Annotated in this window: 59 protein-coding genes and 1 tRNA gene (2 of these 60 only partly in view); 45 read left to right on the plus strand and 15 right to left on the minus strand. The window is 60.4% G+C overall.

Translation table 11 applies throughout. From position 1 onward, the window contains the following. From cyoE to ACR0J2_RS11945, 10 genes are all read left to right on the plus strand, one after another. A protein-coding gene (cyoE, locus tag ACR0J2_RS11900; protein WP_170807767.1) for a heme o synthase crosses the window boundary here: on the plus strand, window positions 1-797 show its 3' portion. The gene continues 160 nt to the left of window position 1, outside the view; the window shows 797 of its 957 coding nt (coding positions 161-957); its start codon lies off the left edge, out of view; its stop codon occupies window positions 795-797. Then, window positions 794-955, plus strand: coding sequence for a hypothetical protein (locus ACR0J2_RS11905; protein ID WP_170807768.1), 162 nt, complete (start codon window positions 794-796; stop codon window positions 953-955). Before cyoE ends, ACR0J2_RS11905 begins: the two co-directional genes overlap by 4 nt. Beyond that, window positions 955-1,530 carry a cytochrome c oxidase assembly protein gene (locus tag ACR0J2_RS11910; RefSeq protein ID WP_480812673.1) on the plus strand — a complete coding sequence of 192 codons (576 nt, stop codon included), beginning with the start codon at window positions 955-957 and terminating at the stop codon, window positions 1,528-1,530. The genes ACR0J2_RS11905 and ACR0J2_RS11910 overlap by 1 nt, the downstream gene beginning before the upstream one ends. 22 nt (window positions 1,531-1,552) lie before the next feature. After that, window positions 1,553-2,368 (plus strand): cytochrome c oxidase subunit 3, encoded by an 816-nt coding sequence (locus tag ACR0J2_RS11915; protein ID WP_170613246.1) that lies wholly within the window; start codon window positions 1,553-1,555, stop codon window positions 2,366-2,368. A gap of 156 nt (window positions 2,369-2,524) precedes the next feature. Continuing rightward, window positions 2,525-3,202, plus strand: coding sequence for an SURF1 family protein (locus ACR0J2_RS11920; protein ID WP_480812674.1), 678 nt, complete (start codon window positions 2,525-2,527; stop codon window positions 3,200-3,202). Further along, complete coding sequence (gene thrC / locus ACR0J2_RS11925) at window positions 3,199-4,587, plus strand: threonine synthase (protein ID WP_480713805.1); 1,389 nt, start codon at window positions 3,199-3,201, stop codon at window positions 4,585-4,587. Before ACR0J2_RS11920 ends, thrC begins: the two co-directional genes overlap by 4 nt. Beyond that, complete coding sequence (locus ACR0J2_RS11930; protein ID WP_480812675.1) at window positions 4,584-5,846, plus strand: M16 family metallopeptidase; 1,263 nt, start codon at window positions 4,584-4,586, stop codon at window positions 5,844-5,846. Before thrC ends, ACR0J2_RS11930 begins: the two co-directional genes overlap by 4 nt. Next, window positions 5,846-6,430 carry a GNAT family N-acetyltransferase gene (locus ACR0J2_RS11935; protein ID WP_170613774.1) on the plus strand — a complete coding sequence of 195 codons (585 nt, stop codon included), beginning with the start codon at window positions 5,846-5,848 and terminating at the stop codon, window positions 6,428-6,430. The genes ACR0J2_RS11930 and ACR0J2_RS11935 overlap by 1 nt, the downstream gene beginning before the upstream one ends. Before the next feature lie 124 nt (window positions 6,431-6,554). Beyond that, window positions 6,555-7,373: an MBL fold metallo-hydrolase gene (locus ACR0J2_RS11940; RefSeq protein ID WP_480812676.1), complete on the plus strand. Its 819-nt coding sequence runs from the start codon at window positions 6,555-6,557 to the stop codon at window positions 7,371-7,373. Between the two features lie 38 nt (window positions 7,374-7,411). Then, window positions 7,412-8,827: an FAD-binding oxidoreductase gene (locus tag ACR0J2_RS11945; protein ID WP_480812677.1), complete on the plus strand. Its 1,416-nt coding sequence runs from the start codon at window positions 7,412-7,414 to the stop codon at window positions 8,825-8,827. A 34-nt stretch (window positions 8,828-8,861) separates the two neighbouring features. On the opposite strand, the gene ACR0J2_RS11950 is transcribed toward ACR0J2_RS11945, so the two are convergent. Further along, a complete protein-coding gene (locus tag ACR0J2_RS11950) occupies window positions 8,862-9,302 on the minus strand; it encodes a fasciclin domain-containing protein (protein WP_480812728.1) in 441 nt (146 codons plus the stop codon). Here ACR0J2_RS11950 and ACR0J2_RS11955 point away from each other — a divergent pair. Continuing rightward, window positions 9,251-9,361, plus strand: coding sequence for a hypothetical protein (locus tag ACR0J2_RS11955; protein WP_480812729.1), 111 nt, complete (start codon window positions 9,251-9,253; stop codon window positions 9,359-9,361). The genes ACR0J2_RS11950 and ACR0J2_RS11955 overlap by 52 nt on opposite strands. Window positions 9,362-9,514: 153 nt before the next feature. On the opposite strand, the gene ACR0J2_RS11960 is transcribed toward ACR0J2_RS11955, so the two are convergent. Together ACR0J2_RS11960 and ACR0J2_RS11965 are read right to left on the minus strand one after the other, a co-directional pair. Next, window positions 9,515-10,054 (minus strand): adenine phosphoribosyltransferase, encoded by a 540-nt coding sequence (locus ACR0J2_RS11960; protein WP_170619414.1) that lies wholly within the window; start codon window positions 10,052-10,054, stop codon window positions 9,515-9,517. A gap of 80 nt (window positions 10,055-10,134) precedes the next feature. Continuing rightward, window positions 10,135-10,269, minus strand: a complete 135-nt coding sequence (locus ACR0J2_RS11965; RefSeq protein ID WP_480812678.1) for a hypothetical protein — start codon at window positions 10,267-10,269, stop codon at window positions 10,135-10,137. Between the two features lie 107 nt (window positions 10,270-10,376). On the opposite strand from ACR0J2_RS11965, the gene ACR0J2_RS11970 reads away from it, so the two are divergent. Further along, the gene (locus ACR0J2_RS11970) at window positions 10,377-10,550 is read left to right on the plus strand and encodes a hypothetical protein (protein ID WP_480812679.1); all 174 of its coding nucleotides are present in this window, start codon (window positions 10,377-10,379) and stop codon (window positions 10,548-10,550) included. 2 nt (window positions 10,551-10,552) lie between these two features. Here the strand turns inward: ACR0J2_RS11970 and ACR0J2_RS11975 are convergent, their stop codons facing one another. Beyond that, complete coding sequence (locus tag ACR0J2_RS11975; protein WP_170613228.1) at window positions 10,553-11,182, minus strand: LysE family translocator; 630 nt, start codon at window positions 11,180-11,182, stop codon at window positions 10,553-10,555. Window positions 11,183-11,232: 50 nt separating this feature from the next. Continuing rightward, window positions 11,233-12,249, minus strand: coding sequence for a DUF418 domain-containing protein (locus ACR0J2_RS11980; protein ID WP_480812680.1), 1,017 nt, complete (start codon window positions 12,247-12,249; stop codon window positions 11,233-11,235). Window positions 12,250-12,471: 222 nt separating this feature from the next. Here ACR0J2_RS11980 and ACR0J2_RS11985 point away from each other — a divergent pair, with 222 nt between their 5' ends. Then, window positions 12,472-13,332 (plus strand): alpha/beta hydrolase, encoded by an 861-nt coding sequence (locus ACR0J2_RS11985; RefSeq protein ID WP_480812681.1) that lies wholly within the window; start codon window positions 12,472-12,474, stop codon window positions 13,330-13,332. 2 nt (window positions 13,333-13,334) lie between these two features. On the opposite strand, the gene ACR0J2_RS11990 is transcribed toward ACR0J2_RS11985, so the two are convergent. Next, window positions 13,335-14,207: an S-methyl-5'-thioadenosine phosphorylase gene (locus ACR0J2_RS11990; protein WP_480812682.1), complete on the minus strand. Its 873-nt coding sequence runs from the start codon at window positions 14,205-14,207 to the stop codon at window positions 13,335-13,337. Window positions 14,208-14,426: 219 nt separating this feature from the next. On the opposite strand from ACR0J2_RS11990, the gene ACR0J2_RS11995 reads away from it, so the two are divergent. Further along, on the plus strand, window positions 14,427-16,061 hold the full coding sequence (locus ACR0J2_RS11995; protein ID WP_170816795.1) for a SulP family inorganic anion transporter: 1,635 nt from the start codon (window positions 14,427-14,429) through the stop codon (window positions 16,059-16,061). Between the two features lie 140 nt (window positions 16,062-16,201). Here the strand turns inward: ACR0J2_RS11995 and ACR0J2_RS12000 are convergent, their stop codons facing one another. Continuing rightward, complete coding sequence (locus ACR0J2_RS12000) at window positions 16,202-16,807, minus strand: flavin reductase family protein (RefSeq protein WP_480812683.1); 606 nt, start codon at window positions 16,805-16,807, stop codon at window positions 16,202-16,204. Window positions 16,808-16,880: 73 nt separating this feature from the next. Between ACR0J2_RS12000 and ACR0J2_RS12005 the strand changes: the two genes are divergently transcribed. The 5 genes from ACR0J2_RS12005 (at window position 16,881) to ACR0J2_RS12025 (ending at window position 19,938) form a co-directional block, all read left to right on the plus strand. After that, on the plus strand, window positions 16,881-17,375 hold the full coding sequence (locus tag ACR0J2_RS12005) for a GNAT family N-acetyltransferase (protein WP_170816797.1): 495 nt from the start codon (window positions 16,881-16,883) through the stop codon (window positions 17,373-17,375). Between the two features lie 53 nt (window positions 17,376-17,428). Next, window positions 17,429-18,175, plus strand: a complete 747-nt coding sequence (locus ACR0J2_RS12010) for an EcsC family protein (RefSeq protein ID WP_170613214.1) — start codon at window positions 17,429-17,431, stop codon at window positions 18,173-18,175. Between the two features lie 128 nt (window positions 18,176-18,303). Beyond that, complete coding sequence (locus ACR0J2_RS12015; protein WP_170807784.1) at window positions 18,304-18,789, plus strand: NUDIX hydrolase; 486 nt, start codon at window positions 18,304-18,306, stop codon at window positions 18,787-18,789. 51 nt (window positions 18,790-18,840) lie between these two features. Continuing rightward, on the plus strand, window positions 18,841-19,296 hold the full coding sequence (locus tag ACR0J2_RS12020; RefSeq protein ID WP_170807785.1) for a DUF1178 family protein: 456 nt from the start codon (window positions 18,841-18,843) through the stop codon (window positions 19,294-19,296). Window positions 19,297-19,299: 3 nt separating this feature from the next. Further along, on the plus strand, window positions 19,300-19,938 hold the full coding sequence (locus tag ACR0J2_RS12025; RefSeq protein ID WP_480812684.1) for an SDR family oxidoreductase: 639 nt from the start codon (window positions 19,300-19,302) through the stop codon (window positions 19,936-19,938). On the opposite strand, the gene ACR0J2_RS12030 is transcribed toward ACR0J2_RS12025, so the two are convergent. After that, entirely contained in the window at window positions 19,932-20,288 is a 357-nt protein-coding gene (locus ACR0J2_RS12030; protein WP_480812685.1) for a hypothetical protein, read from the minus strand. The two genes, ACR0J2_RS12025 and ACR0J2_RS12030, sit on opposite strands and share 7 nt — an antisense overlap. A gap of 166 nt (window positions 20,289-20,454) precedes the next feature. On the opposite strand from ACR0J2_RS12030, the gene ACR0J2_RS12035 reads away from it, so the two are divergent. From ACR0J2_RS12035 to ACR0J2_RS12060, 6 genes are all read left to right on the plus strand, one after another. After that, a complete protein-coding gene (locus tag ACR0J2_RS12035; protein WP_170613204.1) occupies window positions 20,455-21,693 on the plus strand; it encodes an aspartate kinase in 1,239 nt (412 codons plus the stop codon). A 46-nt stretch (window positions 21,694-21,739) separates the two neighbouring features. Continuing rightward, complete coding sequence (gene ptsP / locus ACR0J2_RS12040) at window positions 21,740-23,983, plus strand: phosphoenolpyruvate--protein phosphotransferase (protein ID WP_170613202.1); 2,244 nt, start codon at window positions 21,740-21,742, stop codon at window positions 23,981-23,983. 119 nt (window positions 23,984-24,102) lie between these two features. Next, window positions 24,103-25,548: a glucose-6-phosphate dehydrogenase gene (gene zwf, locus ACR0J2_RS12045; protein ID WP_170613200.1), complete on the plus strand. Its 1,446-nt coding sequence runs from the start codon at window positions 24,103-24,105 to the stop codon at window positions 25,546-25,548. A 2-nt stretch (window positions 25,549-25,550) separates the two neighbouring features. Continuing rightward, window positions 25,551-27,356, plus strand: coding sequence for a phosphogluconate dehydratase (gene edd / locus ACR0J2_RS12050; protein WP_480812686.1), 1,806 nt, complete (start codon window positions 25,551-25,553; stop codon window positions 27,354-27,356). Between the two features lie 3 nt (window positions 27,357-27,359). Further along, window positions 27,360-27,995, plus strand: coding sequence for a bifunctional 4-hydroxy-2-oxoglutarate aldolase/2-dehydro-3-deoxy-phosphogluconate aldolase (locus ACR0J2_RS12055; RefSeq protein ID WP_480490454.1), 636 nt, complete (start codon window positions 27,360-27,362; stop codon window positions 27,993-27,995). 50 nt (window positions 27,996-28,045) lie between these two features. After that, a complete protein-coding gene (locus tag ACR0J2_RS12060; RefSeq protein ID WP_480812687.1) occupies window positions 28,046-29,236 on the plus strand; it encodes a pyridoxal-phosphate-dependent aminotransferase family protein in 1,191 nt (396 codons plus the stop codon). A gap of 98 nt (window positions 29,237-29,334) precedes the next feature. On the opposite strand, the gene ACR0J2_RS12065 is transcribed toward ACR0J2_RS12060, so the two are convergent. Beyond that, window positions 29,335-30,450 carry a pyridoxal phosphate-dependent aminotransferase gene (locus tag ACR0J2_RS12065; protein WP_480812688.1) on the minus strand — a complete coding sequence of 372 codons (1,116 nt, stop codon included), beginning with the start codon at window positions 30,448-30,450 and terminating at the stop codon, window positions 29,335-29,337. Between the two features lie 127 nt (window positions 30,451-30,577). Here ACR0J2_RS12065 and ACR0J2_RS12070 point away from each other — a divergent pair, with 127 nt between their 5' ends. Further along, entirely contained in the window at window positions 30,578-31,360 is a 783-nt protein-coding gene (locus ACR0J2_RS12070; protein WP_480812689.1) for a crotonase/enoyl-CoA hydratase family protein, read from the plus strand. On the opposite strand, the gene ACR0J2_RS12075 is transcribed toward ACR0J2_RS12070, so the two are convergent. From ACR0J2_RS12075 to ACR0J2_RS12090, 4 genes are all read right to left on the minus strand, one after another. Further along, window positions 31,361-31,693 carry a DnaJ family domain-containing protein gene (locus tag ACR0J2_RS12075; RefSeq protein ID WP_480812690.1) on the minus strand — a complete coding sequence of 111 codons (333 nt, stop codon included), beginning with the start codon at window positions 31,691-31,693 and terminating at the stop codon, window positions 31,361-31,363. It abuts the gene before it with no gap. 39 nt (window positions 31,694-31,732) lie between these two features. After that, window positions 31,733-32,896 carry a benzoate/H(+) symporter BenE family transporter gene (locus tag ACR0J2_RS12080; RefSeq protein ID WP_480812691.1) on the minus strand — a complete coding sequence of 388 codons (1,164 nt, stop codon included), beginning with the start codon at window positions 32,894-32,896 and terminating at the stop codon, window positions 31,733-31,735. A 137-nt stretch (window positions 32,897-33,033) separates the two neighbouring features. Further along, window positions 33,034-36,195, minus strand: coding sequence for a valine--tRNA ligase (locus tag ACR0J2_RS12085; RefSeq protein WP_480812692.1), 3,162 nt, complete (start codon window positions 36,193-36,195; stop codon window positions 33,034-33,036). Window positions 36,196-36,273: 78 nt separating this feature from the next. Further along, window positions 36,274-37,005: a dienelactone hydrolase family protein gene (locus ACR0J2_RS12090; RefSeq protein ID WP_480812693.1), complete on the minus strand. Its 732-nt coding sequence runs from the start codon at window positions 37,003-37,005 to the stop codon at window positions 36,274-36,276. A gap of 115 nt (window positions 37,006-37,120) precedes the next feature. Here ACR0J2_RS12090 and ACR0J2_RS12095 point away from each other — a divergent pair, with 115 nt between their 5' ends. Together ACR0J2_RS12095 and ACR0J2_RS12100 are read left to right on the plus strand one after the other, a co-directional pair. Continuing rightward, window positions 37,121-39,412: a xanthine dehydrogenase family protein molybdopterin-binding subunit gene (locus ACR0J2_RS12095; protein WP_480812694.1), complete on the plus strand. Its 2,292-nt coding sequence runs from the start codon at window positions 37,121-37,123 to the stop codon at window positions 39,410-39,412. Then, a complete protein-coding gene (locus ACR0J2_RS12100; RefSeq protein ID WP_480812695.1) occupies window positions 39,390-40,466 on the plus strand; it encodes a DUF2235 domain-containing protein in 1,077 nt (358 codons plus the stop codon). Before ACR0J2_RS12095 ends, ACR0J2_RS12100 begins: the two co-directional genes overlap by 23 nt. A gap of 53 nt (window positions 40,467-40,519) precedes the next feature. Here ACR0J2_RS12100 and ACR0J2_RS12105 read toward each other — a convergent pair whose 3' ends face one another. Then, entirely contained in the window at window positions 40,520-41,200 is a 681-nt protein-coding gene (locus tag ACR0J2_RS12105) for a hypothetical protein (protein WP_480812696.1), read from the minus strand. Between the two features lie 787 nt (window positions 41,201-41,987). Here ACR0J2_RS12105 and ACR0J2_RS12110 point away from each other — a divergent pair. The 4 genes from ACR0J2_RS12110 to ACR0J2_RS12125 all read left to right on the plus strand — a co-directional run bounded on the left by ACR0J2_RS12110 (window position 41,988) and on the right by ACR0J2_RS12125 (window position 45,855). Then, window positions 41,988-42,734, plus strand: a complete 747-nt coding sequence (locus ACR0J2_RS12110; protein ID WP_480812697.1) for a porin family protein — start codon at window positions 41,988-41,990, stop codon at window positions 42,732-42,734. A 208-nt stretch (window positions 42,735-42,942) separates the two neighbouring features. Then, a complete protein-coding gene (locus ACR0J2_RS12115; protein ID WP_480812698.1) occupies window positions 42,943-43,521 on the plus strand; it encodes a hypothetical protein in 579 nt (192 codons plus the stop codon). A 155-nt stretch (window positions 43,522-43,676) separates the two neighbouring features. Continuing rightward, entirely contained in the window at window positions 43,677-45,023 is a 1,347-nt protein-coding gene (locus ACR0J2_RS12120; protein ID WP_480812699.1) for a metal-dependent hydrolase family protein, read from the plus strand. A gap of 367 nt (window positions 45,024-45,390) precedes the next feature. Beyond that, the gene (locus ACR0J2_RS12125) at window positions 45,391-45,855 is read left to right on the plus strand and encodes a phosphate-starvation-inducible PsiE family protein (RefSeq protein ID WP_321251590.1); all 465 of its coding nucleotides are present in this window, start codon (window positions 45,391-45,393) and stop codon (window positions 45,853-45,855) included. A 479-nt stretch (window positions 45,856-46,334) separates the two neighbouring features. Here the strand turns inward: ACR0J2_RS12125 and ACR0J2_RS12130 are convergent. After that, window positions 46,335-46,409 (minus strand) — tRNA-Thr (locus tag ACR0J2_RS12130). 83 nt (window positions 46,410-46,492) lie between these two features. Here ACR0J2_RS12130 and ACR0J2_RS12135 point away from each other — a divergent pair. The 13 genes from ACR0J2_RS12135 to ACR0J2_RS12195 all read left to right on the plus strand — a co-directional run. Further along, on the plus strand, window positions 46,493-46,648 hold the full coding sequence (locus tag ACR0J2_RS12135; RefSeq protein WP_170612387.1) for a hypothetical protein: 156 nt from the start codon (window positions 46,493-46,495) through the stop codon (window positions 46,646-46,648). Window positions 46,649-46,654: 6 nt separating this feature from the next. Continuing rightward, window positions 46,655-47,923 (plus strand): UDP-N-acetylglucosamine 1-carboxyvinyltransferase, encoded by a 1,269-nt coding sequence (gene murA / locus ACR0J2_RS12140; RefSeq protein WP_480527474.1) that lies wholly within the window; start codon window positions 46,655-46,657, stop codon window positions 47,921-47,923. After that, complete coding sequence (locus ACR0J2_RS12145; protein ID WP_480812700.1) at window positions 47,920-48,396, plus strand: DUF2948 family protein; 477 nt, start codon at window positions 47,920-47,922, stop codon at window positions 48,394-48,396. The genes murA and ACR0J2_RS12145 overlap by 4 nt, the downstream gene beginning before the upstream one ends. Beyond that, window positions 48,397-48,918, plus strand: coding sequence for a GNAT family N-acetyltransferase (locus tag ACR0J2_RS12150; protein WP_480812701.1), 522 nt, complete (start codon window positions 48,397-48,399; stop codon window positions 48,916-48,918). A gap of 60 nt (window positions 48,919-48,978) precedes the next feature. Further along, a complete protein-coding gene (gene hisD / locus ACR0J2_RS12155; RefSeq protein ID WP_480812702.1) occupies window positions 48,979-50,280 on the plus strand; it encodes a histidinol dehydrogenase in 1,302 nt (433 codons plus the stop codon). A gap of 113 nt (window positions 50,281-50,393) precedes the next feature. After that, window positions 50,394-51,182: a hypothetical protein gene (locus ACR0J2_RS12160; protein ID WP_480812703.1), complete on the plus strand. Its 789-nt coding sequence runs from the start codon at window positions 50,394-50,396 to the stop codon at window positions 51,180-51,182. An 86-nt stretch (window positions 51,183-51,268) separates the two neighbouring features. Next, window positions 51,269-51,748, plus strand: a complete 480-nt coding sequence (locus ACR0J2_RS12165) for a UPF0262 family protein (RefSeq protein WP_170807803.1) — start codon at window positions 51,269-51,271, stop codon at window positions 51,746-51,748. A gap of 3 nt (window positions 51,749-51,751) precedes the next feature. Then, on the plus strand, window positions 51,752-52,210 hold the full coding sequence (locus tag ACR0J2_RS12170; protein ID WP_170619887.1) for an arsenate-mycothiol transferase ArsC: 459 nt from the start codon (window positions 51,752-51,754) through the stop codon (window positions 52,208-52,210). Continuing rightward, on the plus strand, window positions 52,207-52,605 hold the full coding sequence (locus ACR0J2_RS12175) for a ketosteroid isomerase-related protein (RefSeq protein ID WP_480812704.1): 399 nt from the start codon (window positions 52,207-52,209) through the stop codon (window positions 52,603-52,605). The genes ACR0J2_RS12170 and ACR0J2_RS12175 overlap by 4 nt, the downstream gene beginning before the upstream one ends. After that, on the plus strand, window positions 52,598-53,191 hold the full coding sequence (locus tag ACR0J2_RS12180) for a GNAT family N-acetyltransferase (protein WP_480812705.1): 594 nt from the start codon (window positions 52,598-52,600) through the stop codon (window positions 53,189-53,191). Before ACR0J2_RS12175 ends, ACR0J2_RS12180 begins: the two co-directional genes overlap by 8 nt. A gap of 363 nt (window positions 53,192-53,554) precedes the next feature. Then, window positions 53,555-54,430: a carbon-nitrogen hydrolase family protein gene (locus ACR0J2_RS12185; protein WP_480812706.1), complete on the plus strand. Its 876-nt coding sequence runs from the start codon at window positions 53,555-53,557 to the stop codon at window positions 54,428-54,430. 91 nt (window positions 54,431-54,521) lie between these two features. Continuing rightward, window positions 54,522-54,740 carry a translation initiation factor IF-1 gene (gene infA / locus ACR0J2_RS12190; RefSeq protein WP_005978431.1) on the plus strand — a complete coding sequence of 73 codons (219 nt, stop codon included), beginning with the start codon at window positions 54,522-54,524 and terminating at the stop codon, window positions 54,738-54,740. A gap of 11 nt (window positions 54,741-54,751) precedes the next feature. Then, window positions 54,752-55,272, plus strand: partial view of a Maf family protein gene (locus tag ACR0J2_RS12195; RefSeq protein ID WP_480812707.1) — the 5' portion only. The gene runs 58 nt beyond the window's last position; 521 of the gene's 579 nt are visible here — the first part of the coding sequence; it begins with the start codon at window positions 54,752-54,754; the stop codon falls past the right edge of the window.

A 55,272-nucleotide genomic window follows, 5' to 3' on the forward strand; every position in this document is an offset into this window, starting at 1 on the left:
CCGTGGTCGGTTTTTGCGCCATTCTGTTCATTGCCATCGGTGGCGGTGCGTCCGGCGCGCTGAACATGTGGTGGGATGCGGACATCGACAAGGTGATGAAACGCACCAAGGGTCGTCCCATCCCGTCCGGCAAGGTTGAACCGGGCGAGGCGATGGCGCTAGGCCTTGCGTTGTCGGGCATGTCGGTCATCATGCTGGCGCTGGCTACGAACATCTTTGCCGGTGCGTTTCTGGCCTTTACCATCTTTTTCTATGTCGTGATCTACACGATGTGGCTGAAGCGCCTGACGCCGCAGAACATCGTGATCGGCGGCGCGGCCGGAGCGTTCCCGCCGGTGATCGGCTGGGTTGCCGCCACAGGCTCCATGACGCTTGAGCCGTGGCTGATGTTCGCTCTGACCTTCATGTGGACGCCGCCGCATTTCTGGGCGCTGGCCTTGTTCATGCGCACGGATTACGACGATGCCGGTGTTCCGATGCTGACGGTCACTCATGGGCGACGCGCGACCCGTGTGCATATCCTGATCTATACTGCGCTGCTGGCCATTCTAGCGGTTGGCACGGCCTTCTCGGGCATTGGCGGCCCGGTCTATCTGACCGTCGCCCTTGTTCTGAATGCGCTGTTCCTGCGCGGCGCATGGCGGATTTCCCGCCGCAGCGAAGACGATGCCGAGGCGGACAATTTCAAGGTCGAGCGTGGCTTCTTCAAACTGTCACTGCTGTATCTGTTCCTGCATTTCGGCGCCATTCTCGTGGAAGCGCTGCTGAAGCCCTATGGGCTGGGAGGCTGGTCATGAGCCTGCGCAAAAGCCACGAGCTGCATCAGCGCCGTTTCAGCCGTAATCTTGGCGTGGGGCTGACCCTGGCTGCTTTCATCGTGATCATCTTCGGCCTGACCATCGCCAAGGTTTCCAGCAGTTCCTTCACGGGTCCCGCTGTCGAGGTGCAGAACTGATGGCGATGTCGGGTCCTCAAAAAACGGTTGTGCAACTGGTCGGTGTGGTCGTCCTGATGGGCGGTCTGGCCTGGGCTGCGGTGCCGTTTTACAACTGGTTCTGCAGGGTTACAGGATTTGGTGGCACCACCGGCGTCGCTCAGCAAGCCCCTGATAACATTCTCGACCGCATGGTCACGATCCGTTTCGACGGCTCCAAGGCCAAGGGCATGCCGTGGGAGTTCAAGCCCGTCGAACGCGAGATGAAGGTCCGCATCGGGGAAACCGGGCTGGCCTTTTACGAGGCCTACAATCCGACCGACAAACCCATTGCCGGGCAGGCGTCCTATAACGTGACGCCGTATTCGGCAGGCGGGTATTTCCAGAAGATCGCCTGCTTCTGCTTTGACGAGCAGGTATTGCAGCCGGGTGAGCGGGTCGAGATGCCCGTAACCTTCTTTGTCGACCCCGAAATCGTCGAAGACCCCGAAGCACAGTATGTTCATACGATCACTCTGTCGTATACATTCTACGAAATCGACCTGCCCGAGGGCTATGCTGCCCTTGACGTGCAGGCAGACACAAATACGAACTAACGCCTTAAGGTGAGGGACACTGATGGCACACGCTAAAGACCATGACTACCACATTCTGAACCCCTCGATCTGGCCGCTTGTTGGCGCCGTCGGTGGTTTTGTGATGCTGTTCGGAGCCGTTTTGTGGATGCACGGAATCACTCCGTGGATATTCTGGGCCGGTCTGGTGGCCGTTCTCTACACCATGTTCGCCTGGTGGTCCGAAGTGGTGGTCGAAAGCCGTCAGGGCGACCACACGCCGGTTGTCCGTATCGGCCTGCGCTACGGCTTCATCCTGTTCGTGATGTCCGAGGTGATGTTCTTCTTTGCCTGGTTCTGGTCGTTCTTCAAACATCGGATGTACCCGATGTACGACTATGCCGGCACCGAATACATCCAGCCGGACATCCACGCGGTTGACCCGTTCCACCTGCCGCTGATCAACACGCTGGTTCTGCTGTTGTCGGGCTGCGCGATCACCTGGGCGCACCACGCGCTTGTGCACGGCAATGACCGAAAGGCACTGGTGCAGGGTCTGGCAATCGGTATCGCGCTGGGTATTGCGTTTACCTTCCTGCAGGGTTTCGAATATTACGAACTGCTGGCCCACGGTGGTTGGGAATTCGGCGGCGATCAGTTCTATTCGAACTTCTTCATGGCAACCGGGTTCCATGGCGCACACGTGATCATCGGCACCATCTTCCTGACGGTCTGTCTGATCCGCGCACTGAAAGGCGATTTCACGCCCGAGAAACACGTCGGTTTCGAAGCGGCCGCCTGGTATTGGCACTTCGTGGACGTTGTCTGGCTGTTCCTGTTCTTTGCCGTCTACATCTGGGGTCAGGCCCCGCTGATGTAACTCCGCTTTGGTGATCCAATTGCAAAAGCCGCCCTTTGGGGCGGCTTTTTCTCTATCCGGGGCGCAAGATTGCGCCCCATACAATTGCGTGGTTGCAATTCGGGTCGCACGGCCCTTAACAAGACGCCGGTTCCTGCAATGAGGTTTGCCCAAGCCATGCGCCGCTTTCTGTTTCTGCTGATCTTCGGCGTTGCCGGTCTGGGCGTGCTGGTGTCGCTGGGCGTCTGGCAGGTGCAGAGACTTGCGTGGAAACAGGGGATCCTGGCCGAGATCGAAAGCCGGATCTCAGCCGAGCCCGTTGCTTTGCCTCCGCAGGTTTCGGAGGATGCCGACAAGTACCTGCCGGTCACTGTCTCTGGCGAAATGGAACCGGGCGAAATCCATGTTCTGGTTTCGGTCAAGCAGGTTGGGGCCGGGTATCGCATCATCCAGTCCTTCAGTACCGCGGATCGGACAATTCTGGTGGACCGGGGTTTCGTCCGGACCACTGCCAAGCAGGCGGAGCGTTCGACCGGGCCTATGGAGATCACCGGCAATCTGCACTGGCCCGATGAGATCGACAGCTATACGCCCGATCCGGACATCGATGACAACATCTGGTTTGCCCGGGATGTGCCAAATCTGGCCGCAGCGCTGGGAGCGGAGCCGGTGCTGTTGATTGCCCGCACGAAAACCGACCCGAATGTAACGCCTTTGCCAGTGGATGCGGCGGGTATCCCGAACGATCATTTGCAATATGCAATCACCTGGTTTGGTCTGGCTCTGGTCTGGGCCGCGATGACCGGGTACTTCCTGTGGCGCAGCCGTGCCAATACTGAGAGTGACGCGACATGAAATACATCTCGACCCGTGGGCAGGCGCCCGAACTGACCTTTGAAGAGGCGATGCTGACCGGACTGGCCCGCGATGGCGGCCTGTACCTGCCTGCCGAAATTCCGGTAATGTCACAGGACGAGATCGCCGCTCTGGCCGGTCTGTCCTATGAAGAAATCGCGTTCCGCGTGATGTGGCCCTATGTCAGCGGCTCGTTTGCCGAAGATGAGTTCAAGGAAATCATCGCCCGTGCTTACGAAGGTTTCGGCCATGATGCCCGGGCACCATTGAAGCAGCTAAACGAAAACCATTTCCTGCTGGAATTGTTCCACGGCCCGACGCTGGCATTCAAGGATTTCGCGATGCAGTTGATCGGTCAGCTGTTCCAGGTCGCTCTGAAACGGCGGGGCGATCGGGTGACCATCGTCGGCGCGACCAGCGGCGACACCGGATCGGCGGCCATCGAGGCGTTCCGGGGTCTGGATGCCGTGGACGTATTCATCTTGTATCCGCATGGCCGCGTGTCCGAGGTGCAGCGCCGTCAGATGACCACACCCGCCGATGGCAACGTGCATGCGCTTGCCGTGGATGGGGATTTCGACGATTGCCAGGCCGCGCTGAAGGATATGTTCAACGATTTCGACTTCCGCGATGGTGTGAAACTGGCGGGCGTGAACTCGATCAACTTTGCCCGTGTTCTGGCGCAGATCGTCTATTACTTTTCGGCGGCTGTCAGCCTCGGAGCCCCGCACCGCAAGGTCAGCTTTACCGTCCCCACCGGCAATTTCGGTGACATCTTCGCGGGCTATCTGGCCAAACGCATGGGGCTTCCAATCGACCGTCTGGTCGTGGCCACGAACCAGAACGACATTCTGCACCGCTGTCTGTCGGGTGAGGGATACTTCAAAGGCGACACGATCCCCTCGATCAGCCCGTCGATGGATATTCAGGTCAGCTCGAACTTCGAACGCGCGCTGTATTATGCCTATGGCGAAGACGGCGCCGCAGTGGCCCAATTGATGGACGAACTAAAGACGGGCGGCTTCAACGTCAGCCAGGGCGCGATGGAGGCCTTGCGTGAAAGCTTCGACTCCGGTCGCGTGTCCGAAGACGAAACGCTTGCGACGATCAAGAACACGCTCGCCCACAGCGCCGAGCTGGTTTGCCCGCATACAGCCGTCGGCGTCAGGGTCGCCGAAGCGCACCGCACGGCGGACGTGCCGATGATCACACTGGCCACCGCGCACCCGGCGAAATTCCCGGCTGCGGTCGAGAAGGCGAGCGGCGTGCATCCGCCTCTTCCATCCCGCATGTCTGATCTGTATGAACGTCCGGAACGGGTGACCCGCATTGCCAACGATCTGGGTGCCCTCGAGGATCATATCAGAAGGCATATTGCTGAGTGACTGTCAGACAGGACCAACTGAAGAACGGGTTTCGTATCGTCAGTGAACATATGCCGGGGCTGCAATCGGCGGCCATCGGTATCTGGGTAACCGCCGGCGGGCGGCACGAGCGGATCGAGCAGAACGGCATCGCCCATTTCCTTGAACACATGGCGTTCAAGGGAACCAAGCGGCGTTCCGCACTGCAGATCGCCGAGGCGATCGAAGATGTGGGCGGCTATATCAATGCCTACACCTCGCGCGAAGTAACGGCCTATTACGCACGTGTCCTGAAAGACGACGTGGCGCTGGCCATGGATGTCATCGGCGACATTGTCCTGAATCCGGTTTTCGACCCGCGCGAGATCGAAGTCGAGCGCGGCGTCATCCTGCAGGAGATCGGTCAGGCCTATGACACGCCCGACGACGTGATCTTTGACTGGTTGCAGGAGCAGAGCTATCACGATCAGCCTCTGGGCCGGACCATCCTTGGGCCCACCGAGAGGGTCAGTGCCTTCTCGCGCGAGGATCTGTCGGGTTTCGTGGCAGAGCATTACGGCCCGGATCAGATGATCCTGTCCGCCGCCGGCGCTGTGGATCACGATGCGCTGATGAAACTGGCCGAGGAGATGTTTGGCCATCTGACACCCAGAACCGGTCTGATCGCCGAGCCTGCGCGGTTCACCGGCGGTGAGGCGCGGCAGGAAAAAGCGCTGGAACAGGCCCATTTCGCACTGGCGCTGGAAAGCCCAGGCTATCGTGACGATGCGATCTATACCGCACAGATCTACTCGACCGCACTGGGTGGCGGCATGTCCTCGCGTCTGTTTCAGGAAGTGCGCGAGACGCGCGGGCTTTGCTACACGATTTTCGCGCAGACAGGTGCCTATGCCGATACCGGGACAACCACGATCTATGCCGGAACATCGGCCGATCAGGTTGGCGAACTGGCAACGATCACCATCGACGAGATGAAGCGCGCCGCCGAAGACATGAGCGAGGAAGAGGTCGCCCGTGCCCGTGCACAGATGAAGGCGGGCATGCTGATGGGGCTGGAAAGCCCCTCGAACCGGGCCGAACGCTTGGCGCGGCTGGTGCAGATCTGGGGCAGGGTGCCCTCGCTCGAGGATACCGTCGCCAAAATCGACGCCGTCAGCACCGAGGACGTCCGCGTCTTTGCCGAACAGATGGCCGTACAGGCCCCGGCAGCGCTGGCGCTCTATGGCCCTGTCTCGGGCGCGCCCACGCTGGCGCAATTGCAGGAGAGGCGTGCGGCGTGATGCTGTTGGGCAGACGCAAGCTGAAACTCGAAACCGAGCGGCTGAGCCTGCGTCCGCCTGTGCATTCCGATTTCAATGACTGGGCCGCGTTGCGGCGGGCGTCGCGCGACTACCTGACCCCGTGGGAGCCGATCTGGGCCCAGGATCACCTGAGCCGCAAATCCTTCACCAACCGGGTCTACTGGGCGCAGCGCTCGGTCGGCAGCAGTACGGCGATCCCGTTGTTCCTGTTTCGCCGCAGCGACAACGTGCTGCTGGGGGCGATCACGCTGGACAACATCCGGCGTGGCCCGGCGCAGGCCGGAACGCTTGGCTATTGGACGGGTCAGGCGTTTGCCCGGCAGGGGTATATGCGCGAGGCCATCGGCGCGGTTGTGCACCACGCCTTTACCCGCCTTGACCTGAGCCGGATCGAGGCTGCCTGTCTGCCGGAAAACAATGCCTCGCGCGGGTTGCTGGAAAGCTCGGGGTTCAAATACGAAGGCGTGGCGCAGTCGTATCTACAGATCAACGGGCGCTGGCGGACGCATGTTCTTTATGCCAGCCTGCGTTCGGACCGGCGCGGCAAGACCGACGCCGGGTAGGTGGCCCCAAAGGGGCCATCGGGGGCTCTGCCCCCGGCCGCGTCAAGCCGCGTCTCCCCCGGGATATTTTCGGCCAGATGAACAAGGGGCATGACTTGGTGGCGTTCTGCGCTACACTCTCATCATGCGCTGGGTGGTTCTGGCATTGATGGTAATCTCGGGAGCGGTGTCGGCGCAGGAGCGGCGGCCGAGCCATTGTATTGCTATTGCAGACGCGGCACCGGGCATTGAGTATCTGCACAAGGCGGCGTGGACCGACCCGGTGCCCGAGTTTTCGGTGCGCATCAGTTACATTGCCCACGCATCCTTTCTGATCCAGACGCAGGGCGGCTTGAATTCGGTCACCGATTTCACCGGTTTCATCGGCAGCGCCGATCTGATTCCCGACGTGGTGACGATGAACCACGCCCACAATACGCACTGGACGGCGCATCCGGATCCTGCCATCCCCCATGTCCTGCCGGGTTGGGGCGAATTCGGGCAGGGGATCGAACACTATCTTGATCTTGGTGAATTGGTGGTGCGCAACGTGTCGACCGATATCCGATCGACCCTGGGTGGGGTCGAGACCAAGGGCAATTCTATTTTCGTATTCGAGGTCGAAGGCCTGTGCATCGGCCATCTGGGGCATCTGCACCATGTCCCTTCGGACGAGCAGTTTGCCGCGTTGGGACGTTTGGATGTGGTGATGGCGGCCGTGGATGGAGGCACGACCATGCCCCTGCCCGAGATGATCACTGTCCTCAAGCGCCTCAAAAGCTCGGTTATCATACCGATGCACTGGTTCTCGGGGTTTTCGCTGGATCGGTTCCTGGTCGACATCCGGGATACATTCCCGGTGGAGCGTGACGGGGTTTCCGAGATCACGGTGTCGCTCAAAACGCTGCCCGACCGGCCAACCGTCGTGGTGCTGGAGCCGCAATACCTGATTGATCTGGAATAAGACTTGTTGCAGCCGCGTGAGTTGGGCAAGGAAGGGGCATGACACTTTATCCCGCCGATGAAACCCTTGCCCGAAGGATCGAGGCTGAACTGGGTGACGCGATCCTGCGCCCTGTGGCTGCGCGGTATCTGGAAGAACCGCGCCGCCGGTTTGCCGGGCATGTCGGCCTGCTGGCCGCGCCGCGCACGGTTCACGAGGTGGCGGGCCTGATCCGCATCGCATCCGACGCACGGGTGTCGGTTGTTCCTTATGGCGGCGGAACGGGACTGGTCGGTGGGCAAGTGATGCCGGACGGACCGCCGCCGCTGCTAATATCGCTTGAGCGGATGACGGCCATCCGGGCGGTCTATCCGTCCGAGAACGTGCTGGTGGCCGAGGCTGGGGCGATTCTTGCCGATGTCCAGGCAGTTGCCGAAAGCGCCGACCGCCTGTTCCCTTTGTCCCTTGCCGCGCAGGGGTCTTGTCGCATCGGCGGGAATCTCGCGACCAATGCAGGCGGGGTGAACGTACTGCGTTACGGCAATGCGCGTGATCTGTGCCTGGGCCTTGAGGCGGTGCTGCCGAATGGCGACATCTGGAACGGGCTGAGCCGGTTGCGCAAGGACAACACCGGCTATGATCTGCGGAACCTGTTGATCGGGTCGGAAGGGACACTGGGGATCATCACTGCGGCCGCACTGAAGCTGTTTCCGCGCCCGGCCGGTATCGGAACCGCGATGTTTCAGGTGACGTCTGCGCAGGCCGCCATTGATCTTCTGGCGCTTGCGCGGGACCAGGTCGGCGAAGCGGTATCGACGTTCGAACTGATCCACCGGCAGGGGCTGGAGTTTCTATCCGAAGTTCTGCCCGCCATCCGGCAACCCTTTGCGGTGCCGCCGGAATGGTGTGTGCTGATCGAACTGGGCTTGTCGCGCGGGCTTTCTCCGACAGACACGCTTGCGGACCTTTTTGAACAGGCAAGTCAGCGCGGCTTGGTCAGCGATGGTGTGATTGCCCAGAACGAAACACAGCGTCACGAGTTGTGGTCAGTGCGCGAAGACATCCCCGAGACGAACCGGATGATCGGCTCGGTCTCAAGCCACGATATCTCGATCCCGATTTCGCGTGTCCCCGAGTTCATTCGGCGCGGCGCGGAGCTTGTGGCCGGGCTTGGGCCGTACCGGATCAATTGTTTTGGACATCTCGGGGACGGGAATCTGCACTATAACGTGTTCCCGCCAAAGGGCCGAGACAGGTCCGACTTCGACGCGCAACGGGCCGAGGTCAAGCATGCGGTGCATGAGCTTGTGCACGAATTCGAAGGATCGGTCAGCGCTGAACACGGGGTGGGGCGGCTGAAAACAGATGATCTTGAGCGCTATGGAGATCCCGCCAAGCTGACAGCAATGCGTGCTATCAAGGCGGCGCTTGACCCTAAGGGGATAATGAACCCGGGCGCTGTCCTGAAGGCATAGCTGCGGCCCGTGTGATACGGGCCGCGCACTGCACTTACGAGCCAGGCAGGATCACCTTGTCGATAACGTGGATGACGCCATTGGACGTCTCTATATCGGCCTGAACAACATTCGCATCGTTGATCATAACGCCATTGTCCAGATCGATCGTGACCTCGCCACCCTGAACGGTTGCGGCTTTCATGTCGTCGGACAGGTCACCGGACATCACTTTGCCGGGCACCACGTGGTAGGTCAGAACGGCGACAAGCTGGTCCTTGTTCTCGGGCTTTAGCAGGGTCTCAACCGTGCCTTCGGGCAGGGCGGCAAACGCCTCGTCTGTGGGGGCGAATACGGTGAACGGCCCTTCACCTTTCAACGTGTCGACCAGTTCGGCGGCCTGAACGGCTGCGACGAGGGTTTCAAAGCTTCCGGCGCCGACCGCTGTGTCAACGATGTCCTTGGAATGACCGTCAGCGTAAGCAGCTGTTCCCACGAAAAGGCTTGCTGCGCCGGCGATTGCGAGTTTGCGAAACATGGTCTGTAATCCCTTGATGGAATGCCGTTATTGGCATCTACCGGGCTACGCGCCGCTCTCAAGAAGAGATCACTGAATATGTCGATAAGTTTGGGTTGAACACAACGTGAACCGCGCTAAGCCGGCGCGGTCGCATATTTCCATTCACGGTTTTGTGATTGAATCGAGGCTCACAGCCCCTCGAATTCACACAGGACGTGGACATCCATGCCCATGCCTTCCAGCACCTTGCGGCCGCCCAGATCGGGCAGGTCGATGATGAATGAGCATGACACGATCTCGCCGCCCAGCCGTTCGATCAGCTTGATGCCGGCAGCGGCGGTGCCGCCGGTGGCCAGCAGGTCATCGACGACAAGGATCTTTTCACCGGGCTGAATGGCGTCGTCATGGATTTCGACGATCGCCTCGCCGTATTCCAGTTTGTAGTCCTGGCTGATCGTGGTACCGGGCAGCTTGCCTTTCTTGCGGATCGGGACAAATCCGACGCTCAGCTGATGCGCTATCGCTCCGCCCAGGATGAATCCGCGCGCCTCAAGTCCCACGACCTTGTCGATCTGCTCGCCCGCATAAGGGTGCAGCATCTGGTCGATGGCCATGCGAAACCCACGCGGATCTGCAAACAGGGTGGTGACGTCCCGGAACATGATCCCTTCATGGGGGAAATCAACGATGGTGCGGATATAATCCTTGACCGTAGTGTGTTTGGGCATGCGCGACCCCTTGCCTCGTGCTACGCGGGGTGTTTGGCCTATCCGTGCCTTTCACGCAAGCAAAGTTTGGCTTTTCGGGCTCACCTGCGGCGCTTTGGCAGCGCCATGGGAAGGCCGTAGTAGCAGTAACGTCCCACAGGCAGCCACGACAGATGCGGCTTGCGCCAGTTGCGCTGATCTTTCAGAAGGAAGGCCTGAGCGACGCTAAGGTTCATTGCTACACGCCCTGTTTTACTGCTGTGCATGTGATATCTACATTTTCTATGCAATGTATATACAATGCACAGCTAAAGGAATCGAGAATTTGACGGGGTCCAGAGGCGTGACACAGAAAATCGGTAAAGGTTCTACCAGGAAAAACAGTCAGTTGGTCCTGCGGCTGGACAGAGATGAGCGTGACGCTTTTGTCGAGTTATGCAAAGAGCTGGACACCTCGGCCGCGCGCGAAATCCGACGCTTCATTCGTGGGTTCATGAAGGAACACGCCGAGGAGTAGCGTCAGGCAGGGCGGCGCAGAATGGCGGTTGCAAATCCCATTCCGATCAACGCCAATCCGCCGAACCGGGTCATTGCGGTGATGACATTGGCACGTCCGATCATCAGGCGCAGTCGGTCGGCCAGCAGCGCATAGGCCAGCGCGTTCAGCCAGGCCAGCCCGACAAATGTAGCTATCAGGATCGTGAACTGCGGGCCCAGCGGGTCATCCGGGCGCAGGAACTGCGGCACAAAAGCGATGAAAAAGGCGATGGACTTGGGGTTCAGCGCCGTCACGGCCGCCGCATGGCCAAAAACGCCGCGCGCCGTCACCTCGCGCTCGGTGCGGACGGTGCTCAGCCCGCCTGACGGAGCGCTGCGCAGCAGTTTGATACCCAGCCAGACCAGATAGGCCGCCCCGACCCATTTCAGAACGGAAAACAAGGTGGCCGAGGCAAGAACCAGCGCCCCAAGTCCCAGCAGGGATGCCGTCATCGCCAGCAGATCGCCAAGCGCCACGCCGGTGGCCGAGGCGACGGCGACACTGCGCCCTTTCGACAAGGCGTAGCTGAGTATCAGCAAAACTGTCGGCCCGGGGATCAGCAGCAGGGCGGTGGAAGCGGCGACAAAGGCCAGCCATAGATCTGTCGACATGAGGCATCCTGTAATTTCGTCTCACAGAAAGACTTGCCGCGCGGTTGCCGTCAAGCCTTTCGTGGTTCGGTTGCCCATCGCATAAGCGCCTCAAGCGGGCCCCGCTTGAAGCGGCGGAACCACATCAGGGAAAAAAGCGACGATGCGGCGCAGAACAGCAGTGCGTACCCCACGATCTGCGGCGCGGTCAGGGAACCGTCCAGCAATCCGGTCTCATCAAGAATGCCCATCCCGACCAGGATATGTGCCATGTACAGGGTCAGGCTCTGCCTGCCCGGCGCCACCAGGGAAGGGGCCAGTTTTGCCCACTCGATCACGGGCCATTGTTTGAGTGACAGTCCGATTATCAGACATGCCGTCCCCGTGCCCGCCATTATATAGAACGGACCGGGCGGGATGGATTCGGTGCCCAGCCAGGCCTTCAGTTCGGGGTCGTGGATCAGCATTTGCGGAAACAGCGCCAGAACGGCGGCGGCGAAACCCCAGATGATCAGGCGGTGTTGAATGCACAGGGTTTGCAATTGTGTCCTCCCGATCGCCATCCCGATCAGCAAGAACGCGGCCCAGGGCAGGACCGGATGCCAGCCGTTAAACAGCGCGTTGCGCAGGAACCCGGGCAAGGTCCACAGGTCGGTGTAGGTCAGGGTGGCCCAGTCCCAGCTCCGGTCATAGTCGAAACTGAGCATCGCAAGCACCGACAGTGCGACAATCCCCAACGCGCCAAGCCACAAGCCGCGCGTCGTGGCGGTCAGGAACGCCGCGCCGACAACAAAGTACAGCGCGTAGAAATGCAGGATATCCGCGTCGAACACGGTGATGTTGATCAGGCCCAGCCCGAATAGAAATGCGGCGCGGCGCAACAGCAGGCTGGCAGAAATTTGCGACAATCCGATGCCGACCCCGGCCAGCACCACAAAAAGCGCAGCCGCGCGCCCCTCAAGCGCGTCGACCAGGGCCGAGGCCCAGTCGCTGCTTGGCTCCACGCCGGCTGCAATGCGGAAATTGACCAGCACCATCCCGCAATAGGCCAAGTAGCGGGCGGCATCCAGCGCCTTGAGACGTGTCATCGGTCCTCACATTTGGCGGTGGCCGGCTAAATATTTGCCGCCACACGATAATCTTCGTCAACATGGAGAGGTCGCCGCGCGTTTCAACCATGTAAAGTGCGAAACCTGCGCTGGCTGGCTTCGTGGCAACAGATTAAGATTCAATAAAGCACTGTACCCGAGCCTTGAAATACGGCTCAAAGCGTCAGACCTGTAATGCAAGCCTGAGTGTCGGAGGGGCCAATGGTACAGACGCAACACGCAAAACCGGATGCAAAAGCTGCTGTACCGGGTATCACCCGGATCCGGCGCGCGTTGACCGGGCTCGTTCTGGCCGGGGCCGTTTTGTATGTCGGCGCGGTCAGCTACATGTACCTCAACCAGAAGTCACTGCTGTTCAAGCCCGAGGGCGAACTGCCCGAACCTGCTGCGATCGGGCTGGCGGATGTCGACGTGATCTCGCTGCCGATGTCCGACGGCACGGTATTGACGGCCTGGTCCGCGCCTCCGGCCATCGACGGCGCGCCGACCGTTCTGTTCTTTCACGGCCAGTCCGGGAACCTTGGTGACCGGTCCGAACGGTTTCGCGAAATCCTGAACAGCGGATACGGGCTGCTGGCGCCCAGCTATCGCGGGTTTCCCGGAAGCGGGGGCGAGCCATCCGAACAGGCGCTGATTTCCGACGGGGTGCACCTGTTCGACAGGCTGAGCAGTGCTGGCGAGACCGTTGTCCTGCACGGCCAAAGCCTTGGAACCGGGGTCGCGGCCGCGGTGGCCGAACAACGCCCGGATGCCAGACTGCTCGTGCTTGAGGCGCCGTTTACTGCAACGGTCGACGTCGCGGCCGAGCGGTATCCCTGGCTGCCGGTCTCAACCCTGATGAAAGATCAGTTCGCGACGCGGGACATCATCGACGATGTTACTGTGCCGACCCTGATCTTCCACGGCACGATGGACGAAACCATCCCGTTGAATCACGCCGAGGCATTGGCGGCTCTGGCCGGGGATACGGCGCAGCTTCATGTGATCCCCGACGGTACGCATAACGATCTCTGGTCGCGCGGCCTTTGGGACGTGGTCGAACAGAGCCTGACAAAAAACTGACGTCAGAGGATCCGCCCGGCGACCGCATCCAGTTTGGCCAGCAAGGCCGGGTCGCGCTTTTCCGGTGCGGTCAGAATCGCAAACTCCAACGCCCGGTCACAGCCATGCGGGCAGGGCGCACGCTCGGCCCCTAGCAAGGGAGGCAACCCCTTGACCAGCGCGCGGCCCTTTTCCGCATTGCCGGTCAGGGTGGCGATAATCGTGGTCACGTCCACCTCGCCGTGATCGGGATGCCAGCTGTCGTAGTCCGTGACCATGGCAACGGATGCGTAACAAAGCTCGGCCTCGCGGGCCAGTTTGGCCTCGGGCATGTTGGTCATGCCGATGACATCACAGCCCCAATGTTCGCGATACATCTTCGATTCCGCCAGCGAGGAGAACTGCGGCCCCTCCATCGCCAGATAGGTGCCGCCGCGATGCACGGTGATGCCTGCCGCCTTGCCCGCGGTCTCGCACGCATCGCCCAGACGCGGGCAGGTGGGGTACGCAACGCTGACATGGGCTACACAGCCGGTTCCGAAAAAGCTCTTCTCGCGCGCAAAAGTTCGATCAATGAACTGATCCACAATAACAAAATCGCCGGGTGCCATGTGTTCGCGAAACGAACCGCAGGCCGAAATCGAGATCACATCCGTCACGCCCAGCCGCTTGAGCGCGTCGATATTTGCGCGATATGGCACCTCGGTCGGCGAATGCACATGCCCCCGTCCGTGCCGGGGCAGGAACGCCATCTCGATCCCCTCAAGTGATCCGGTCAGAATCTGGTCCGACGGTGCCCCCCATGGCGTTTCGACACTGACCCATTGTGCATTTTCCAGCCCGTCAATGTCATAAATGCCCGATCCGCCAATGACGGCAATCTTTGTCTGGGTCACGTCGTTTCTCCGATCCAAAATTTCTTTCCTGAAATTTCTGAGCCGCCAGCGGCCATTTGACAAGTGGTTTCAACCGATTGTGCGCCTGACCCTGTGGACTGTGATCTCGCTATGTGCTCAGCGCATGGCAGGTTCCCGCCAGATGCTGTACCTCGCGGGGGAAATGGCGGGTACAAGGCGCGCTTCGCGCGAACCAATCAAAACCGACAGGACCGTCCAATGCCCCGAGCCTTGCTGGCAAGTTTTGCCAATCGCCTTGCCATACCCGATCTGCGCTGGATGCCGGACGAAGGCTTCACCCTGCCGCGTATCCGGATCGAGCTGCTTTCGGGGCTGACCGTCGCCCTGGCACTGGTGCCCGAGGCCGTGGCTTTTGCCTTCGTTGCTGGCGTACACCCCCTGGTCGGATTGTACGCCGCGTTCCTTGTCGGTCTGATCACCGCTCTGATCGGCGGCCGCCCCGGCATGATCTCGGGTGCAACCGGCGCTCTGGCCGTGGTCATGGTCGCGCTGGTGGCGGAGCACGGGGTCGAGTACCTGTTCGCCACGGTTGTTCTGATGGGTATCCTGCAAGTCATTGCGGGGGCGATGCATTGGGGGCGGTTTATCCGGCTGGTGCCGCATCCGGTGATGCTGGGCTTCGTGAACGGACTGGCAATTGTGATTTTTCTGGCCCAGATGGGGCAGTTCAAGGTGCCGGGAACCATGGAAAACACCGGCCATGGCATGGGCGGCGGTGAATGGCTGTCGGGCATGCAACTTTATACCATGCTGGGCCTTGTTGCTCTGACCATGGCGGTCATCTGGGTGATGCCACGTATCACGCGTATTGTGCCGGCCCCGCTGGCTGGAATCGTGGTTGTCGCCGCACTGGTGATCGGCTTTGGGCTGGACGTGCCGCGCGTCGGCGATCTGGCCTCGATCGAAGGCGGCTTGCCCGCCTTCCACATCCCGATGGTGCCGTTGAACTGGGAAACCTTCGAGATCATTCTGCCTTATGCAGTCATTCTGGCCGCAATCGGATTGATCGAATCCCTTCTGACCCTGAACCTCGTGGGCGAGATAACAGGCAAACGCGGTGGCGCATCGCAGGAATGTATCGCGCAGGGCGCAGCCAACGTCGTGACCGGTTTCTTCGGCGGCATGGGCGGCTGTGCAATGATCGGCCAGTCGATGATCAACGTGAAATCCGGAGGGCGCACACGTGTCGCGGGGATCGCTGCCGCCCTGTTCCTGCTGGTGTTCATCCTGTTTGCCGCCCCCCTGATCGAACAGATCCCGCTGGCGGCACTGGTGGGTGTGATGTTCATGGTCGTGATCGGCACCTTTGCGTGGAACTCGTTCAACATCATGCGCAAAGTGCCTCTGACAGACGCGTTTGTGATCGTACTGGTCACCGTCGTGACAGTGATGGAGGACCTTGCGGTCGCCGTTGTCGTCGGCGTGATTGTCTCGGCGCTGGCCTATGCCTGGAACAACGCCAAACGCATCCATGCGGTCACCCGCGATTCCGAGACTGAAAAAGGCGCCAAGGTCTATGAAATTCAGGGGCCGCTTTTCTTTGGGTCGTCGGAAGGCTTCCTTGAAATCTTCGACGTGCAGAACGACCCCGAAACCGTGATTATCGATTTCGCCGCCAGCCGGGTTGTGGATCAGTCCGCCTTGCAGGCCATCGAGAATATCGCGGCCAAATACGAGGCGGCAGACAAGCGGGTCATGCTGCGCCACCTGAGCCGGGATTGCCACAAATTGCTCAACAAAGCCGGACATCTGATGGTCGATAGCGACGACGACCCGGATTACGAACTGGCGGTGGACTATTCGGTCCGTACCGGCATATTGGGCGGCCACTGATTTTTTGCGAGGCTCTGCCTCGCGCTCCGGGATATTTGGGGCCAGATGAATGAAGGATCCGTTTCTTCACCTGGCCGAAAATATCCCGGGGGAGTCGCGGCTTGCCGCGGCGGGGGCAGCGCCCCCCTTGTTCTGCGCCCTCAATCGTCCGGGCGTTCGAGCGCGAACAGCTCAGTAACAACCGAGTAGTCCCGATAACCAAGACGGGCCAGCGGTTTGAACGAGGTGACGTCAAATCGCCCGTCGCGGATATGCGCGTCATTGAGATGAACACCGATGACTTCTCCGAACACCACCCGGTTGGCTTCTCCGGGCAGGGTCACGATCTTTGTCAATCGGCATTCCAGAGCCGCAGGCGCGCCCTTGATCCGGGCGCAGGGGATGGTTTCACACTCGATCGGTGTCAGCCCGGCATGGGCGAATTCGTCAATTTCCTTCGGCAGACCTGCCGAACTGGCATTCATGGCATCCTGATGGGCATGCGCCACGACGTTCACGCAGAAAACGCCGGTGGCCTCGATATTGGCAATACTGTCCTTGCCACCGTCCTGATCGTGCTTGGTGCCGGTTGTGGCAAACATTACCTGAGGCGGCGTATAGGCGACCCCGTTGAAGAAAGAATAAGGCGCCAGGTTGTTGACCCCTTCCGCATCGCGCGTCGAAATCCAGCCGATCGGGCGGGGGGTGATGATGGCGTTGAAGGGGTTGTGCGGCAGGCCGTGGCCGTCTTCGGGGCGATAGAACATCAAGGTCTCCAAGCGTTTGCCCAAGGCGTATCGAAGTGCTAGGGCGAATTCCAGCAAGGAAAAGAGGGCGCGCGTGCAGCAATTCAAGATCAGGCCGGAACAGCCGGATGACTGGTGGGAGGTCGAGGCGCTTTATGACCTGTGCTTTGCCCCCGGTCGCGAGGCTCTGTCTTCCTATCGTCTGCGCGATGATGTGCCACCGGTGGCGGGCCTGTCGCTTGTTGCCCGCGACGGGCAGGGTATTCTGGCCGGTGCGATCCGGTTCTGGCCGGTCCATGTCGGCGATCATGATGCATTGTTGCTGGGTCCGGTGGCGGTTCACCCGACCCATCAGGGCGAGGGTCTTGGCGGTTTCCTGATCCACGAGGGGTTGCTGGCCGGGCGCGAGAAAGGCTGGGCGCGGGTCATGCTGGTGGGGGACGCGCCCTATTACTCGCGGTTTGGTTTTTCGCTGCTGAAGCATGTGGAAATGCCGCCGCCAACCAATCCTGACCGTGTTTTGGGGCTGGAACTTGTGCCCGGCAAATGGGGCGGGGTGCAGGGCCTCGTATCACGCTGGACCCGCTGAACTATTGAAACTGCCCTGCTGAGTGCCGATCTTTCTGACTGAGGAGGAGGCAGATGCAGAACGTGGTTCTTGTTGAAGAACTGGATGCCGACGCTGAACTGGATCGGCTTGCAGGGCATTACCGGTCCGCCGGTGGCGCGGGGGTGAAACTGCTTAATGCGCTTGGCGGATCAGCAGAATCTCTGCTGGATCAGTTGCCTGAGCCCGTGCGTCTGGGTCTGACCGGCGCGACGGAGCAGGCGCTTTGGATTGCCATGCATGCCGCAGAAGGATCGCGCCGGGCGATACCCGACCAGCAACCTTGGGTGAATACCGTCGTCAGCACGGCCATGGGAGCGGCAGGTGGTATGGGCGGTCTGTCGACGGCCCTGATGGAGCTGCCCGCGACAACGGCCATGCTGCTGCGTGCCATTCAGGGGGCCGCTGCCCGAGAAGGATTTGACCCGTCCGAAGAAGGTGTGAAATTCGATTGCGTCCGGGTCCTGTCTGCCGCAGGGCCCCTGTCAGATGATGACGGGGCTGATCTGGGGTTCTATTCCGTGCGCCTGACGTTGACCGGACCGGCCATGCAGCGCCTGATCGCGGCGGTTGCACCGCGCCTGTCGGTGGTTCTGGGCCAGAAACTGGCGGCCCAGTCCATTCCGGTTCTGGGTGCTTTGGCCGGAGGCAGCACGAACTATGTCTATTCCCGTTACTATCAACAGATTGCCCGTGTCCATTTCGGATTGCGCCGACTGGCGGTGGATGCTGACATCCCGCATGACGAACTTGTGCGCCGCTTGGCTTCGCGAATGAAATAACGCCCGACTTTTGCAGTCCCGCTTGGTAAGTACCGCATCATGTGGTATGTTTACCCTCAGCAGACCCAAAATAAGAGCAGAAATTCGGTCTGAAAAACAGGCGTTAATACCATTTGAAAGGCGGTAGCGTGAACAACGCGAAGCATTCGCCAACTTCTCGGCGCAAGGCCGGGGCTTGTCCTGTGCATTCACAGGCGGCAGCGCTGTGCTACCGGATTCATCAAAACCGGCCCGAGATCCTTTTGATTACCACCCGCCGTTCCGGGCGCTGGATCATACCCAAAGGCTGGCCTATCCTGGGGCTCAGCCCGTCAGAAACCGCCGAGCGGGAGGCGTGGGAAGAAGCGGGCGCCGTCGGTCGGTGCGACAAAAAGGCGATGGGGCGGTATACTTACATCAAGCACCGTTCCAAGAAACGGACACTTCTGTGCGAAGTTGATGTGTTCGCGATGCTGGTAAGCTCACTGGCTTCGGATTTCCCGGAAAGCGACGAGCGCAAGCGGGAATGGTGCGTTCCGGAAAAGGCTGCTTTAAGGGTCAATTCGCCGGAACTTTCCGTATTGTTGCGGGATTTTGGGCAATATCCCTGCCAACTTCTGGCCGGAAGGGCTTGATATTACGGTATTGGTCGGTATCTATTTTGTAACACGTATTTTGGGCGAAACATGATTCAGTACGCATTGAAATGCAGCAACGGCCATACATTTGAAAGTTGGTTTCAATCGGCCGCCGCCTACGACAAACTTGCAGCTGCGGGCATGGTGACATGCGCGGTTTGCGGCTGTGTGCAGGTGGAAAAGGCGATCATGACCCCCCGTGTCCGGCCCGCCCGCAATGCCGTGGCGCGCCCGGAACCCGCGCCGGCCGAGCCCGCGCCGATCAATGTTGCAAAACCATCGCTTGAGATCGAAAAGATCCTGACGCAACTGCGCCGCCAGGTAGAAGAGAATTCGGATTACGTCGGTAAGGACTTCGCATCCGAGGCCCGCAAGATCCACCTCGGCGAAGCGCCCGACCGTGCCATCTATGGCGAGGCCAAGGCGGAAGAGGCCAAGGCCCTGATCGAGGACGGTGTTCCGGTCGCCCCGCTGCCATTCGTTCCCAGCCGAAAGACGAACTGACCGGTGCGCGTTGTGATCACCGGGGCCAATCGCGGTATTGGAAAGGCGCTGGCCGAAAGGTACCGGAACAGGGGTGATGACGTCATCGGAACCGCGCGCGATGACATTGCGCAGATTAAGCTGGACGTCGCAGAACCCGCTCATCACGCTGCCATGGCTGAACGGCTGATTGGTCAACCTGTTGATCTGCTGATCTGCAATGCAGGCGTCTATCTCGACAAAGGACATGGCATCGAAAAATATCCGGCAGACATGTGGGCGCAGACATTCGCGACCAATGTCACCGGCGTCTTTCTGACGGTCCAGTCCCTGTTGCCGAACCTGCGTGCGGCCAGAGGCAGGATCGCAATTCTGTCCTCGCAAATGGCTTCGCACACGCGCGCGCCCGGTGGCAGCTACATCTACCGTGCATCCAAGGCCGCCGCGCTGAATCTGGGGCGGAATCTGGCGGCAGATCTGCAGGGTGAGGGCATTGCCGTCGGCATCTATCACCCCGGCTGGGTGCAGACCGATATGGGTGGCTCGGCGGCCGCCATCACCGTGGATCAGGCCGTTGAAGGCCTGATCGAACGTTTCGACACGCTGAATCTGGACAGTTCAGGGTGTTTTGAAACCTATGACGGTCAGGCGCACCCTTACTGAATGGCCAGCGCCGCCTTGGGAATCTCGTAAACCTCGCCGGGATCGATGAAGATCACCATCATGTCGCCACGCGTTTCGGAGGTTATTTTCGATGTCGAGCTGCTGGATTCCGGTTCGCCATTGGTGAAATAGATCTGCCGCACTTCGCCGGTGCTCAGTTGAACGGCCAGTGTCGCGGTTCCATCGTCGCGGCGACGCAGCTCGGCGTTGCACGAGCGCAGAGGTTCACCGGCAATGGCGGCGCAGGGAACGGTACCCAGTGCGTTCTTGCCATCGGTTCCGGCCAGTGTCGCGGATTGAGCAAGAGCGGACGAGGACAAAAGGGCAAAGGCAGCAGCAAGACGGTACATGAAAAAACCTCGTGAAGGATGTGTCAGACGCAGGCTGGCACCGCAGGAACCCATTGTAAAGTCGGCCTGCGCGCCAATCAGGACATCTTTGCGCCCTTGCCCTTGCGCCCCCCCTCGCTTATGAGGCTCGGGACCAGAAATAATAGGCGCGGAGACACCTGCCCCCATGCCCGTACTCGTGATGAAATTCGGTGGCACTTCGGTTGCCAATCTCGACCGCATCCGCCGCGCGGCCAAGCGCGTGGGCGTTGAAGTGGCAAAGGGCTATGACGTGATCGTCATTGTCTCGGCCATGTCGGGCAAGACCAACGAACTGGTGGGTTGGGTCGACGAAACATCGCCGTTGTACGACGCGCGCGAATATGATGCGGTCGTATCTTCAGGGGAAAACGTTACTGCTGGCCTGATGGCGCTGACACTGCAGGAAATGGACGTGCCCGCGCGCAGCTGGCAAGGCTGGCAGGTTCCGCTGCTGACCACAAGCGCACACAGTCAGGCCCGGATCGAAGACATTCCGACCGGCAACATCAACCAGAAATTCGCCGAAGGCATGAAGGTTGCCGTGGTTGCAGGCTTTCAGGGCATCAGCCCCGAAGGTCGGATCACCACGCTGGGCCGGGGTGGTTCGGACACCACGGCAGTGGCCTTTGCCGCAGCCTTCGATGCCGAACGCTGCGACATTTATACGGACGTGGACGGGGTTTACACCACGGATCCGCGCATCTGTGAAAAAGCGCGCAAGCTGGACCGGATCGCGTTCGAAGAGATGCTGGAACTGGCCTCGCTGGGGGCGAAGGTCTTGCAGACCCGTTCGGTCGAACTGGCCATGCGTTACAAGGTGAAACTGCGCGTTCTTTCAAGTTTCGAAGAACAATCCGACGAGGCCGGCACTCTGGTCTGCGACGAGGAGGATATCATGGAATCCAATGTTGTGGCCGGTGTGGCCTATTCCCGCGACGAAGCCAAAATGACCGTGGTGTCCGTGGCCGACCGCCCCGGCATCGCCACGACCATCTTCACCGCGCTCAGCGACGAAGGCGTGAATGTCGACATGATCGTTCAGAACATTTCGGACGAAGGCCGGACCGACATGACGTTCTCTTGCCCGACCGACCAGGTTGCCCGCGCCGAAAAGGCGTTGCATGCCATCAAGGAAAAGGGCGAGCTGAACTACGCCGAGCTGGTCACCGACAATGACGTCTGCAAGGTATCGGTTGTCGGTATCGGTATGCGTTCGCAATCGGGTGTGGCTGCGAAAATGTTCAAGGTACTCTCGGATGAGGGGATCAACATCAAGGTCATTACAACCTCTGAGATCAAGATTTCTGTTCTGGTCGACCGGAAATACATGGAACTTGCTGTTCAGGCACTGCATGATGCCTTTGAACTGGACAAGGCGGCCTGAGCATTTCAGCCAAAGGTTTTGCCTGACACCGTAAATTGGTTTGGCCATGGCGGACGGCACCGAAACTGAATCCCGCAAGCTGCTGGGGCGGCTGCGCGAAGAAATGGCGAGCGAGGCCGCCGGTCAGGAACGACTTGACCGGATCACGCATCTGATCGCCGACAGTATCCGGGCCGAGGTCTGCTCGATCTACCTGTTCCGCGATCAGGAAACGCTGGAGCTGTGCGCAACCGAAGGATTGTCGCCCGAGGCGGTACACAAGACCCGCATGCGCATGGGCGAAGGTCTGGTGGGCCGGGTGGCGAAGTCGGGCAAGGTGGTCAACACAGCAAATGCTCCTTCGGCCAAAGGCTTCCGTTACATGCCGGAAACGGGTGAGGAGCGGTTTTCGTCCTTCCTGGGCGTTCCGGTGCAAAGGCTTGGCGAAAAACTGGGTGTGCTGGTCGTGCAATCACGTGAGGCGCGCGAGTTTTCCGCCGACGAGATTTATGCGCTGGAAGTGGTCGCGATGGTTCTGGCCGAAATGGCCGAGCTTGGCGCCTTTGTCGGCGAGGGCGCGGCCCTGTCGCCGCTGCATCAGCAATCGGTCCAGCTGACCGGTGGTCCGGCGCAGGAAGGATCTGCCGAAGGCCATGTCTGGCTGCATGAACCGCGCGTTGTCGTGACAAACCCGATCGCAGACGATCCCCACCGCGAACGCGAGCGCCTGACCGAAGCGGTCGATGAATTGCGCGTGGGCGTCGACAAGATGCTCGAAATCTCGCAGGGCGGCGACAAGGAACAGCTGCAGGTTCTGGAAGCCTATCGCATGTTTGCCAACTCGAAGGGCTGGATGCGCCGGATGGAGGAAGACATCGCCCGCGGTCTCAGCGCCGAAGCTGCGGTAGAAAAGGAACAGTCTCAGGCCCGCGCGCGGATGGAGCAGGTGACAGACCCGTACCTGCGCGAACGGCTGGCGGACCTTGACGATCTCAGCAATCGGCTGCTGCGCATTCTGACCGGGCAGGGCAACACCAACGGGGCGGACCTGCCGCCCGATCCGATCCTGATTGCCCGCAATATCGGTCCAGGCGATCTTCTGGAATACGGGCGGTCGCTGAAAGGCATCGTTCTCGAGGAAGGCTCCGTCGGCAGTCACGCCACCATCGTCGCCCGGGCACTGGCGATTCCGCTTGTGGTGCATGTCGGTCGCATCACGACCGAGGCCCTGAACGGAGACCACATTCTGGTCGACGGCGACAACGGCGTCGTGCATCTGCGCCCCGAAGACACAGTAGTCAGCGCCTTCCGCGACAAGATCGCCATGCAGGCCAAGGCGCAGGAACGCTATGCCTCGATTCGCGATACCCCGACCGTTACCCGCGATGGAGAGCGGATCCATCTGGTGATGAACGCGGGCCTGATGGCCGACCTGCCGTCGCTGGGTAATTCCGGGGCCGAAGGCGTGGGCCTGTTCCGGACCGAGCTGCAATTCCTGATCCGCAACCAGATGCCCAAACGATCGGAGCTGGTGACGCAATATCAGCGTGTGCTGGATGCGGCGGGGGAAAAGCGCGTTGTGTTCCGCACGCTGGATATCGGGTCCGACAAGGTTCTGCCTTACATGAAGCACGTGGCCGAACCGAACCCGGCTTTGGGTTGGCGCGCGATTCGCGTGGGTCTGGACAAGCGCGGCGTGATGCGCATGCAGCTGCAGGCGCTGCTGCGCGCCGCCAACGGCCGCCCGCTGACCATCATGTTCCCGTTCGTGGCGCAGGCCGACGAATTCCGCGAGGCCCGCTGGGAGGTCAACAAGACCATCGAGCGGGAAAAACGTCTGGGCCATGTCCTGCCTGAGACGCTTGAAGTGGGCGCGATGCTTGAAACGCCGTCGCTGGCCTTCGCCCCGCAAAAATTCTTTGACGAGGTCGATTTCATTTCGATTGGCGGAAACGACCTGAAACAGTTCTTCTTTGCGGCCGACCGCGAAAACGAACTGGTGCGCCGCCGTTATGACACGCTGAACGTCAGCTTCCTCAGCTTCATCGAACGTATTGTCGAGCGTTGCAACATCTCGAACACACCGCTCAGTTTCTGCGGTGAGGACGCCGGACGCCCGGTTGAGGCGCTGTGCCTTGCGGCCATGGGCATCCGGTCGCTGTCGATGCGTCCGGCCTCGATCGGCCCGGTCAAAAGCGTTCTGCTGCGGGCAAACCTGCAGGAAGTGCGCAAAATCATCGCCGATGCCCGGCATCGCGGCGAACAGTCGGTGCGGCCCTCGGTTATGGAATGGTTGCGAAATCAGGGTTGATCTTTGCGCCTGCTTTGCCTATTCACCTCACGAGTGTTAGCGATAACATAACCTACGATACCGGTATTGCAGCGATCTGGTGCTAAGGTGATCCGAATGTGTTCTGAAGGAGCCCGGTCATGGTTTCACGCGTAATTCCCGTCAACCCGTTCGACCTTGTGCTGTTTGGTGCATCAGGCGATCTGGCGCAGCGCAAGATCCTTCCGGGCCTGTATCACCGTTTCGAAGTCGGGCAGATGCCGGACGAGGCGCGGATCATCGGCACCGCCCGCACGGAAATGGACAGCGACGGTTTCCGCGATCAGGTGCGCGCATCGATGCAGGAATTCGCGCCGGAGTTCAAAGCAGAAACGCTGGATCGTTTTCTCGAGCGGGTGGAATACGTGCCAGTCGACGCGCTGGGCGAAAAGGGCTGGGACAAGCTGGGCAAGGTCCTGCGCGACGATGTTGTCCGGGCGTTCTATCTGTCGGTGGGCCCCAGCCTGTTTGCCGGGATTGCGCAGCGGCTGCAGGATAACGGCCTGGCCACACCGGACAGCCGTATCGTGGTGGAAAAACCCTTTGGCCACGATCTGGCCTCGGCCCGCGCCCTGAATGAGGGGCTGCGCGCCTGTTTCGAGGAACATCAGATCTATCGGATCGACCATTATCTGGGCAAGGAAACCGTGCAGAACCTGATGGCTCTGCGCTTTGCCAATTCCCTGTTCGAGCCGCTTTGGAACTCTACCCATATAGATCACGTTCAGATCACCGTGGCCGAAACGGTAGGGGTCGAGGGGCGCGGTGCGTACTACGATCAGTCCGGCGCCATGCGTGACATGATCCAGAACCACCTGGTCCAGCTTCTGTGCCTGACGGCGATGGAGCCGCCTTCGAAATTCTCACCCAATTCGGTACGTGACGAAAAGGTCAAGGTGATCGAGGCGCTGGAACCCGTCGCACCGGCCGACATTGCCCGCGGTCAATACCGGGCGGTTCATGGCAAAGGCGGCTATGTCGATCATGTCGGCAACCCCGCCAGCCGCACCGAAAGCTTCATCGCGCTGAAGGTCCATCTGGGCAACTGGCGCTGGGCGGGCGTGCCGTTCTATCTGCGCACCGGGAAACGCCTGCGCGCCCGTGAATCCGAGATCGCGGTATTTTTCCGTGACCCGCCACACACGATTTTCCCCAATGTCGGTCACTTGCGCGGCAACGTATTGGTGATCCGCCTGCAACCGGACGAAGGTATCACCCTGCGTACCACCATCAAGGATCCCGGTCCGGGCGGTTTCCGCCTGTCGGATGTGGCGCTGGACATGAGCTTTGCTGACGCCCTGGGCGCCGAAGCACAAGCGCCGGACGCGTACGAGCGTCTGGTGATGGACGTCATCCGAGGCGACCAGACCCTGTTCATGCGCGGGGACGAAGCCGAGGCCGCCTGGGCCTGGGTCGACCCGATCATTCAGGGCTGGGAAAACCGCGGTGACCGCCCGGCGCGTTACGATCAGGGCAGCTCTGGCCCCGAGGAAGCATTGATGCTGATGCATCGCGATGGCCGCCGCTGGCGTCAGATCGGAGGTTAAACATGGTTCACTCTGTCATCACCGATGTCACCCAACGGATCATTGACCGCAGCGCCCCCTTGCGCGGCCCGCATCTGGATCGGATGGAGCAGGCAAGATCAAAGGGCCCGGCCCGCGCACATCTGTCCTGCAGCGGTCAGGCCCACGCCTATGCGGGCGCGGGACCGGATCAACAGGCCATGGTCACCGGAACCGCTGGAAATTTGGGGATCGTTACCGCCTATAACGACATGCTTTCCGCCCATCAGCCGTTCGAACGCTACCCGGCCCTGATCCGCGACGCGATCCGCGCAGCGGGTGGCACGGCGCAGGTCGCGGGCGGTGTACCGGCCATGTGCGACGGCGTCACGCAGGGCGAGGCCGGAATGGAGCTGTCGCTATTTTCCCGCGATGTCATCGCGCTGGCCACAGGTGTGGCCCTCAGCCACAACACGTTTGACGCAGCCGTCTTTCTGGGTGTTTGTGACAAGATCGTCCCCGGTCTGGTGATCGGTGCGCAGTCATTCGGCCACCTGCCGGCGGTCTTCCTGCCAGCCGGTCCCATGACCAGCGGGTTGCCCAACGACGAAAAAGCCAAGGTCCGCCAACAATTCGCCGCCGGCGAGGTCGGGCGCGATGCGCTCATGGCCGCTGAGATCGCCGCTTATCACGGCCCCGGCACCTGCACCTTCTATGGCACCGCCAACACCAACCAGATGCTGATGGAGTTCATGGGCCTGCATCTGCCGGGCTCCAGCTTCGTCAATCCCAACACACCCTTGCGCGACGCCCTGACCGAAGAAGGCGCCCGTCGCGCCCTGTCGCTGAGTGCGTTGGGCAACAACTACACGCCGGTCTATCAGATCCTGGACGAGCGCGCCTTTGTGAACGGCATCGTCGGGTTGATGGCCACCGGCGGCTCGACCAACCTGCTGATCCATCTGATCGCGATGGCGCGGGCAGGCGGTATCGTTTTGGATTGGCAGGATTTTTCCGACATTTCCGCCGTCGTTCCTCTGGTTGCGCGGGTCTATCCAAACGGTCTGGCCGACGTGAACCATTTCCACGCCGCAGGCGGTCTGGGCTATTGCATCGGAACCCTGTTGGAAGACGGCCTGCTGCATCCCGATACGCTGACCGTTGCGGGGCAGGGGCTGCACAACTACACCAAAGAACCCAAGCTGGTCGGTGGCGAACTGATCTGGGAAGACGGCGCGGGCCACAGCCTGAACGAAAAGATCGTGCGCCCGGCCAAAGACCCGTTCCAGCCCACTGGCGGCCTGTCCCGCCTGACCGGCAATCTGGGTACTGCCGTCATGAAGGTCTCCGCCGTCGCCCCCGAACATCAGGTGGTCGAGGCTCCGGTCCGCGTGTTCCACGATCAGGACGAGGTCAAAGCCGCCTTCAAGGCCGGAGAATTCACCGGTGACGTCATTGTCGTCGTCCGCTTTCAGGGTCCAAAGGCCAACGGCATGCCCGAACTGCACTCGCTGACGCCGATCCTGTCGATCCTGCAGGGCAGGGGACAAAAGGTGGCGCTGGTCACCGATGGCCGCATGTCCGGTGCGTCCGGCAAAGTCCCCGCTGCGATCCATGTCTGCCCCGAGGCGCTGGATGGCGGTGCCATCGCGTATCTGCAGGACGGCGACCTGCTGCGCGTCGACGCAGTGAAGGGGGAGTTGGAGATTCTGACGCCCGGCGTTCTGGACCGCACACCAGTCACCGCCGACCTTTCGGCCAACCAACACGGCACCGGGCGGGACCTGTTTACGGCGTTCCGCGGCAACGTCGGCTCAGCCGATGCTGGCGCCAGTATTTTCGGAGCCTGAGCCATGACATCCAAAACCCAACGTACCCGCGAAATCTGCGCCCTGGCACCCATTATCCCGGTACTTGTGATCGACGATGCGGCACAGGCCCGCCCGCTGGCCGAAGCGCTCGTGGCCGGTGGTCTGCCTGCGCTCGAGGTTACCTTGCGTACGCCTGCCGCGTTGGACGCCATCCGCGCCATGGCGCAGGTGCCCGGCGGTGTTGTTGGCGCGGGTACGCTGGTCACACCCGATGACGTTCGTGCGGCGAAAGAAGCGGGCGCGCAGTTCGGCGTCTCGCCCGGTGCAACCGACGCCCTGATTGCCGCCTGCGAGGCCGAAGGCCTGCCCCTGCTGCCCGGCGCGGCCACTGCCAGCGAAGCGATGCGCCTGCTGGAACAGGGCTATGACATGCTGAAATTCTTCCCGGCCGAGGCCTCGGGCGGCGCGCCTGCGCTGAAGGCCATCGGTGCGCCCCTGCCGCAGATCAGCTTCTGCCCGACCGGTGGCGTCTCGCCCGCGAATGCGCGCGATTACCTGTCGCTGTCCAACGTTGTCTGCGCTGGCGGCAGTTGGGTTGCGCCAAAGCAAATGGTGCTGAATGGCGACTGGCCCGGCATCGAGTCACTTGCGCGCGAGGCCTCGCAACTGGTGGATTGACGCGGCCGCAACCTGCGTTAGGTTAGGCGCCAATTCAGGCAAGGCGACCCATGACACAGCAAGTTTCCCTCGCGCGGGGGCGCGAATATCTGGCCATCCCCGGCCCGTCGGTCATGCCCGATGCGGTGCTGCAGGCAATGCATCGCCCATCGCCCAATATCTACGACGGCGAGCTGATCGACATGATGCCGGCGCTGACCGCCGACCTGCGCCGCGTCGCGCGCACGCAGCATGACGTGGCCATCTATATCGCCAACGGCCACGGCACGTGGGAGGCCGCACTGTCCAATGTGATCGCACCGGGAGAAACCGTTCTGGCCCCTGCGTCGGGCCGGTTTACCCATGGCTGGGCCGAAATGGCCGAGGGCATCGGAGCGCAGGTCGACCTGATCGATTTCGGAACCGCCTCGCCGTGGGATTTTGACCGCATCGCCGAGGCCCTGCGCGCCGATACCGAACACCGCTACAAGGCGGTGCTGGCGGTTCATGTCGATACCTCCAGTTCGGTGCGCAACGACATCCCGGCCCTGCGCGCACTGCTGGACGAACTGGACCACCCCGCGCTGCTGATGGCCGATTGCATTGCCTCGCTGGGCTGCGAACGGTTCGAGATGGATCTCTGGGGTGTCGACGTTATGGTCACGGCCTGCCAAAAGGGCCTGATGACCCCTGCCGGTACGGGCTTTGTTTTCTTCAATGACAAAGCACAAGCCAAACGCGCAGCCGTGCCGCGCGTGTCGCAATACTGGGACTGGCAGCCGCGGGCCAATCCCGACCTGTTCTACCAGTATTTCAACGGCACTGCGCCGACGCATCACCTTTACGGTCTGCGCGCCGCGCTGGACCTGATCCACGCAGAAGGTATCGAGCAGGTGTGGGCCCGCCACGAACGCCTCGCACACGCGATCTGGAGCGCTTGTGAAATCTGGGCGCAGGGCGGTGCGCTGCAGCTCAATGTCGCCGACCGCGCCTTTCGCAGCCACGCCGTCACGGCCCTGCGCCTGACCGACGGTCAGGGCACGCCGCTGCGCAGCTTTACCGAGCGAGAGCTGGGTTTGACCTTGGGAATCGGTCTGGGGATGGAGGACTGGGACGGCTGTTTCCGGCTTGGCCACATGGGCCATGTGAACGCTCAGATGGTTATGGCGATGCTGGGCGGAATGGAAACCGCCATGGCCGCCCTGAATATCCCGCGCGGCAAAGGGGCGCTCGAAGCTGCGGCAGCAACGCTGGCGGGCTAGTCCGAAAAGATCCGCTCCTTCATCTGGCCAAAAATATCCTCGGGGGGGATCGCGCCTAGGGCGCGATTGGGGGGCAGACAGCCCCCTGGCACAGCGCTTCAGGCCGGTTCCGCCCTAGCCGCTGCAAGCGCCCCGGGCAGCGCGGCCGCAAAGGCATCCAGATCGGCCGCCGCGCCGCAACTAACCCGAATGCAACGGTTCTGGGGTGCGGCAAAGGGCATCCGCACAAAGATACCCTGCGCCACCAGCGCATCCAGAATCGCTTTGGCAAAAACCCCATCCCGCCCGCAATCGATGGCAACAAAATTGGTGGCTGAGGGCAGCGGGTCTAACCCGTTCTCCCGCGCGATCGCGCCAATCCTGTCGCGCGCCTCGGCAATCTGCCCCTGAACGTTGGACAGCCATGCGCCGTCCCGCAACGCCGCCAACGCCCCGGCCTGCGCCGCCCGGTTCATTCCGAAATGATTGCGCACCTTGTTGAAGGCTGCAATCAGCCCCGGTGCTGCAATGGCGTACCCGACCCGTGCCCCGGCCATTCCATACCCCTTGGAAAAAGTCCGCATCCGGATCACGCGCGGATCATCCGCAGCGACCGGCGCTGCCGTTCCTTCCGGCGCACATTCGACATAGGCCTCGTCCAGCACCAGCAGGCAGCCATCGGGCAATCCGTCCAGCGCGGTCACGATATCGGCACCCGCATGCCAGCTTCCCATCGGATTGTCGGGATTGGCCAGGTAGACCAGCTTGGCATCCACTTCTGCCGCCTTGGCAAACAGCGCCACCGGATCTTCTTGATCCTTTGCATAAGGCACCTTGTGAAGCACGCCGCCAAAGCCTGCGACATGGTAATTGAAGGTCGGATAGGCCCCGTCCGAAGTCACAACCGCATCCCCCGGCTCGACAAGCAGCCGAACCAGATAGCCCAATAACCCGTCGATCCCTTCACCCACCACGATATTCTTCACGGACACGGCGTGGTGATCGGCCAGGGCGTGGCGCAGCTCGTGGTTTTCGGGATCGCCATACATCCAGATCTCGCTCGCGGCCCGTTGCATCGCCTCAATGGCGCGGGGCGAGGGACCAAACACGCTCTCATTCGCGCCCAGTCGGGCCACGAACGGCGCACCGCGGTCACGCTCCTGCGTTTCGGGCCCCACAAACGGGACGGTGGCGGGCAGGGATCGGGCAAGCGGGGTGTAGCGCGGATCAGTCATATGCGCAGATAAGCGCAGGGCGGCCGGTTGGGCAAGCATCAGGTCAGATGATCTGCCCTCACGTCGTGGTGGAACTGGCCATGCCTTTCGGGGCATGATCGGCGAAACAGGATCTGGGAGGCCCCGCATGGCGCGCGTATCCGTCGAATACAAAGACCACATTGCCCACGTCACGCTGACCCGGGGCGACAAGATGAACGCGCTGGATGATGCGATGATCAAGGCGATCCTGGCCGCCGGTCAGGAAGTCGCGGCCTCGGAGGCAAGGGCCGTTGTTCTGTCGGGCGAAGGCAAAAGCTTCTGTGCGGGTCTCGACATGGCAAGCTTTGCCAACATGGCCCATATGAACCCGACCGAATGGCTGATGACGCGCAGCCACCACGACGCCAACGAGATGCAGGAGCTTGCGCTAATCTGGCGGCGGGTGCCGGTGCCGGTGATCTGCGCCATTCAGGGCGTGGCCTATGGCGGCGGTCTGCAAATCGCTCTGGGCGCGGATATCCGTATCGCCCATCCGGAAAGCAAGCTGGCCGTGATGGAGATGAAATGGGGCATTATCCCCGACATGGGCGGGATGGTCCTGTTGCCGCAACTTGTCCGCTCGGATGTGTTGCGCCTGCTGACCTATACAGCCCGCCCTATCGGCGCCCAGCAAGCCGCCGATTGGGGGCTTGTTACCAGACTGTCGGATGATCCAATGACCGAAGCGCTGACTCTGGCCGAAAATATCGCGGGCAAAAGCCCCTCGGCCATCCGTGCCGCCAAGCGACTGATCGAAGTTGCCGAATGCAAGGCCCGCGCCGAGGTGCTGCTGGAGGAATCGGCGGAACAGGTGGAACTGATCGGCAAACCGGATCAGATCGAGGTCATCTCGGCCCAGATGCAGGGCCGCAAGCCCGAGTTCAAGTGATCACCGCATGAACGCCCGGCGCGCATCGCGGGCCATGTTGTAGCGCATCTCAAGATCGGCGATGCGCGCCATGGCCGCTTTTCGGTCTGCGGCATCGGTCAGACCGGCATAGGCCTGTCGGGCCGCGTCCAGTTCTTTCCTGAGACTGAATTCTTCGGGCAGCACACCGGCCTGCGCCATGATCCGGTGCCCGGCCGCAATGGCCGGATCGGTCTGGGCCTCGGTCGAACGATCGGGCAAGGGCTGACCTTCGCCGTCCAGCCCCTCTAACTGACCTTCCGCCTGCGCCTTTTTGATCTGGCGTTCCACCAGTTTTCCAAGTGATCCAAGCATGGCAGGATTATACGCGACCATTGATGCAGACGAAAGCGTTCACCGGGTCCGTTTCGTAACCAGATAAGCAATGCCGCCTGCCGCCAGACCCCAGACCGCCGCGCCCAAGCCGAACACGGTGATACCGGAAGCAGTGATCGCAAATGTCAGGATCGCCGCTTCCCGTTCGGCAGGAACTTCCAGCGCCGCAAACGTCGCGTTTGCCATGACACCGATCAACGCAACCCCGGTCAGCGTTCCCATCAGCAGCGGGTCGGCATGGGCGGCAAACCCGGTGATCGCCACGGCAAAAACGCCAAGCAGACAGTAGAATAAGCCTGCCATGACCGCAGACCAGTAGCGCAGGTCCCGGTCCGGATGGCTGTCCTCGTTCGAACACATGGCCGCGGTGATGGCGGCCAGACAGGTGGCAGGGGCTCCGAATGGCGCGGACAGAATGCTGGCCCCGCCGACGGCCGAGAACAGCCTGCCAGCTTCGGGTGCATAACCAAAACTGCGCATCACCGCGATGCCGGGGATATTCTGCGTGGCCATGGTCACGATGAACAGCGGAAGGCCTATGCCTATGGCCGAGGCCACTGAGAACGTCGGCATTGTCCAAACAGGGGCAGCCACCAGATGCTCGGGCCGGACCGAGCTGTCGCCCGCGTTCAGAAAAACGACAATCGCCGCCGCAGTAACCGCAGCAGGAACTGCGATCAACCGATTGATCCGGCCGGCGACAAACCACGTTACGATGACCGGCAATGCCTGCCAGGGCAGCTCAACCGCCGCCTTGAATGGCACAATACACAGCGGCAGCAGAACCCCACCCAGCATGGCTTGGGCCAGCGTTGTCGGGATTGCAGCCGCCAACCGCCCCAAAGGACGCCACAGGCCTGCCAGAACGGTCAGCGCTCCGGCGCACAGAAACGCGCCGACGGCCCCCGAAAAACCGGCGGCAGGGGTGGCAGAAACCGCCAGCAACGCAGCGCCGGGCGTTGACCAGGCTACGCTGATCGGCTGCCGATACCAGAGGCTGAGGACTATGGCAGCCAGCCCCATCGCAACCGCAGCCATCATCAGGCCGGACGCAGCCTCAGTTGCCGAGGCACCCATAGCGGCAAGGCCTTGTAACACAATCGGGAACGAGCTGAAAAACCCGACCACCGCCACCACCAGGCCGGTCGAAATCGTCTGCACGGGGGGATGGGAATGCGCCATTTCTGCCTCGGGGTTGTTTGGGCAACTTGCTAACAATCGCAAGGGGTCGGGAACAAGGGGAAAGCCGTGTGACCAAAAGAAAACCCCGCCGACAAGTGGCGGGGTTCGGGATTAGAGTATTTGTGAAAAGATGAAGATCAGGCGATTTCTGCCAGACGGGCAAGGGCCTCGTTCAGCTTTGCTTCTTCTTCTTCGCGGGCCGCGAGGTTGGCTTTGGCTTCCTCAACCACTTCTTCCGGGGCCGAAGCCACGAATTTGGGGTTGTTAAGGCGCCCACGCAGGCCGCCCAGTTCCTTGGCCAGCTTGCCCTTGGCTTTCTCAAGCCGTTCCTTTTCCGCGCCGATATCGATGATATCCGCCAATGGAAGACCGAAAGACGCGCCGGGGGCGGCGATTGAGATGGTGCCTTTGGGCAGTTCATTCGCCTTGGTCAGGCTGTCAATGCGGGCCAGACGCTTGATCAGCGCCTCATTTCGATCCCAAGCGGCTTGGCCGTTGGCGTCGATCTCGGTCACCAGCATCGGCACATAGAGGCCCGCCGGAACGCGCATCTGCGCGCGGGCCGAGCGGGTGTTTTCGATCACCGAGATCACCCAGTTCATCTCACGATCCGCATCCGCGTCGATCAGGTCGGCCGCGGCATAGGTCGGCCAGTCGGCGTGGACCACCATCTTGGCGCGGTTGCCTGTCAGGCCCCAGAGTTCCTCGGTGATGAAGGGCATGATCGGGTGCAGAAGGACCATGCACTGATCCAGAACCCAGCGCATGGTGGTGCGGGTTTCAGCCTGAGCCGCAGCATCATCACCCTGCAGCAACGGTTTGGATAGTTCCACATACCAGTCGCAGACCTTGCCCCAGACAAAGGCATAAAGCCCGTTGGCCGCGTCGTTGAAGCGGTAGCTTTCCAGCGCCGCGTCAACCTCTTCGCGCACGCGGGCGGTTTCGCCGATGATCCAGCGGTTTACGGCGGCCTTGGGTTTCAGGTCTGCCACGTCCAGTTGCGGCACGGCGTCGGTGAAAACCTCGTTCATCTCGGCAAAGCGGACGGCGTTCCACAGTTTGGTGCCGAAGTTGCGATAGCCGGTGATGCGCTCGCGAGACAGTTTCAGCACGCCGCCAATCGCCGCCATCGAGGCGTTGGTAAAGCGCAGCGCGTCGGCGCCGAATTCGTCCACGATTTCCAGCGGGTCAATGACGTTGCCGGTGGTCTTGGACATCTTCTTGCCCTTCTCGTCGCGGACGAGCTGGTGCAGATAGACGGTGTGGAACGGGATTTCGTTCACCACGGCCAGTTGCATCATCATCATCCGGGCGACCCAGAAGAACAGGATGTCGAAGCCGGTGATCAGAACGTCCGTGGGGAAGTAGCGTTCCAGTTCCTCGGTCTGCTCGGGCCAGCCCAGAGTGCCGATGGGCCAGAGGCCGGAGGAGAACCAGGTGTCCAGGACGTCAGGGTCGCGCCAGACCGGGTAAACCAGCTTGGTCGGGTCCTGTTCGATTGCATATTGTGCAAGGCTTTCGGCGAATTGATGAATCGCCTCCTGTTTGTCGGCGACTTCGATAACTGTCGCGTGGCTTAGCGGGCTGGGGATGTTGGCATTGTCATCCAGGAATTTCTCGGTAACCGCTTCAAGGCTGGACGCACATTCCATGACGTTGCCACGGTGCAGCATGCCGCCCTCGTTCAGCAAACGGCCCATCTCGACCAGATCAAGGTTGCCGTCGTTTTCGTCGTCAAAGAAGTCTTCGGCGGACAGATCGAGACCATACCAAACCGGAATCTGATGCCCCCACCACAGCTGGCGCGAGATGCACCAGGGCTCGATGTTTTCCAGCCAGTGGTAATAGGTCTTCTCGCCCGACTCGGGGATGATCTTGACCGTGCCGTCCTTGACCGCATCCAGCGCGGGGCCAACGACCTTGGCGGCGTCGACGAACCACTGGTCGGTGAACATCGGCTCGATGACCACTTTCGAGCGATCGCCGAAGGGCTGCATGATCGGTTTGCTCTCGACCAGCGGCACCAGCTTGTCCGCGCCTTCGTGCTCGGGCTTCAGCGCCGTCGAGCCCAGACGCGGATCATCCGCGCGGCACATGACGGCCAGACCGTCGTTGGTGATCTCTTCCACCACTTTCGCGCGCGCCTCGAACCGGTCGAGCCCGCGCAGGTGATCGGGGATCAGGTTGATCGCGTCGATCTCGTTCTCGGTAAACGCACGCCCGCGCGCATATTCCTGCGCCTTGTCGGCCTCTTCGGCGTAAGGAGCCCCATCGGCCCGCATCGCGCCTTTGGTATCCATCAGGCGGTACATCGGAATCCCGCCGCGCTTGGCGACCATGTTGTCGTTGAAGTCATGCGCACCGGTGATCTTGACCGCGCCCGAGCCGAAATCGGGGTCGGGGTAATCGTCGGTGATGATCGGGATCTGGCGGCGGTGCTCTTTCGGGCCGACCGGGATTTCGCAGAGCTTGCCGACGATGGGTGCATACCGCTCGTCCGAGGGGTGAACCGCAACCGCGCCGTCGCCCAACATGGTCTCGGGCCGGGTTGTCGCGATTGAAATGTAATCCCGCTCCTCCCGGAGGATCACATTCCCATCTTCATCTTTTTCCAAATACTCATATGTCTCGCCACCGGCGAGCGGGTATTTGAAGTGCCACATATGACCCGCGACCTCGATGTTCTCGACCTCAAGGTCCGAGATCGCGGTCTCGAAATGCGGGTCCCAGTTGACCAACCGCTTGCCGCGATAGATCAGGCCCTTTTCGTACATGTCGACAAAGACTTTGATCACCGCGTCGTGAAAATTCGCAGAGTTTTCGTGCCCCGTGCGCGGGTCGCGTGGCGCGCCTGCCATGGTGAAGGCATTGCGCGACCAGTCGCAGGATGATCCCAGGCGCTTTAGCTGCTCGATGATCGTGCCCCCATATTCGCCCTTCCATTCCCAGACCTTGTCCAGAAATGCTTCACGCCCCAGCTCGCGGCGACCCGGCTGCTGGGTGGCGGCCAGCATCTTTTCAACCTGCATCTGCGTGGCGATGCCGGCGTGGTCCTGACCGGGCTGCCAAAGCGTGTCGAACCCGCGCATCCGGTGCCAGCGGGTCAGAATATCTTGAAGGGTGTTGTTGAACGCATGACCCACATGCAGCGCGCCCGTGACATTGGGCGGCGGGATCATGATGGTAAAGCTTTCGTCGCGCGAGCGGTTCGCGCCTGCCTTGAAGGCTCCGGCCTGTTCCCAGGCCTTGTAGATGCGGGCCTCGGCTTCGGCCGCGTTGAATGTCTTTTCCATCGCCATGGGATGCGTCCTGCGTCAACAAAATCGGGTCAGCGCTTGCAATAGCGAATGCACGCAGGAAGGGGAAGGGCGTCTGTGCTAACCGGCCATCCCAAATCGGTCTTTGAAATAGGTATCAACGCGCTGATAGGCTGGATCGTGAAAATCCAGCGTCAGCAGCGAATGGGCCTTGCCCGGATACTCAACCGTTTCGAGGTTCTCGCCAAAGGCGTTTTTCAGCGACCGCATTAGTTTTTGGGGCGACAGGTTGTCTTTGGCGTACCGCATGGCCAGACCGGGGCCTTTTTGCGCCATGCCCAAACGTGCATCCGAAATGTCCTGCGCGCTCATATGCAGCTTGTCGCCGCCAAAGATCGGCAATGCGGGCTGGCTGGCCACGCCGCCAAGAACCGCATCGTCGGCCATCAGGGTCAGTGCAAAGCTGCCGGTCAGGCACATGCCGATGACACCAACGCCCGCGCTGCCTTCCTGATCCCGGATATGACCCGCCAGCGCCCGCATCCAGCCCGCAACCGGGCTTTGACGCCCTTTCATGAACATGTTGATCTCGCGCCGGACGCAGAACAGCCGGGCAAAGTTCCTGCCCGTCTGAGTTTTGCCGAACGTACCGAACAGGTGCGGCAGATACACCCGGAACCCCGAGTCGTTCAGCCGCTGCGCCAGTTCCAGCGTTTCCGGCCCGATCCCCGGCAGTTCCTGCAGGATCATGATCGGTGGACCTTCGCCCCCGACATAAACGTCATGCGTGGTTTCTGTGCCGGTGCTGAGCGGGGCGGTGAACGGGAATACGGCGTCATGTGTCCAGGTCATGGCGCCGACGCTATACCATTGGGATGCCGCTGGAAATCGAATTTCTTCGCGATCGACTGGACATCGCATATGCGGGGGCTAACCTCGCAGCCACAGCAGCCTGAAAGGGACAGCAATGGAAAAGTTCGGCAAAAGCCAGCCGGTCAAACGGACCGAAGATCACCGCTTTCTGACCGGGCAGGGGCGCTACATGGACGATGGCGTGCCGGACAATGCCATGTATGCGGCCTTCTTCCGCAGCCCGGTTGCGCATGCGCGGATCATAGCGCTGGATCTGGATGCTGCGCGGCAGGCGGATGGGGTCCGCCTGGTCATGACGCTGGACGATCTGGCCGCGACCGGGATCGACACTGTAATGAACGCGGCGATCATGCCCAACCGGGATGGATCGCAAGGCGCGGCGCCACAGCGGCACATGCTTGCCAAAGACCGTGTGCGCTTTGTGGGTGAGCCCGTTGTTGCAGTGATTGCCGAGACGCAGCTTCAGGCGCAGGACGCGGTTGAGCTGATCTGGATGGAGACCGATGACCTGCCCGCCAAGCTGGATGTGGATGCGGGCGGAGAGCCGCTGCACCCCGAAGCCCCGGACAACCGCGCCTTTGACTGGGGGCTGGGCGATGAAGCCGCGACCGAAGCCGCCTTTCAGTCCGCCGCCCATACCGTGGCGCTGAATGTGGCGGACAACCGGGTCATCATCAACTCGATCGAGCCGCGCGGCTGTCAGGCCAGCTGGTCGGACGGCCGGCTGCACTTCGCCTATGGCGGTCAGGGTGTCTGGGCGATGCGGGCGCAGTTGGCGCAGAAACTGAAGCTTGAAACCGAGGCGATCCGTGTCACCACGCCGGATGTGGGTGGCGGGTTTGGCATGAAGGTGATGCCCTATCCCGAATATTTCTGTGTCTGCGTTGGCGCCATGAAACTGGGGCAACCCGTGCATTGGATGTCCGACCGATCCGAAGCGATGCTGTCCGATCATCATGGCCGCGATCTGACTTCTTTGGCCGAACTGGCTTTCGACGACAATCTCAGGATCACGGCTTACCGGGTCCACAGCAAGGTCAACCTTGGCGCCCATAACAGTCATTTCGGGCAGGCCATCCAGACCAGCCTGTTCAGCAAGGTGCTGATGGGTGTCTATGATGTTCAGACCACATATCTGCGGGTCGAAGGGTTCTACACCAACACCACGCAGGTCGACGCCTATCGCGGCGCGGGCCGGCCCGAGGCGATCTATGTCCTCGAACGGGTCATGGACCGCGCCGCGCGCGAACTGGGTGTCGATCCGTGGGAACTGCGGCGCAGGAACTTCATCAAACCTGCGGACTTCCCCTACAAAACCGCAACAGGGGAAACCTATGACGTCGGCGATTTCGACATGGTTCTCAGCCGCGCTGGCGAGCAGACCCGAGGCTTTGCCGCCCGAAAGGCCGCCGATGCTGAACGCGGCCTGATCCGGGGGCAGGGGCTTTGTTACTATATCGAAAGCATTCTGGGCGACCCTTCCGAAAACGCGAAGATCGAGTTCCGCGAGGATGGAATGGTGAACATGTGCGTTGGCACTCAATCGAATGGGCAGGGACACGAGACGGCCTACACTCACTTCCTGTCGGATCAGGCCGGGATACCAATGGACCGCATCGTGGTGGTCCAGGGCGATACCGACCGTCTGGCGCATGGCGGCGGGACGGGCGGATCCCGCTCGGTGACGGTGCAAAACACGGCAACGCTGGCCACAATCGACGTCATGATCGCCGCATTCACGCCTTATCTGGCCGGTAAGCTGGGGGTCGAGGAAACCCAAGTGATTTTTGACCACGAAACCTTTCGGGCGCCGGGGTCCAACCTGACACCCACCCTGATCGAGGCCGCCGAGATGGCCCGCGCCGATGGCCGTACCGACCTGTTGCAACACACGGCACGCGCCGATCTGGAAGCGCGCAGCTATCCCAACGGCGCACATGTTGCCGAAGTCGTGATCGATTCTTTCACCGGGGAAACCTGGGTCGACCGCTATACGGTGGTTGATGATTTCGGCAACCTTATCAATCCGATGCTGGCCGAGGGGCAGGTGCATGGCGGGGTGGTGCAGGGCATTGGCCAGGCACTGAACGAACGTGTGGTGCATGATGCGCAGGGGCAACTGCTCACGGCTTCGTTGATGGATTACGCCTTGCCCCGTGCCGCCGGGATACCCATGATTAAGTTTACCTCGGCGCCGGTTCCGTCAACTTCCAACCCGATGGGGATGAAAGGATGCGGTGAGGCCGGGACCGTGGGCGCGCTGGCCGCTGTTGCAAACGCGGTTCAGGATGCGCTCTGGGATCATGGGGTACGGCAGGCGGACATGCCTTTCACACCTCACAGAGTATGGGAGATGCTGACACATGGTTCTGTCGCGGCTGAGTAGAAAGGTTCTGGGATGGCTCGGACGGCCGCTTCGCTCCGAGCACTCGGCCGAGGCGCTGCATCGCGAGCCAATCAGCCATGTCATCATTCTGGACGGCACCATGTCCACGCTGGAGCCGGGCCTTGAGACACATGCCGGTCAGACCTACCGCCTGTGCCGGGAAATGGGCAGCCAAGTCTCGGTCTTTTACGAATCCGGTGTGCAATGGGAAAGCTGGAAGTCCTCGCTGGATGTGATGATGGGGCGCGGCATCAATCGCCAGATCAGGCGTGCCTACGGCTATCTTGCCTCGCGGTACAAGCCCGGCGACCGGATCTACTTCATCGGATATTCCCGTGGCGCGTACGGTGTGCGTAGTCTTGCCGGTGTCATCGACATGATTGGCCTACTAAAGGCCGAGCATGCCACCGAACGCAACATCAAACAGGCTTATCGCCATTATGAATGCAATCCAGGCGGAGCAGCGGCAGGTGATTTCCGGCGCAAGTTCTGCCATGACGCAATTGCGATAGAAATGGTTGGCGTCTGGGATACGGTCAAGGCGCTGGGCCTGCGCCTGCCCATGCTGTGGCGTTGGGCCGAGGATCGGCATGCCTTTCACCACCACAAGCTTGGTCCCTCGACCCGCCACGGCTATCACGCCCTGGCGCTGGATGAGACGCGCGAAGTGTTCGAACCGGTCCTGTGGAAATGTACGCCCGAGTTCCGCGGCCATGTCGAACAGGTCTGGTTCCGCGGCACCCATGGCGATGTCGGCGGGCAACTGAACGGCTTTGAAGATGCGCGCCCACTCAGCAACATCTCCCTGATCTGGATGCTGGACAAGGCAGAACTGCATGGTCTGCCCTTGCCGGGCGGTTGGCGCGAGCGTTTCCCGGTCGATGCGTCCGCCAGATCAGTCGGGACATGGAGGGGCTGGGGCAAGATCTTCCTTCTGCGCAAGCATCGCAAAGTCGGTCGGGACCGCTCGGAACATCTGCACGTGTCGGTTTCACCGGATGATCTGCCGGGCTGGGTGCCCATGCCCAACTTGCCTTCTCATCCGGCGCAATAACCGCGACCGGCCATCCACCGCCGCCGGCGCTGCAAAATGTTGAATGCCCCTAATCAATCGCCTGGATCACGCAGCGACACTGTCACGTCATCCATGACATAGAACCTGTTCTGATCTGCCGAGGCGCTGACGGAAACATCGACGAACCCTTCGTTGTCAGGGGTGCCGTCAAGGTCGCGCAGGTTCGCCTCGGCAAATGGCGCCTCCAATGAAGCGTCACCAAAGACTGTGAGGCGATAAACCATGTGGTCCGGAAACATCGAGATCAGAACCGTGTGCCTGTCGCCGATGCTGTAGCTGCCCACCGGTGTATCAAACATGGAAATCTGGCCATTGTTGAAAACGACCCGGCCGACATACCGCCCCACGACACCGCTATCTACGATCATTCCGCCATCATCCAGAATCTGCCCCTGCCACGTGATGTAGATCGGCGCGGTTTCGTCGCTGATCGGTGACGTCCGGAAAATGATATGGTCGCCGGACGTCTCTGTTGCAGGTGTCCGCTCTCGGATGCTCAGGGAAAGATCGCCGGCAATGGCGTCTTCGGCGGATACGAAGAAGAACTCTTCTGATCCGACACTGATACTGTCGCCGGCGGGTGGCCCTGGCGGGTTGGACAGTGGCGACTGTCCGGGCGTCCCGCTCTCGAAATCCGTGTGAAAAATGGTGCTGCAAGATGTCGGCAGAAGGGCGGCGCAAAGGATGAGTGTGGAAGAATTGATAAATTTCATAGGACACTCCGAAACAAGAACGGATCCCAAGCGGACTCAATACAATGCCGCCGGTGGATGCCTTCAGAATACCACAATCTGCATCGACCCGCCCAACGCCCAAGGGGTGACCTATTCCGGCTTCCGCGCGAATTTGTCACGCGGTGTCATGTCGCCCTGGGTGCTGTGGTGTGACGCGCCAAACTCGTACCCACCAGCAATCGCAGAACACACCAGGACGCGCCACATCTGCCGATTAGCCGCGCGCTCTGTCTGAATTATGTCGGAAGGATTAAATTGCCCAACTACGGGGAACCCCCAATACCGCAGCCCCGCTCGATTTGTTAGTTTTCAGACAACGGAGCAACCACACACACACCTCCGTCCAACACTACACGGGGGGCTGGCCGAATAGACCCCCTCACTCATGCCAGCCCCTCAACCCTTTCCCAAAGCCAAAGTGTATATGCCAGGCATCGGACGTCCGGTTGCAGCTTGCGCCCGATCGAAACATCCCGCTTTCGAAGCTTCAACCTCAGCGCTCAGAGAGAATCTTTCCGGGCACTAGACGTCCCTCTTGGTTCTCCGTTTCTTCAGCACAACCGTGGGTCCGCTCAGATAGGCAGGTTAAAGAGTAGCCCGCCAGATAAGCCATTGGTTGAAATGCTGATTGAACGAAGCACGATCAGATAATCCTTTTGACTCGGATCACCGCCATCGCCATCATTCACATAAGAATACCAGAATGCGATTTTGGCCCCTCCCTGCTGTGAAAGTTCATGCAGTCGGCATGTGATAGGAGGAATTTATGAACAGATTACCCACATGGACAGCCGCGATCCTCAGTCTGGCAGTCTCCGCGCTTCCCGTCGCGGCACAGTCGAGCGACTGGAACTACGAAGCTACGATTTATCTGTTCATGCCAGAGACCAAAACGTCACTGGATTCCCCGAACGGCAACATCGACGCAACGCTCAGTTTTTCGGACGCGCTCAGCAAGCTGGACCTCGCCTTCATGGGTGCCTTCGCGGCCAGTAACGGCCGGTGGAGCCTGTTGACTGATTACAACTACACCAAGCTTTCCATTGACAACGACCTGTCAGGGCCTGCGTTCTCCGGCGTGGAAACGTCCCTCAAGACGCAGTTCCTGAGCGGCTACGTTGGTTACCGCGTCTACGAAGACCCAACTTTGAAACTGGATCTGGCAGGAGGGTTCAGGTGGTTCAACACGGAAACCGAATTCACGCTGTCCCCGGGGGCATTGCCTGGGACGACCAGTACCGTAGACGCCAGTTGGACAGACCCCGTCATAGGCCTCCGCGCCCGCTACGCGATTTCTGATCGCTGGTCCGGTACGGCCTTTCTGGACTACGGAGGGTTCCGAAGTGGCAGCGAGACCTGGCAGATTTTGTTGACGGCGGATTATGCCATAAACGACCGATGGATGATCAGAGGCGGATACCGCCATATTGCATTTGATCACAAAGTGAATGGTAACGACTTTGACTTCAGCCAGTCCGGCCTGCTGATCGGCGCGACATACGCTTTCAATTAGGTGTTCCTGTGTGGGGCGGATAGATTTCGCTTTTGATTTCAGCAGGTCGCTTCAATTGTTTCGCTGTGGCCATCTCCCGAAACGAAGCGCAGCTCTTTTGTGGTGCAAGTGCGTGAAGTCGTGGCACTGAGGTGCCCGACCATTGGTTAGCGATCAGGTTATCAAGGCGACCGGGTCGAGCGCGCGAAGGCCGAAGTAGGTATTAATCATGAGTGGAATTGGTAGGCGTTTGAAAAGAGCAGTAAGGGACATCGCCGACGGCGATTATGAGAACGCGGCGACAGCAATCTTCCAGGCGTTGGATGCGACGGCGAGAAAACGATACCCGTCAAAAGGCCCCGGTGCGAGGTTCAAGAAGCTGCTCGTTGATCAAGAGGAGATTGTTTGGGAGTTTGCCTTCCGCGTTAGAGTAATTGGCACAAAATTTGAAGGCCTTACGATGCCGGAAGCGGTGTGGAAATTGGCTAGCAACCCCATCGTGCACGAAGGTGAGTTCAGTAAGCGCATTAGTTTTGAGGGTGGTTATGAGCGGCTCTCAGTGGGAGAGAATTGGAACCTGCCACCAAGCTTTCTGACAGGCCTGGCAACTGCTGCTATATCGGCTAAGGAAAATTCGGACGAGCAAGAAGATTTGGCCTGTAAGTTCAATTTCTTTTGCCGGGATATTCCTGCCCAGAGTTTGTGGGGCGCCGTAGAATGGATCAGGGCCGAGTTAGAGAATATTCACCGCCGCAAAGCAGAAAAAGTTGCACTGCGCCGAGCTGATGAACAATCCCACAAACGCTGACCAACAATAAGGAGGATCAGGTCTGAAACTCTGACGGATCTGGAGCAGCATGTCAGGTGCACTCCAGGCCAGTTTTGAATGCTCATCGAAAAACTGTGTATCATGGTGTGCGAACGGGGACACTCGCGCTCTGTGAACTGGAAAATAGGGAAATAATGCTGATTAAGCTTGCACATGTATTGAGCCTACTTACCGCGGTGACCGCTTTTTCGCCTGCGATCGGGCAAACCCCTCAGTCTTCGACTCTTTTTTTAAACGTCGATGTTTTTGACAGTCGAAATGCAACTGTGATCGAAAATGCTAACGTCCGGGTCACGGGCAACCTTATCGCCGAGGTTTCGACCACTGAGTTGCCACCCGAAGGCGCAACTGTAATTGACGGCGGCGGGCGCATGCTCGTTCCCGGTCTGATCGATGGGCACAATCACATCATGCTGGGTGCCAGTCCCATTGCACTCGCCTACAATCTGCATTGGACCTATGTCGGCGCGTTGGCGACGCGGGAGGCTGAGGCCATGCTGATGCGCGGCTTCACGACCCTGCGGGACGCCGGAGGGCCTTGCTACGGTATTGCTCAGGCCATTGATGAAGGCATCATACCTGGGCCGCGCATATTTTGTTCCGGGCATTTCATAGGGCAGACGTCCGGGCATTTTGACTTTCGTTTGTACAACGAAACCCACCCGAGGCAGCGTGGCGAGCGTAGTTTTTTCGAGACGCAGTGGTCATTCATCGCAGACGGTGTGCCGGAAGTTCGTGCCATGACCCGCGAGGCGTTGCGGCTAGGGGCGACCCAAATCAAGCTAAGCCTGGGAGGTGGCAACTCCAGCCCCTATGACCCACTGGATACCACGCATTACTCAGTCGAGGAGATCCGTGCTGCGGTGGATGCGGCCGAGGATTGGAATACCTATGTTCTGGTGCACGCATATTCAGACGAGTCGGTTATGCGAGCGCTGGCCGGCGGTGTAAAAAGCATTGATCATGGCAATTTGATCAAGGAAGAAGCGACCATCGCGGCAATTCGAGATGCGGGTGCCATCCTCAATCCACAGTTCCTGATCTTCACACCAGACGATGAGATGCTTGCAGGAGGAGACCCGGACACCATCGCCAAGGGCGCACCAGTCCGAGACAATGTGGAGACCTTCGTCTCGCTCATCCAGAAGTACGACCTGCCGATTGCCTTTGGGGTCGACCTATTTGGCTCACCGGCGCTTCTTGCTATGCAGAATCTGGAGTTCGAGCGTCGCGGAAGATGGTGGTCAGGAGCGAAAGTTTTGCAGCAAGCGACATTCAACACCGCTGAACTCCTTGCCCTCTCCGGGCCACGAAACCCTTACCACGAAGGCAAACTCGGAGTTATTGAACCCGGGGCTTATGCCGATCTTGTGCTGGTGGATGGCAACCCGGTGGAGGATATCACTCTGATGGTCGATCCCGAGACCAACTTCTCGGTTATCATGAAGGATGGTGTGATCTACAAAAACAGTCTTGAGTGAAGCGGCCCCTCAGACGCAATGTACGATTTGAACGCAAGATTCAGTCAAGTCCGTGGTAGGTGTACACACTCAGTACGAAAGTTTGGCAGTGAATAGCAGTGAGAGGGCTCAAAAATCCAACCAGACGCGGTGACAATGGAGAACCGCCGTCAATGAACCGAGGCTCGTCGACCGCTTATCCCGAAAAGAGGCATTTGCCCCGATTAGAAAATGAACTCACAGAGCCCAACAGAGTGCTTTGAAGACCTAAAGATCGGCCTGGAAGACTACACGCGTTTCATGGGAAAACTCGGTCCAAGCCGAAGTGAGCGATGCAACACCATGAAATTTCTCACGCTTGCGAATGAAGTCGGAATTGGAGATTACAGTGAGTGGTGAAGAGAACAAACCCATCCCAGCACATGTGGAACTAGACCCCGATCACGAAGATGCCATTGTTCGGTGGTGCAACCGCATGATCCGCCACGGTGTCAGGGCATTGTCGGTGCTGATGCTCGGAATCATTCTGATGGCAATTATTGACGCCGGTTTCACAACCTACCAAAAGTTGCTGGAACCGCCTGTCTACATCTTGGAAGTCAGTGACCTTCTCACGGTTTTCAGCGCCGTGCTGGTCGTTCTCATTGCGATAGAGATCTATACAAATATTACACTATATTTGACCGCCGACGTCATCCACATCAAGCTTGTTGTCGCAACAGCTTTGATGGCTGTAGCTCGAAAAATCATCACGCTAGACGACAAAAATTTGGAACCTCAGTACTTTCTTGGTTACGCAGCAATCGGTCTTGCGCTGGGCGTAACCTACTGGCTTATAGCCAGAAAACCATGAGTCACTCGGATCTTTTGTTGCCATCGCTTCTGTGAAGCTGTTTCCTGAACATGAAATAGAAACCTCGTCAGCCCATGCGTTCCTGATTAACCCCCGACTAATCCGTGGAATAACCGGACTTTGCCAACATAAACCCTAATGCCGGAAGCAAAGAAGGTCAGCTTGGTTGTTGCAGCACCATTGGCGGGCGGCTTATTCTGATCGTTTAATAGGTCCAGAGCCTGCACGCCGTTTGAAGCAAAGCGGCGAACGAAACGCCTGCTTAAAGGATTTCTGCTATCTTGAGCACTCTCCATTTTCTGGAAGCGCCGCAAATTACAGATTCCCCTCTCGAAATGACGCTTATTGGCTGCACCGCGTTTGCACGCATTTTGCACGTTGCAGAAACAATCTTGCCGGCGAATGCAGCACTTTGCAGTGCTTTCTTGCGGTTTGACTGTTTGGGAGAAGCCTAATTTTTAATTATTATCAGGAAGTTATGGTGCTGCTGGAGAGAATTGAACTCTCGACCTCTCCCTTACCAAGGGAGTGCTCTACCTCTGAGCTACAGCAGCGCTGTGGGCGGGTGATTAGACTCAAACGAAACGCTGCGCAAGGGTGTCTGGACGGTTTTTTTCGCCTCCTGTAGAGAAAGGTCATGGCAGACAACAAATCACCCAAAAAACGCGGCAATTCCGGGGACGCGCGGGAAGAGCGACTGAAAGCGGCGCTCAAGGCGAATATGGCGCGGCGCAAGGCGCAGGCCAAGGCGCGTGCGGCATCCGATGACAAGGCCGACAAGGAAGAGGGATAAGAGCAGATGGATTCGATTCTGGTGACGGGCAACGGCCCTCTCAAAGGTCAGATACCGATTGCGGGGGCCAAAAACGCGTGTCTGACGCTGATGCCCGCAACCTTGCTGAGCGAAGAACCGCTTACGCTGACCAACGCACCGCGGTTGAGCGACATCAAGACCATGACCACGCTGCTGCAGTCGCTGGGGGCCGAGGTGTCCGCGCTGCAGGACGGTCAGGTGATCGCGATGTCCAGTCACACCCTGACCAGTCATGTCGCCGACTACGATATCGTGCGTAAGATGCGCGCCTCGAACCTGGTGCTTGGCCCGTTGCTGGCCCGCTTTGGCGAGGCGGTCGTGTCGCTGCCCGGCGGCTGCGCGATCGGTGCGCGGCCCATGGATCTGCACGTTGAAGGGCTAGAAGCGCTGGGCGCCGAGATCGCGCTGAAAGACGGTTACCTGCACGCCAGCGCGCCGGGCGGCCTGAAGGGCGCCGTGCACGAGATGCGGTTCGCCTCGGTCGGGGCGACTGAAAACATCGTCATGGCCGCGACGCTGGCCAAGGGCACCACGGTCCTGAAAAACGCAGCCCGAGAGCCTGAAATCGTCGATCTGGTCGAATGCCTGCGCAAGATGGGCGCGCAAATCTCGGGTGAGGGCACGTCGACCATCGAAATTCAGGGTGTCGACCGGCTGCATGGCGCGACGCATCAGGTGGTGACCGACCGGATTGAACTGGGCACCTACATGTTGGCCCCCGCGATCTGCGGTGGCGAGGTTGAGTTGCTGGGCGGCCGGATGTCTCTGGTCGAATCCTTCGCGGCCAAGCTGGATGCGGCCGGCATCAACGTGAGTGAGACCGAAAAGGGCTTGAAGGTCGCGCGCAAGAATGGCCGCGTCAGCGCCGTGGACGTCGTCACGGAACCTTTCCCGGGCTTTCCCACCGACCTGCAGGCGCAGATGATGGCGCTGATGTGCACGGCCGAAGGTACCTCTGTCCTGGAAGAGCGGATTTTCGAGAACCGTTTCATGCACGCCCCCGAACTGGTCCGCATGGGCGCGCATATCGAGGTGCATGGCGGCACGGCGACCGTCACTGGTGTTGAAAAGCTCAAAGGGGCGCCGGTCATGGCGACGGACCTGCGGGCCTCGGTGTCGCTGATCCTTGCCGGAATGGCGGCGGAAGGCGAAACAACGGTCAGCCGGGTCTATCATCTGGACCGCGGATATGAACATGTGGTGCGCAAGCTGGAAGGCGTGGGCGCAAAGATTGAACGGATCAAGGGCGAATGACAGACGCAAGTTTCGAAGACGGGCGCGAGGCGCCGCTGAATCTGGGGGCCGAGGACGGCGATGACCTGCAGGTGATCTCGACCCTTGCACAGGACGCGGTTTTCCCTGTGACCGAGATGAAATGGCAACCTTCGCAGCGCCGCTTTGGCCTGCTGCTCAACCGCTTCCGCTGGGAAGACAAGGACGCAGCCGACCGCCGGGGCCGCCCGTTTGAGCGCGTGCAATCCGTGCTGGTGTTCGACTCGGTCCTGTCTGTTGCCAGCCAGGGTGTCGACCGCAGCGAAAAGGATACGGTGATGTCACTGCTGTCGGTCGATTTTGAACCGGGCGAAGAAGGCGCGGGTCAGGTGTTGCTGACGCTGGCCGGGGACGGTGCAATCCGTCTGACGGTCGAGGCGCTGGATGCCACGCTAAAGGACGTCACGCGCCCTTACCGGGCCCCGTCCGGGCATGCCCCGCACCACCCCGAATAGATGCAGAACAAGCGCGGCATATCTCAGGCGTTTTCCGCCGCGCCTAAAAGTGTCATTCTGCGCCGCGCTACCGTTTTCGACGTGTTCGACATCAGCCGGGTTCTGATCCGGTCGATCACCCAGCTTTGCACGGCAGATCATCAGAACGACCCCCGGGCCATTGCGCAATGGACGGAAAACAAGGACCCGGCCACGATCCGGGGCTGGATCAAACCCGGTTCGCAGATCTGGCTGGCCGAGCGGGCCGGGCAGGTGGCTGCTGTCGGCGGTTTGTTTGAAACCGGAGAGATCACTCTGCTTTACATCGATCCGGATCATATCGGCTGTGGTCTTGGTTCGGCATTGTTGAACCGCATGGAACAGGAACTGATCGCTGCGGGATGTTCCGATGCCCGACTTGAGGCAACGCAAACCGCGCAAGATTTCTATCTGCGCCACGGCTGGCAGGCCACCGGGCAGTGTTGCGACCGCATGGATCTGTCCTGCTTTGCCATGCGCAAATCGCTGCACCCAGGCGACTGAGGGTTGAGGCCCGCCCCTCCCGGCGATATGTCCCGCGTCAAACGTCCGGAGTGCCAGATCATGCCCGTTTTCCTCGATACGACCGCGCCCGACTTCGAAAGCGCCTTTCAGACACTGTTGTCCGCCAAACGCGAGGACAGTCCCGATGTGGATGCGGTGGTTGCGCAGATCATCGACGATGTGCGCACCCGGGGCGATGCGGCGGTGATCGAGCTGACCTCAAGGTTTGACCGGCTGGATCTGACACCGGAAACCATGGCCTTTTCTGCGGCTGAAATCTCAGCAGCGGTTGCACAGGTTTCGGCCGACGACCGCGCGGCGCTGGAACTGGCGGCGGATCGCATCCGTGCCTATCACGAAAAACAGCTGCCGCAGGCCGAAAATTGGACCGATGAGGCCGGGGCGACGCTGGGTTGGCGCTGGACGGCGGTTTCGGCGGCGGGGCTCTACGTGCCGGGCGGGCTTGCGTCCTATCCCTCTTCCGTTCTGATGAACGCCATTCCCGCCAAGGTCGCCGGGGTTGAACGTCTAGCCATCGTGGTGCCGACACCGGACGGGCAGGTGAACCCGCTGGTCCTGCTGGCCGCACAACTATCCGGTGTGGACGAGGTGTATCGCATCGGCGGTGCACAGGCGATTGCCGCGTTGGCCTACGGGACAAAGACCATCGCGCCCGTGGACAAGATCACCGGTCCGGGCAATGCTTTTGTCGCGGCAGCCAAGCGCCGGGTCTTTGGCAAGGTCGGCATCGACATGATCGCGGGCCCGTCCGAGATTCTGGTGATCGCCGACAAGGACAATGACCCCGACTGGATCGCGCTGGACCTCCTCAGCCAGGCCGAACATGACGAAAGCGCGCAGTCGATCCTTATCACCGACGACGCCGCATTCGGGCAGGCGGTCGCGCAGGCGGTCGAAAAGCGCCTCCAGACCTTGCAGCGCCGCGCGATTGCCGGGGCCAGCTGGCGCGATTTCGGCGCCGTCATTACCGTGCGCGATCTGGAACAGGCTGCCGCGCTGTCAAATCGCATCGCCCCCGAACATCTTGAGCTTTGCGTGGCCGACCCGGTGGCGCTGAGCGCGAAGACCGTTCACGCAGGTGCCATTTTCCTTGGCCAATACACGCCTGAGGCCATTGGCGATTATGTCGGCGGCCCCAACCACGTGCTGCCGACCGCGCGTTCCGCCCGGTTTTCCTCGGGCCTCAGTGTTATGGATTTCCTCAAGCGCACCACGCTCAGCCACATGACGCCCGAAGCCCTGCGCGCGATCGGACCCGCCGCCGAGCAATTGGCCACATCGGAAAGCCTTGAGGCGCACGGGCTGTCCGTCACGGCCCGCCTCAGGCGGCTAAACGGGTAAAGCTATGGCCTGCGGGCCACAGCCGACCCGACCCTGGCCGGGGACGGGTTCCGGGGCGCTCGATTGATCGCTAAACCGTTCACCGACCAGCAAGGATCAGTCTATTGGAACGTGTGGCGACCCTTTGGATCGGAGAACGGTTCAGCTTTCTGGAACATTTGTGCCTGAAATCCTTCGCCGACGTGGATCAGACGCCGATCGTCTATCATTACGGCGATCTGCGGGACATTCCGGACTATATCGAAGCCCGTGACGCGCGCGAGATATTCGATACCCCCGAGATTATCCGTGACCCCGTCACCCGGTCGGCGGCCGTGCATGCCGATCTGTTCCGACTGAAACTGCTGGAGCAGACAGATTACATCTGGGCTGACACCGACGCCTACGCCCTGCGCCCGTTTGAAACCCAAAGCGGCTACCTGTTCCCCAAGGCCAACCGCAAAACCCGCCGCATCATGAACGGCGTGCTGGCCTTGCCCGGCGACAGCCCGGCCTTGCGGAACATGTGCGAATTCGCTTTCGACAGCGATCTGGTTCCGCCCTGGTGGAGCGATCAGCAAAAGACCACTTACCTGGAACTCTACGGCAAATCCACGCATTGGAGCCTGCCCATCTTCAGCTTCGGCCCGCCCATGCTGTTCCACTACATCTTCCAAACACCCGAACACGAGATGAGCGCTCCCCGTACGCTGCTCTACCCGATCCCGCTGCGCCACCGGTCGCTGTGGAACGAACCGGACCTGTCCAAACTGGACGCCCTGAACTGGCAGCAGCAGATGTCGGTCCATTTCTTTGGATCGTGGTTCCGCAGGATCTTCTCGGGGCGCCCGATCAATCCGGGATCACTGGTCGACACGCTGCTGCGCAAGCACGGAATCGACCCCTCGGACCACCCTTTGTGACAGGGCCCGCAGCATCCGAACCCACGCATTGCCCATTCAGAACTCTTACGATAAGTCTGGCCAGACCTGAACGGACCAAATGATCTATGACCCGCATTTCGCATATCGAACTGGACGACCGAAACCTGCCTCCGCCGACCCCCGAGATCGAGCAGGAGCGTAAGGTCGCGATCTATGATCTGCTCGAAGAGAACACCTTTACGCTGCCACAGCGCGACGGTCGTACCGTGCCTGACGGCCCGTATCACCTGCAATTGTCGATCCGCGACAAACGGCTGGTTTTCGACATCGAAACCGAGGCCAGCGAAAAGGCGGCCGAGTTTCACCTGTCGCTGGGGCCGTTCCGGCAAGTGGTCAAGGATTACTTCCAGATCTGCGAAAGCTATTTCGATGCCGTGAAGACCCTGCCGCCCAGCCAGATCGAAACCATCGACATGGCCCGGCGGGGTATCCACAACGAAGGCAGCCGCGTGCTGCAGGAACGGCTGGAAGGGAAGGCCGACATCGATACCGATACCGCCCGCCGCCTGTTCACGCTGATCTGCGTGTTGCATTTCGGAGGCTGACGCGTGAAGCCGTTGCCGCAGTCGGTCCTGTTCTGTTGCGACCACAACGCGGTCCGGTCTCCCATGGCCGAAGGGATCATGAAGAAGTTCTATGGCACCGGCACCTATGTTCAGTCTGCCGGCGTGCATAACGATCTGGAAATCGACGGGTTCTGCATTGCCGCCTGTCAGGAGATCGATGTCGAACTGTCGCGCCACCGCTCTCGGTCGTTCGACGAGATGGAAGAATGGGGCGATGACCTCAGTTCCTTCGATCTGGTGGTGGCGCTGTCGCCTGCCAGTCAACGCAAGGCGCTGGAACTGACCCGTGTTTTTCACCTCGATGTCGATTATTGGCCAATAATGGACCCTACCGGACTGGGCGAGACACGCGAACAAAAGCTACATCACTACCGTCAGACCCGCGATCAGATCATTCAGCATCTGAAAGATCGCTGGGGCGAACCAACGGAGAGATCATGAACGCGACCGTCAAAACCTATTTCGAAGCCTTCAACGCCGGTGACGTGGACGGCATGCTGGCCTGTTTGTCCGATGATGTGGCCCATCACGTGAACGAAGGCCAGATCCGTGTGGGCAAGGAAAAGTTCGCAGCCTTCTGTGCTCATATGAACCACTGCTACCGCGAGAACCTGACCGATATCGTGGTTTTCGAGGCCGAAGGCGGCACCCGCGCCGCCGCCGAGTTCATCGTCAACGGCACCTATCTGGAAACGGATGACGGGTTGCCGCAAGCCAGCGGCCAGACCTACCGCCTGCCCGCAGGATCCTTCTTTGACCTCAAGGACGGCAAAATCACCCGCGTTACTACCTTCTACAATCTTGCCGACTGGACCCGTCAGGTCGCAAATGCCTGAGGTGAGCGAAGTCCGCACCCTGACCGGCGCGGCACTGGAGGCCGCGCTGGATGATGTGGCGCGGCTTCGGATCCAGGTGTTCCGCGCCTGGCCCTATCTCTATGACGGCGATCTGGATTACGAACGGAAGTATCTGCAATCCTACCGCGAAAGCGACCGCGCCATTATGGTCGGCGCCTTCGACGGCGACCGCCTGATCGGCGCATCGACCGGCGCACCGCTGACCGACCACGCCGACGATTTCGCGGCGGCGTTCGACGGAACCGGGCTGGATCTGGGTGACATCTTCTATTGTGCGGAATCCGTGTTGTTACCCGACTATCGCGGGCAGGGCGTTGGCCACAAGTTCTTCGACCTGCGCGAAGCCCACGCCCGCAGCCACGGGTTTTCCAAATGTGCGTTTTGCGGCGTCCAGCGTCCTGCCGACCACCCGAGGCGCCCCGAAACATACCGGCCGCTCGACGCCTTCTGGCGCGCGCGCGGATACGCACCGCTTCCCGGCGTCATCGCGCAGTTTTCGTGGAAGGATATCGGGGAAAAGGGCGAGACCCAGAAGCCTTTGCAATTCTGGATCAGGGATTTGTAGGCCGCTTTGGTCGCTTGCCGACAAAACAGCCATTCATCGTGTCAACGCGGTGAATGACCAGTTGTTCAGGCTGAGCTTACTCGTCCAAATCGCCGCTATGCCTTCGAGGAAGGCAGCCAATGTTTAATTTGCTACGCCGCGCCAGCTCATGAGGCCGAACCCGGCATCCAGTGGGTTCTTTTCGGAATGGCCGACACCTTAGTACAGCGCGCTATGGCGGGGTCGGGTGATGTGACCGCTAATCGTTGCCTTCCTGTCTCGGCTCAAAGTGGTTGCGTAGTTCGACAATTCGAAGGAATTGCGCTGTACAGTCCGCCACCTCCGCATCTAATGTCCCAGCAACTTTGAACCGGGGACACATCGATGAAAGTCGCAACTGCCGCATATGATCTCGACTGGCTCGACAGTTGGAGCCAGTACGAGGACAAGCTGGATCGCTGGGTCGCCGAGGCCACGGGGCAGGGTGCCGACCTGCTGGTCTTTCCCGAATACGGCGCGATGGAATTGTCGACGCTGGACGGGGCCGGGGTGGCCGGTGATCTGGAACGCTCGATCCAGGCGGTGTCCGGGCGGATGGAGGACGTGCAGAACCTGCACACCTGCCTCGCGCAGACGTACAAAACATACATTCTGGGTGCATCGGCCCCGGTGATTGACGGTTCGGGCCGCCCAGTGAACCGGGCCGTTTTCTATGCGCCGGACGGTGGTGTCGCGCATCAGGACAAGCAAATCATGACCCGGTTCGAGCGTGAGATCTGGGACATTGCCCCCGGTGGTCCGCTCAGGCTTTTCGACACCGCACTTGGCAAAATCGGTATCCTCATTTGCTATGACAGCGAGTTTCCCCTGCTGGGTCGCGCCCTGAACGAAGCCGATCTTATCCTGGTGCCATCCTGCACCGAGGCGCTGTCGGGATATTGGCGTGTTCGCATCGGTGCGATGTCAAGAGCGTTGGAAAATCAATGTGTTACGGTCATGTCGTCGCTGGTTGGACGTAACGATTGGTCCGAGGCGGTCGACATGAACACCGGCACAGGTGGCATATTCGGCCCGCCCGACAAGGGCTTTCCCCAGACCGGAGTGCTGGCCGAAGGCACCTTGAACCAACCGGGTTGGACCTATGCGGATATCGATCTGTCCGCCATTGCCGAGGTTCGCGCCGATGGCCATGTTCTGAACAGAACCCACTGGGACGAACAGCCACCTCGCGCCGAATCGGTCACAATATCCAGCCTTTAGATGATTCCGCCCTTGAAATAAGGCCGAAATAGGCTCATTTAAGCGCACATCCCTGTAGATTCTGCAGGTGCAACGTAATGATGGAGACAACATGGCCAAGGAAGATACGCTCGAATTTCCCGGTGTCGTGAAGGAACTCCTGCCTAATGCGACGTTTCGGGTCGAGCTGGAAAACGGCCATGAGATCATCGCACATACGGCAGGCAAGATGCGCAAGAACCGCATCCGTGTTCTGGCCGGCGACAAGGTTCAGGTCGAAATGACCCCTTATGATCTGACCAAGGGTCGGATCAACTACCGCTTCAAATAACGCCTGCCGCAATGGCGTTTATTCTCGGATCGGGCAGCCCAAGACGGCTGGACCTGTTGGCCCAGCTTGGCGTGCAGCCCGATGCCATCCGCGCGCCCGATATCGACGAAACGCCCCTGAAGGGCGAATTGCCGATTCCCTATTGCAGCCGCATCACCCGCGCAAAAGTACAGGCAGTTCAATCGGATAGCGATGACGTCACCCTGTGCGCGGACACCACCGTGGCGCTGGGCCGCCGCATTCTGGGCAAACCCGACGATGCAGGGCAGGCGGCTGAATTTCTGCACGCTCTGTCCGGTCGTCGGCACCGCGTGATAACCTCGGTCGCCGTGCGGCGCGGAGAGCGGATCCTGCAGCGCGACGTGGTTTCTCAGGTCAAGGTCAAGCGTCTGTCTGACGTTGAAATCAACGCCTATCTGGCGACCGGAGACTGGAAGGGCAAAGCGGGCGCTTACGCCATTCAGGGTCCCGCCGGGGCGTTCATCCCGTGGATTTCCGGCTCATTCACCGGTATCGTCGGGCTGCCCCTTTC

This window comes from Ruegeria sp. CG4 (genome assembly GCF_056537185.1).

Excerpts from the sequence above, each read along its gene's own strand:
- ACR0J2_RS12100 (WP_480812695.1), top strand. The coding sequence starts at position 39,390 with ATGGTTCTGTCGCGGCTGAGTAGAAAGGTTCTGGGATGGCTCGGACGG.
- ACR0J2_RS12055 (WP_480490454.1), top strand. The coding sequence starts at position 27,360 with ATGACATCCAAAACCCAACGTACCCGCGAAATCTGCGCCCTGGCACCC.
- ACR0J2_RS12085 (WP_480812692.1), bottom strand. The coding sequence starts at position 36,195 with ATGGCGATGGAAAAGACATTCAACGCGGCCGAAGCCGAGGCCCGCATC.
- ACR0J2_RS12110 (WP_480812697.1), top strand. The coding sequence starts at position 41,988 with ATGAACAGATTACCCACATGGACAGCCGCGATCCTCAGTCTGGCAGTC.
- ACR0J2_RS11985 (WP_480812681.1), top strand. The coding sequence starts at position 12,472 with ATGGTACAGACGCAACACGCAAAACCGGATGCAAAAGCTGCTGTACCG.
- ACR0J2_RS11940 (WP_480812676.1), top strand. The coding sequence starts at position 6,555 with ATGCGCTGGGTGGTTCTGGCATTGATGGTAATCTCGGGAGCGGTGTCG.
- ACR0J2_RS11905 (WP_170807768.1), top strand. The coding sequence starts at position 794 with ATGAGCCTGCGCAAAAGCCACGAGCTGCATCAGCGCCGTTTCAGCCGT.
- ACR0J2_RS11935 (WP_170613774.1), top strand. The coding sequence starts at position 5,846 with ATGCTGTTGGGCAGACGCAAGCTGAAACTCGAAACCGAGCGGCTGAGC.
- ACR0J2_RS12165 (WP_170807803.1), top strand. The coding sequence starts at position 51,269 with ATGACCCGCATTTCGCATATCGAACTGGACGACCGAAACCTGCCTCCG.
- ACR0J2_RS12080 (WP_480812691.1), bottom strand. The coding sequence starts at position 32,896 with ATGGCGCATTCCCATCCCCCCGTGCAGACGATTTCGACCGGCCTGGTG.
- ptsP (WP_170613202.1), top strand. The coding sequence starts at position 21,740 with ATGGCGGACGGCACCGAAACTGAATCCCGCAAGCTGCTGGGGCGGCTG.
- ACR0J2_RS12020 (WP_170807785.1), top strand. The coding sequence starts at position 18,841 with ATGATTCAGTACGCATTGAAATGCAGCAACGGCCATACATTTGAAAGT.
- ACR0J2_RS11910 (WP_480812673.1), top strand. The coding sequence starts at position 955 with ATGGCGATGTCGGGTCCTCAAAAAACGGTTGTGCAACTGGTCGGTGTG.
- ACR0J2_RS12010 (WP_170613214.1), top strand. The coding sequence starts at position 17,429 with ATGCAGAACGTGGTTCTTGTTGAAGAACTGGATGCCGACGCTGAACTG.
- ACR0J2_RS11975 (WP_170613228.1), bottom strand. The coding sequence starts at position 11,182 with ATGTCGACAGATCTATGGCTGGCCTTTGTCGCCGCTTCCACCGCCCTG.
- ACR0J2_RS11915 (WP_170613246.1), top strand. The coding sequence starts at position 1,553 with ATGGCACACGCTAAAGACCATGACTACCACATTCTGAACCCCTCGATC.
- ACR0J2_RS12000 (WP_480812683.1), bottom strand. The coding sequence starts at position 16,807 with ATGTTCTATCGCCCCGAAGACGGCCACGGCCTGCCGCACAACCCCTTC.
- ACR0J2_RS12120 (WP_480812699.1), top strand. The coding sequence starts at position 43,677 with ATGCTGATTAAGCTTGCACATGTATTGAGCCTACTTACCGCGGTGACC.
- ACR0J2_RS12105 (WP_480812696.1), bottom strand. The coding sequence starts at position 41,200 with ATGAAATTTATCAATTCTTCCACACTCATCCTTTGCGCCGCCCTTCTG.
- ACR0J2_RS12185 (WP_480812706.1), top strand. The coding sequence starts at position 53,555 with ATGAAAGTCGCAACTGCCGCATATGATCTCGACTGGCTCGACAGTTGG.
- hisD (WP_480812702.1), top strand. The coding sequence starts at position 48,979 with ATGCCCGTTTTCCTCGATACGACCGCGCCCGACTTCGAAAGCGCCTTT.
- murA (WP_480527474.1), top strand. The coding sequence starts at position 46,655 with ATGGATTCGATTCTGGTGACGGGCAACGGCCCTCTCAAAGGTCAGATA.
- edd (WP_480812686.1), top strand. The coding sequence starts at position 25,551 with ATGGTTCACTCTGTCATCACCGATGTCACCCAACGGATCATTGACCGC.
- infA (WP_005978431.1), top strand. The coding sequence starts at position 54,522 with ATGGCCAAGGAAGATACGCTCGAATTTCCCGGTGTCGTGAAGGAACTC.
- ACR0J2_RS11965 (WP_480812678.1), bottom strand. The coding sequence starts at position 10,269 with ATGAACCTTAGCGTCGCTCAGGCCTTCCTTCTGAAAGATCAGCGCAAC.
- ACR0J2_RS12135 (WP_170612387.1), top strand. The coding sequence starts at position 46,493 with ATGGCAGACAACAAATCACCCAAAAAACGCGGCAATTCCGGGGACGCG.
- ACR0J2_RS12030 (WP_480812685.1), bottom strand. The coding sequence starts at position 20,288 with ATGTACCGTCTTGCTGCTGCCTTTGCCCTTTTGTCCTCGTCCGCTCTT.
- ACR0J2_RS11960 (WP_170619414.1), bottom strand. The coding sequence starts at position 10,054 with ATGCCCAAACACACTACGGTCAAGGATTATATCCGCACCATCGTTGAT.
- ACR0J2_RS12065 (WP_480812688.1), bottom strand. The coding sequence starts at position 30,450 with ATGACTGATCCGCGCTACACCCCGCTTGCCCGATCCCTGCCCGCCACC.
- zwf (WP_170613200.1), top strand. The coding sequence starts at position 24,103 with ATGGTTTCACGCGTAATTCCCGTCAACCCGTTCGACCTTGTGCTGTTT.
- ACR0J2_RS12060 (WP_480812687.1), top strand. The coding sequence starts at position 28,046 with ATGACACAGCAAGTTTCCCTCGCGCGGGGGCGCGAATATCTGGCCATC.
- ACR0J2_RS12145 (WP_480812700.1), top strand. The coding sequence starts at position 47,920 with ATGACAGACGCAAGTTTCGAAGACGGGCGCGAGGCGCCGCTGAATCTG.
- ACR0J2_RS12150 (WP_480812701.1), top strand. The coding sequence starts at position 48,397 with ATGCAGAACAAGCGCGGCATATCTCAGGCGTTTTCCGCCGCGCCTAAA.
- ACR0J2_RS11980 (WP_480812680.1), bottom strand. The coding sequence starts at position 12,249 with ATGACACGTCTCAAGGCGCTGGATGCCGCCCGCTACTTGGCCTATTGC.
- ACR0J2_RS12035 (WP_170613204.1), top strand. The coding sequence starts at position 20,455 with ATGCCCGTACTCGTGATGAAATTCGGTGGCACTTCGGTTGCCAATCTC.
- ACR0J2_RS11945 (WP_480812677.1), top strand. The coding sequence starts at position 7,412 with ATGACACTTTATCCCGCCGATGAAACCCTTGCCCGAAGGATCGAGGCT.
- ACR0J2_RS12115 (WP_480812698.1), top strand. The coding sequence starts at position 42,943 with ATGAGTGGAATTGGTAGGCGTTTGAAAAGAGCAGTAAGGGACATCGCC.
- thrC (WP_480713805.1), top strand. The coding sequence starts at position 3,199 with ATGAAATACATCTCGACCCGTGGGCAGGCGCCCGAACTGACCTTTGAA.
- ACR0J2_RS12180 (WP_480812705.1), top strand. The coding sequence starts at position 52,598 with ATGCCTGAGGTGAGCGAAGTCCGCACCCTGACCGGCGCGGCACTGGAG.
- ACR0J2_RS12095 (WP_480812694.1), top strand. The coding sequence starts at position 37,121 with ATGGAAAAGTTCGGCAAAAGCCAGCCGGTCAAACGGACCGAAGATCAC.
- ACR0J2_RS11920 (WP_480812674.1), top strand. The coding sequence starts at position 2,525 with ATGCGCCGCTTTCTGTTTCTGCTGATCTTCGGCGTTGCCGGTCTGGGC.
- ACR0J2_RS12070 (WP_480812689.1), top strand. The coding sequence starts at position 30,578 with ATGGCGCGCGTATCCGTCGAATACAAAGACCACATTGCCCACGTCACG.
- ACR0J2_RS12175 (WP_480812704.1), top strand. The coding sequence starts at position 52,207 with ATGAACGCGACCGTCAAAACCTATTTCGAAGCCTTCAACGCCGGTGAC.
- ACR0J2_RS11995 (WP_170816795.1), top strand. The coding sequence starts at position 14,427 with ATGCCCCGAGCCTTGCTGGCAAGTTTTGCCAATCGCCTTGCCATACCC.
- ACR0J2_RS12075 (WP_480812690.1), bottom strand. The coding sequence starts at position 31,693 with ATGCTTGGATCACTTGGAAAACTGGTGGAACGCCAGATCAAAAAGGCG.
- ACR0J2_RS12090 (WP_480812693.1), bottom strand. The coding sequence starts at position 37,005 with ATGACCTGGACACATGACGCCGTATTCCCGTTCACCGCCCCGCTCAGC.